This is a genomic window from Kitasatospora sp. NPDC017646 (assembly GCF_044329365.1).
GTDB lineage: Bacteria > Actinomycetota > Actinomycetes > Streptomycetales > Streptomycetaceae > Kitasatospora.
In genome coordinates, this window is record NZ_JBIRJC010000023.1 from 1 (window position 1) to 48,363 (window position 48,363).

The window sequence follows — 48,363 nt, forward strand, 5'->3', positions numbered from 1 at the left end:
CCGCATCCGGCGGGACAGGAGCCGGTGCGACTGACGACGAATGCCAAGCTGCCAGACCGAAACCCCCGCCGCCAAGACCCCCTCGCTACGACCCCCCGTCGTAGCCGACAAGGCCGGCACCGATCCGACGGCGGGGCGCCACCGCGAAGGCGCGATTCCCGGTAACCCCCGCGGACCTGCACAAACGCCTCACGATCACGAGCCAGGCAGCCTCAAAACGGTGCAAAACGGACATCACTATCCGCCGTCGTGCTACGCATTCGCATGTGAGGGCACTCACCCCACAGACCCCGGCGACCTCACCGACCGACCCACCGGCCACCACGCCGAGTCACCACACCGCGGGCGCCATCGAGACCGCCGTCACACCCCGTCCCGGATCGCGGGAGGCTCTGGACCAGTGCCCGGGCGCCGCACGAGGCCGAGCGAGCCGGGCCGCGCTACCTCGCCGGGTGTTCCGGGTGCGTCAGGTTGGCCCCGCTGCGGGGGTCGAAGAGATGGATCCGGGCCGTGTCGACCCGGAGCTCCAGCGGGGCGCCCTCGGTTGCGCGGGTGGCGGTGTCGAGCCGGGCCACGACGCGCTGCTCCCGCATGCCCGTGTCGGCCCGGCCCGAGTCGGCGGCGAGTTCCGCGAGCTCGGGCAGTCCCGCCGTCGGCGCCGGTCCGCCCTCCTGTCTGAAGTGGACGTAGACGTCCGAGCCGACGGACTCCCGGACATCGACGGTGACGGTGACGGTGACCCCGCCGCCGTGCTCGGCCAGGGACGCGTCCTCGAAGTCCTCGGGGCGGATGCCGACGATCAGCTCGCGCGGGGCGGCCGCCCGTTCCAGGGCCCGCCGGGTGCGGTCGTCCAGCGGCAGCACGCCCAGCGAGGTACGCAGCGCGTCCTGCTCCAGTGCGGCGCCGAGGAAGTTCATGGCGGGCGAGCCGATGAACCCGGCGACGAAGAGGTTCACCGGTTCGTCGTACAGGTGCTGCGGCGAGCCGACCTGCTGGACGACGCCCGCCCTCATGACGACCACCCGGTCACCGAGCGTCATCGCCTCGACCTGGTCGTGGGTGACGTAGACGGTGGTGGTGCCCAGGCGGCGCTGGAGGGCGGCGATCTGGGTGCGCATCTGGACCCGGAGCCTGGCGTCGAGGTTGGAGAGCGGCTCGTCCATCAGGAAGGCCTTGGGCTCGCGGACGATCGCCCGGCCCATCGCGACGCGCTGGCGCTGCCCGCCGGAGAGGTTGGCGGGTTTGCGGTCGAGGTGCTGGGTCAGGTCCAGGACGCGGGCGGCCTCCTCGACCTTGGCGGCGATGGTCGCCTTGTCCGTCCTGGCCAGGCGCAGCGCGAAGCCCATGTTGTCGCGCACGCTCATGTGCGGGTAGAGGGCGTAGCTCTGGAAGACCATCGCGATGTCGCGATCCTTGGGCGCGCGGTCGTTGACGACCTGCCCGGCGATGCGCAGGGTTCCGTCCGTGATGTCCTCCAGACCGGCGATCATGTTGAGCGTGGTGGACTTGCCGCAGCCGGACGGGCCCACCAGGATCACGAACTCGCCGTCGGCGATGGTGAGGTTGACGTCGCGCACGGCGAGGGCGCCGTCGGGGTAGCGCTTGGTGATGCCGTCGAGGACGATCTCGGCCACGGTCCGCCTTCCTGGTCCGCCGGGTGGGGCGGTCTCATCCTTTGACTGCGCCGGCGGTGAGGCCGGCGACGATGCGGCGCTGGAACAGCAGTACGAAGACCACGATCGGGATCGTGATGATCACGGCGGCGGCCGCGATCGAGCCGGTCGGCTGCTCGAACTGGGAGCTGCCGGTGAAGAAGGCGATGGCGGCCGGTACGGTCCGGGCGGCGGTCGTGGAGGTCAGCGAGATGGCGAACAGGAAGTCGTTCCAGCAGAAGATGAAGACCAGGATGGCGGTGGTGAGCACGCCCGGTGCCGCCAGCGGTGCGATGACCAGCCGGAACGCCTGCCAGGGCGTGGCTCCGTCGACCTTGGCCGCCTTCTCCAGGTCCCAGGGGATCTCGCGGAAGAAGGCCGAGAGCGTGTAGATCGCCAGCGGGAGCGAGAAGGTCATGTACGGGATGATCAGCCCGGCCCAGGTGTCGAAGAGGCCGAGCACCCGCTCGATGTTGAACAGGGGGGAGACCAGCGAGATCGGCGGGAACATCGCGATCAGCAGGGAGATCCCGATCAGCAGCCGTTTGCCGGGGAAGCGCAGCCGGGCGACCGCGTAGGCCGCCATCGTGCCCAGCACGACGGCGACGGTGGTGGCGATCACCGCGATCCCGATCGAGTTCACCAGGGCCCGGGTGAACTCCGAGGTCTCGAAGATGCCGCGGTAGTTGGCCCAGGTCCACCTGCGCGGCACGAAGTTGCCGTCGGTGAGGGTGGCCGGGTCCTTGAAGGAGAGCGCCACGATCCACCACACCGGGAAGAGCGCGTAGAGGACGACCGCCAGATCGGCGATCGCCCAGCCGGTCAGGGTCCGGGTCCGGCGGGCGCTCATCGGTGCTCCGGTTCGGTGCCCGGCGCGGCCGTGCCGAACAGCTTGACGAAGACCAGGGCGATGAGCGCCACGCAGACGAAGATCAGGACGGAGATCGCCGAGCCGATGCCGAGGTTGAGCGCGGTGAAGAGGTTGTCGTAGCCGAGGATCGAGACCGAGCCGGTGCCGTTGGAGCCGCCGGTCAGCACGTAGACGTTGTCGAAGATCCGGAAGGCGTCCAGGGTGCGGAAGAGCAGGGCGACCAGGATCGCCGGTTTCATCAGTGGCAGGATCACCAGGCGCAGCCGCTGTGCGGGGGTCGCGCCGTCCACCATCGACGCACGGACGGTCTCCTCGGGCACCAGCGCGAGGCCCGCGAGCAGGAGCAGGGCCATGAACGGGGTGGTCTTCCACACCTCCGCGAGGACGATCAGACCGATGGCGGGCCACTGCTCGGTCAGCGGGGCGCTGCCCCCGGGCAGCAGGGCGGCCAGGTAGCCGGTGCCCGGTGTCCAGGCGTACTGCCAGGAGTAGGCCGCGACCACGGTCACGATCCCGTACGGCACCAGGACCGCGGTGCGCACGGTGCCGCGGCCGGCGAGGGCGCGGTGCATCACCAGGGCCAGGGCGAGTCCGAGGGCCATCTCGACGGCCACCGACACGACGGTGACCAGCACGGTGACGCCGAGCGCCTGCCACCAGAGGGGGGAGCTCAGCACCGCGCCGTAGTTGGCGAGTCCGACCCAGTGCGCCTGGCCGGGGAACCGCAGGTCGTAGCGGTGCAACGAGAGGTAGACGGCGTAGCCGATCGGGTAGGCGGTGACCGCGAGCATGACGACGACCGCGGGCGCGCAGAGCAGCAGGCCGAGCCTGCGTTCCTCGCGGGCGCCCCGGGAGCGTCCGGCCGGTCTCCGGAGGGAGGCGTCGTGGGTGGGGGTGAGTGGTGTCACGGGATCAGCCCCTTCGAGCCGAGGGCGTCCTGGATCTGCCCGTGGAGGTCGGCCACGTCGTTCTCCGGGCGGATGCCGGCGGGCGGGGAGAGGGTGTGGGAGATGGCGATGGACACGTTCTGGTAGGCGGGGGTCTGCGGCCGGACGCTCGCGGTGTCGAGGGCGGCGAGCACGTCGGCGGCGAAGGGGTAGCTCCGGGTGAGTTCCGCGGCCTGGTACAGGCTGCGCAGCGACGGTGGGAGGCCGCCCTTCAGCGCGTTGGTGAGCTGGTTGTCCCGGCTGCGCAGGCACAGGGTGGCCTCGAAGGCGAGGTCGGCGTGCCGGCTGTAGGCGCCCACCGCGAGGTCGATCCCGCCGATGGTCACGCTGGCGGGGCGGTCGGGCGTCACGGCGGGGTAGGGCGCCCAGTGGAAGTGCGGGAACAGTTCGGGCCGGTTGGCTTTCATCGACGGGTAGACGAACGGGTAGTTGAGTTCGAAGGCGGCCGTGCCGGACTCCATGGCGAGCCGGTTCTGATCCTCCATCTGGTTCGGCAGCGAGGGGTCCGCGGCCGCGGAGGTCGCCAGGTCGTGCATCACCGTGGCGGCCGCGACGGCGGCAGGCCCGAGCGAGGGTGCCTGGGCGTCGGGGGTGAGGATGGAACCGCCGGCGCTGGTGACCAGGGTGTTGAACCAGACCGTCAGTCCCTCGTACTGGGCGCCCTGGATCTCCACGTAGTGCGGTTCGCCCGCACGGGCCAGGTCCTGCGCGGCGGCCAGCATCTCGCCCCAGGTCCTGGGCGGGGTCCGGACCAGGTCGTCGCGGTACCAGAGCAGTTGGGTGTTCGAGTTGTACGGCGTCGCGTACAGCCGGCCCCGCCAGGTCGCGGTGCGTACCGCAGCGTCGAGCGTGTCGGCGGTGCCGCGGTCGCGCAGCTGCCCGGTCCACTCCCGGATCCATCCGGCCTCGGCGAACTCGGCGGGCCAGGTGACGTCCAGGCCGAGGATGTCCACGCCGGTGTCGTGGGCGGCCATCCGGCGCACCAGTTGCTGGCGTTGGCCGTCCGCACCGCGGGGCAGCTTGTTGTAGCGGATGGTGTAGCGCCCGCCGGACTGCTGCCCGCAGTGGTCGGCGGCTTGCTGGAGTGCGCCCGAATCGTCCGGGAAGTTGTACCAGTTCAGTGTGACCGGGCCGCCCGGCCCGCTGCTCCCGCAGCCGGCCAGGGTGGACGCGACCACGGCCAGCCCGGCGACGGCGCTCGCCCACCGTGATCGGAGGCTGGGGACCCTGGGCATCGTTCTCCCGTGGTGGGGCGGACCGACCCCGCCGACCCTAGTCCGCTGCCCCGGCCACGTCCCCGCGTGCCGCGCCGTCGACCAGCCGGACGGCCCAGCCTCCGGAGGTCGACGGTACGGTCCGGGTCTCCCCGCTGCTCAGCGGCGCGGCCCCGCCACGGCGTACACCAGGGTGCCGGACGCGAAGAGGGACCAGGCGACCGCGGCGGCCGTCGTCGTGTCCGGCGGAAGGACCATCCACTTCATCACCTCGCCCACCCGGCCGTCCGGGGTCGGGACGAGGAGGACGCACCCGAGCCAGGCGGTCGGCGGGGTCCAGGCGAACTGCGCGCCGAACAGCGCCGCCCCGAGCGCGGCCAGACCGACCAGGCCCGCGGCGTCCCGGACGACGACCTCGGTGGGGACGAGTTCCGCTCCCGCCGTCTGGACCGTCAGCAGCGCCACGGCGGCGACCGCACCGCTCAGGAGCACGTGCGCCGCCCTGCGGGGCACCCACCGGACCGCGGCCGTCCGCTCCAGCACCACGTCCGGCCCACCGAGCCCGACCGAAGCCGCCGCCACGTGCGCGGTGAGGACGAGGACCGCCATCCCCGAGCCGGCCGGGCCGGGCTCGACGAGGGCCCACACCGCCAGCGTGACGAGCGCTACCGCAGCGGCCGAGCCGGGCACCTGCCGTGACCGGGCGTACAGGATCAGCCACCTCATCGGCCGGCCTCCCCCGCCAGTCGCAGGAGCCGGTCGCCCGGCTCGCAGGAGAAGGCCGCGGCCCGCAGGTCGTCGATCCGGGCGCGCTGGTCGGCTGGTGGCGCCGCCATCAGCTCCTCCCAGACGGCGTCGGCGTCCGTCCAGGTCTTCCGCGCGTACGCGTCGGTGCCCTTCTCCAGCAGCGGCCGGAGCTGTGGGTCGTGCAGGGCCCAGCTCACGGCGATGCTCTGGAGCGCGATGTCTCCGCTCCCCGCGCCCTCCCAGTCGTTGTTCCCGTAGCAGTTCGGTGCCAGCCCCTGGGAGATCAGCGCACGAGTCAGTGCCTCACCCTTCGCGTCGGCGAACAGCCGTTCGTCGAAGTCGACCAGCACCACGTCCTCGGAGAGCCCGCGGGGGTCACCGAGCGCCCGCGGCCGGTTGTCCTCCCGCACCGAGTGGGGTGCCCGGTCGCCGAGGAGGCCGCGCAGCACGCTCAGCGCCTCCTCGCCGCGCCGGGCGAGCTCGTCCAGGCGGACGCGGTTCGCCCGCGTGACGCAGACCGGTCCGTCACAGACCAGGGCGGCGGCGGTGCTGTCCACGACGTAGGTGTCGCGCGGTTCGGCCGGGAGGACCGACAGAGCCAGGGCCGCGCCGACCAGGACCGGGACCACCGCGAGCAGCCGTGCCCGGCGGCCGACCGCCGCCAGCAGGGCGAAGCCGGTGCCGAGCAGGCCGAGCAGCCAGAGCGTCTGGCCCAGGTGCACCGAGCCGGACAGCGTCAGCAGCATCTCCCGCGGCTCCGCGACCGCCGGGGACAACAGGGCGAGCCGATTCGACGCATGGCTCGCCGGGACGGGGCCTTCCATGGTCGGCCTCAGCAGGAAGCCCGTCAGCAGGAGGAAGCCCACCACCAGGGCCGGCGGGGTGAGCACGTGGGGCAGGGCCCGCGCGACGCCCATGCCGAACACGGCCCCCGCGACCAGCGCCAGCGCCGCCACCAGTGCGATCGGCAGCCAGCCGGGCGGCACGTAGGCGGTCGGGCCGAGGGCCACTTGGACCCCGCCGACGAGGACCAGCAGGCCGAAGCCGGCCGCCAGCGTCGACGCGACGGCCCCGGCCGGCAGCGCCGCGCGGCGCCAGGCCGGCAGCGGTGTGGTCACCAGCAGTTCGGCCATGCGCGAGCGGGACTCGCGCAGCCCGTACACCGCGCCCACGCCCACCACGAGCGGCCACCAGAAGGCCAGCAGGTAGCGGGTCCACAGGGCCATGGAGGTCCACTGGGCCGTCCAGCCCGCAGTGCCCCTCCACCAGATCCCGTCGATCAGGAAGAAGACTGCGAGGCTCCCGACCAGGACGACGGCGCCGGCCCACGGGGCGAGCGAGCGCCTCAGTTCGATGCGCAGGACCCGTCCGTTCACCAGATGCCCCCCGGACGGCCGGAGTCGAGCAGCGCCGAGTAGCCGCGTTCCAGAGGGCTGTCGCCGGGGTGTTCGGGGCCTCCCGCAGCGGCCAGGTCCTCGGGCGTGCCCTGGAAGACGAGGCGGCCGTCGGCGAAGAGCACCACGTCGGAGCAGGCGGCGGCGACGTCCTCCACCAGGTGGGTGGAGACGACCACGCAGGTGTCCCGGCCCAGTTCCTGGAGCAGCTCGCGAAAGCGCAGCCGCTGCGCCGGGTCCAGACCGGCGGTCGGCTCGTCCAGCAGCAGCACCGCGGGGTCGTTGACGATGGCCTGGGCGATGCCGACCCGTCGCACCATGCCGCCGGACAGGGTCCGCATCCGGTGGTCGGCGCGGTCCGCGAGGCCCACCCGTTCCACGGCCCGCTGGACGGCCGCGGGGACCTCCGCCTTCGGCACCTCCTTCAGCCAGGCCATGTACTCGACGAACTCACGCACCGTGAAGCGCTTGTAGTAGCCGAAGTCCTGCGGGAGGTAGCCGAGCCGGCGCCGCAGCGCCCGGTGGTCGCCCGCACCGCCCACTGCGGTGCCGAGCAGTTCCAGTTCGCCCGCGGTGGGGCGCAGCACGGTGGCCAGCGTCCGGATCAGGGTGGTCTTGCCGGCTCCGTTGGGCCCCAGGAGGCCGTGGATTCCGGTACCGAGGGAGAGGTCGAGGCCGTCGACGGCCATCTTCTTCCGTCCGACGCGCACTCTCAGGCCGTCGGCCCGGATCTCCCAGGCGTAGGTCCTGGGTGCGGTGTCGGCCGTGCTCGTCATGGGTGTCATGCGGTCCCTTTCGGGGTCGAGGAGGGCTTCACAGCGTCGAGTACGCGTTCCTGCGGGCGATCACGGCACCGGCGCCGACGGCGAGGAGCAGCCCCCACACGGGCGCCCGGTCCGGCTGCAGGAGGAGTTCCGGGGCGAGGGGGGCGTGTCCGACGGCCCAGGCGGGGACCACCGCGAGGGCGCCCCACGCGGCCGCCAGCCCGACGGCGGCGCGGGTCACGCCGATCACGCTGCCCAGCGCCAGGGCGGTGGAGGTGAAGGCGAGGGAGGGCAGCAGCCACTGGGCGGCTGCCACGGTCCCGGTCAGCCAGCCGCCCAGCAGGAGTCCGGGCAGCACCACCAGGAGGACGGCCGTGGTGCGTCGCAGGAGCAGGGGCAGGCCGGCCCGGGGGGTCGAGGCCGTCAGTTCGTGGGCCGGGTCGAGGGCGCGCGACCACGACGCGGCGACGCCGCACAGCGGCAGCACCGGCGCGATCGGCACCAGCGCGGAGGTGCCGCCGAAGAACGCCGGCGGCGCGAGCGCGCCCAGCAGCAGCGCCGTCACGGTGACGGCGACGGTCATCGCCAGCCACGGGGTCATGACCGGTGTCAGCCCGGCCGGAACCCACCCCGGCCGGAGGCGCCGGGCGGGCGCCGGACCGACCGCGGCCAGCTGCGGTTCCAGTCCGGCCCGGACGGTGTCGAGGAGCGCGGCGACGTCGGGCGCCCGGCCGGCCACGGCGGCCGCCAGCAGGCCGCGGCACGGCGCGCAGGCCTCCAGGTGGGCTTCCAGCGCCCACACCGTGTCCGCCGCGATCGTGGTGTCACCACGTGCGTAGTCCTCGATCAGCCGCCCCGACGCGTGGTCGCCGTCGGTGTGCCCGTCCCGCGCCGTCCGACGGGCGCCGTGCCCGGCACGGCCCTTGACGATCCGCTCGCTCATGCCAGCGCCTCCCGCATCGCGATCCGGGCCCGGCGGGCACGGGTCTTCACCGTGCCCTCGGGCAGTCTGAGCAGGACGGCGGTCTCCCGGACGGAGAGGCCGTCGAGCACGGTGGCCCGCAGCACCTCACGCAGTTCGGGCGCGAGCCGCCGCAGGGCGTCGCCGACGTCGCCGCCGACGGTCCCGGCGAGCGCCTCCTCCTCGGCGGCGGGCACCACCGCTCGATCGGCGGCGGCGGCAGGGGGTTCGGCGTGGTGGGCGCGGCGGCGGAACGCGTCGACGAGGCGGCGCGCCGCGATCGTCCAGAGCCATCCGACGGCCGTCCCGCCCACCGCGCTGCCGGCGAACGCGCCCGCCGCCCGCCACACCGCCAGGTAGGTCTCCTGCATGACCTCGGCGACGATCTGCTCGTCCGCGCAGCGGCGGCGCAGCCGCACCGCCAGCCACGGCGCCGTACGCCGGTACAGCTCGTCGAACGCCCTGCGGTCACCCTTGGCCACGAGCTTGACGAGGCGTTCCTCGTCCAGCTCCTCCGGTGCTCTCCTGAGTGATCTCACACCAGCCAGACGCCCGCCCCGGCGCGCAGGTTCTCACCCGCCCGTGACCTGCGTCACACTGGCGAGCCGGTCGGCGTGCTCGTTACCGGGCGAACTCCCCCGCCGCACCCGGGCCGACGCGCGCGGCACGCGGTCGAGTCGCCGGCCTCCAGGGGGCTGCACGGTCCCTCCTTGCCCTTGGACGCGGGATGGACCGTGTTGTCCGCCATGTTGCGCCACTGCTCGGCGGCCCCCCACGGACCCGCGCCCCCGGAGCAACCCGCCCTTCCCTCCGCCGCGGTCAGGCCCGGAAGGGGCCTTCGTCGACGAACACCCGCAGCAGCCGGGCGAAGGCCCGCGCGTCCGCCGCCGGCCAGGAGGCGAGCGAGTCCTCGATACGGGCCGCCAGCCGCTCCCGGGTGGCGCGCACCACGCCCTGCCCGGCACCGGTCAGAACCAGCAGCGTCGCGCGCCGATCGCCGGGGTCGGCCTCGCGCCGCAGCAGGCCGGCCTCCTCCAGCCGGTCGGCACGGCGGGTCACGGTGGTGCGGTCGAGGCCGACCTCGCGCCCGAGGTCGGCGGCACTGCACGGACCGGTCCGCGCCAGACCGCTGAGCACCGGATAGGTGAGCTCGTCGACCGCCTCGCCCAGGCCCTCGGTCAGGTGGGCGTGGAGGCCGGCGCGCGTGCTGCGTCGCAGCAGCAGCCCCAGGGCCTCGGCGATCTCATGTCCCGTCGGATTCGTCACTCCCCAAGATTAGCGTGTGTCGAGCACGCTTTTTCTCTCCGACCTGCTCCTCACCCCCGAACGCGACCTCGACGAGGCCGCCGACCGCCGCTTCGCCCCTGCTCGAAGGCGCCGAGCACGACCGGAACATCGGCAGCGCCCGCTGACCACCCGGCCGCCCACGGCGTCTGAACCGCCCCACGGGAAGGGGCGGCCCGAGCGGGCCGCCCCTTTTCCCTGCCATCGGTGCGAGGTCGGGTCAGGAGCGCGGTGGCAGCCGGTGGAGCCGCACGTCGGTGAGGTGGCCGTCGTCCGCGCGGGCGGTCAGGTAGGTGGCGAAGGGCTGGCGGCGCCGGTCGGTCGGGGACCCGGGGTTGAGCAGCCGCAGACCGCCGGGGGCGCGGCTGTCCCAGGGAATGTGGCTGTGTCCGAAGACCAGGACGTCCGTGTCGGGGAAGCGCGACCGGCACCGCTGTTCGCGCCCCCGGGCCGGGCCGGTCTCGTGGACGACCGCGAAACGCAGCCCCGCCAGTTCGGCACGGGCCACTTCGGGCAGCCGTTCGCGCAGTTCCGGCCCGTCGTTGTTGCCGTGGACGGCGACCAGCCGCCGGGCCCGGGCCTCGAACAGGTCGAGCGTGGCGGTGTCGAGCCAGTCCCCCGCGTGGAACACCGCGTCGGCCTCGTCGAGGGCACGCAGCAGCGGGGCGGGCAGGGAGCGCGCCCGGGTGGGGACGTGGGTGTCGGAGGTGAGGAGCAGTCGCACTTTTCCGGCTCCGGTCGCGGTCAGGCGCTCAGGCGGGCAGGAGGGGGCGCAGGCCCTGGGGCAGCCTGCCCCGTGCCGGTGGCACCGCGGCGCCTACCCGGGCGCGGGGAGGTCAACCGGGCCGGTCAAGGTCCTGGGGTCCGGGGCCGACACCGGTGCCGTGCCGGGTGGCGGCGCGTGCGTCGGCTGCCGGGACGCACCGGATCGGTCCTGTACCGGCTCGGGCCGTACCGCTCCGCGCCGCGACGAGAATCGACGCACGCCGGGCTGGGCGGCCCGCCGGTCACACGCACGTGACGTGACTCACACGGAACTCCGCGCGGCCGGCGGACAGGGGAGGACATGGAACTGTCACAACGGGCGCGCCTGCGCGCCGGGGACCAGGACGCGTTGGGCGAGGTCTTCGACGCGCACGCCCAGGCCGTGTACGCCTACGCGCTGCGCACCCTGGGGGACTGGGCGGCCGCCGAGGACGTGGTGTCACTGACCTTCCTGGAGGCCTGGCGCCTGCGCGCCAAACTGCACGAGGGCGACGACGAACTGCGCCCCTGGGTCTTCGGGATCGCCACCAACGTGCTGCGCAACACCGCGCGGGCCACCCGGCGCCACCGGGCGGCGATGGCGCGCCTGGCCGAGCGCGAGGCCGTACCGGACTTCGCCGAAGAACTGGTCTCCCGGATCGACGACGGCGCCCAACTGGCCGCCGCGCGCCGCGCACTGCCCGCGCTGCGCCGCTCCGAACGCGAGGTGTTCCGGCTCTGCGTGTGGGTGGGGCTCGACTACGCGTCGGCGGCCGAGGCGCTCGGCGTCCCGGTGGGCACCGTGCGCTCGCGCCTGTCCCGGGCACGGGCCCGGCTGCGCACGCTCGCCGACAACGAGCTGCACGAGCCGTCGGAACGCCGGGAACCGGATCCCACCACCGGACAGGTACGGGGTGGCGGCTTCGAAGCCGCCCGGTCGTTGCAGGAGGAGACCCGATGAACAACCCGCCCGAAATGCTCCCCGCCGACCGCCAACGGTTCCTGAAGGAGCACCTGATGAGTGAGATCGCCGCCGAGAGGGACGCACCGCGCCCGCGGCGCAGGCTGGTGTGGCTGATCGCCTCCCCGCTGGCGGTCGGCGCGCTGGCGGCCGTCACCGTGGTGGCCGTCCCGGACCGCGACCACGGCGGCGCCGCCCCGGCTGGGGCGGCCCCGTCGGCCTCGTCCACCCCGTCCGCGTCACCCACCCCGTCCGCCACCCCACTGCCCGGGCCGACCGACCCCGCGGGCATGCTCGCCCGCGCCGCGAAGGCCGCCGCGAGCAGCCCCGACCCCGGAGCCAGGGCCACCCAGTTCGTCTACCGGCGGGAGATCCAGGACGGCGCCCGCGAGACCAAACACGAACGCAAGTCGTGGTTCCCGGTCGATGGCAGGTCCGGCGGCCTGATCCTGGACCCGACGATGGGCAATGGACGCAACCCGTGGCCCGCCAAGCTGGCGGACTCCCCCGGTGCCCCGCGAACGGCGAGCTTCGACGCCCCCACCTACGAATTCGTCGCCTCCCTGCCCACCGACCCGCAGCAGCTCCTGCAGCGACTGCTCTCCTTCGACCGCGCCAAGCGGGTGTCGGGGACGCTGATGACGCCGAAGCTGTACAACCAGTTCGCCTTCGACGACGTCCAGATGATCTTCCAGAACATCGCGGCGCCGCCCGCCGTCGCGGGAGCGCTCATGGAGGCGGCCGCGAAGATCCCGGGCACGAGCGTGGTCGCCGACGAGGCGGACGCCGCGGGCCGGCACGGCGTCGCGGTGGTCGGCACCAACGGCACCATGCGCGTGGCCCTGGTCTTCGACAGGACCACCGGCGCCTTCCTCGGCGTGCGCGAGGTCCTCCTCTCCGACCTCCCGCCCGCCGGCCCCGACGGCCTCCCGCCCACGGGCGACCCGTCCCCGGGCGCCGGCAACGGCAAGGGCTACGACTACGCCTCGGCCATCCTCACCTCGACCATCGTCGACGGGCTGGAGGCCGAAGCCACCAACTGACCCGAACCGCGGGCGGCAAGAGCCCGCCGACGACGTCCCGTACCGCCCGCCCGAGCGGCGGGGCCCGGAGGCAGCCACGGGGGTGCTGCCTCCGAGAGCGAGGCCTGTCGGACCTGACGGGTCCGACAGGCCTCGCCGCTGCCGTCGGCGCCGGGCGCCCGGACGCCGTCGTGGCGCAGGCGGACGGCAGCGCGGCCCCAGGGGGCGTGTGGCACTCCCCCGCACCCTCGCGGGAACGGGGATCGATGCGCCGAGCAGGACGGCTGCGCCGGTGGCGGTGGCGATCAGGGACGTGCGGACCACGAGGAACCTCCTCATCCGGCGACGCGGTCGCCCGCCGATCCTGGCGCGCGCCCGTCCCGGGCGGTAGCGGGCGCGCGGGGACACCCAGGGGCGCGCAGCTCGTCACGTGCCGGCCGCGCTGCGCGCCACCGCCCGGTCCGCCACCACTCGGTCGACGGCGGCGGCCCTCGGTTCCACGGTGATGTCCCGGCCGGATGACGGCCGGTGGGTGCGGTCAGGCCTCGCCGGAGTCGGCCGGCGCCGCCCCGCCGAGCACGGCGAGGGTCAGCACGTTGCCGGAGATGCCCCAGCCGCCGTCGGCGACCTCTTCGACCAGAACCATGGTGGTGTGACGGGCGCGCTCGCCGTAGATCTCGACGTACAGCTCGGTGGTGCGGGTGACGATCTCCTCCTTCTGCTTCGGGGTGAGGGTCTTCTCGGGGACCTTGAAGTTCGCGAAAGGCATGGCCGGTTGTTCCTTCTCTCACTCAGTGGGGTGTCACGGGGAACTGCCTGCGGTGGGCAGGCGGTCCGGTCCGGTGCGGCGCAGAAGTCGGCGGGGGGGGGGGGACCGGTGGGGTGGCCGCGGGCGGTTCAGACGATTCCGCCGTTGGCGCGGACGACCTGCCCGTTGATCCAGTGGCCGGCCGGGGAGGCCAGGAACGCGACGACCTCGGCGATGTCGGCCGGGGTACCGAGGCGCTCCAGCGGGGACTGGACTGCCAGGCGGGCGATGGTCTCCTCGTCCTTGCCGTCCAGGAACAGATCGGTGGCCGTGGGCCCGGGCGCGACGGTGTTGGCGGTGACGTCCCGGCCCCGCAGCTCCCGGGCCAGGATCAGCGTCAGCGCCTCGACCGCGCCCTTGCCGGCGGCGTACGCGCCGTAGCCCGGGAACGCCAGCCCCACCACGGACGTGGAGAACGTCACGACCGCGCCGCCGGGGCGCACACGACGCGCGGCCTGCTGGACGACGACGAACGTGCCGCGGACGTTGGTGCGGTGCAGGTCGTCCAGGACGGCCAGGTCCAGCTCGGCAATCGACGCCAGGTGCATCCGCCCGGCCGCGTGCACGACGACGTCGACACCGCCGAACTCCGCCTCGGCCGCGTCGAACAGGGCCGCGACCGCGTGTTCGTCGGCGACGTCGGCGCGTACCGCGATCGCCCGGCCGCCGACGGCGGCGGCCTCCTTCACGGCCGCTTCGGCCTCCTCCCGGCTGCCGGCGTAGCCGACCACGACGGCGTACCCGTCGGCGGCCAGCCGAACGACGGTCCGGCGGCCGATGCCGCGCGAGCCACCGGTGACGATCGCGACGCGGGGCGAGGCGGAGGGCCGGGCCGGGGCAGGGGTTGCGACGGGGGACGGGGCGACGGGCATGACGGACTCCTGTGGTGGATGCGGGTCGGGCTACGGCCTCGCCGTCGCCCTGCTGCGTCCTCCACGATCGGCCGGTCCCGCCACCCCAGCCAGGGCTGCGTCCACCCGGGGGATGCCACCCCCTGGCTACGCTCTGGCTACGCTCCGGCCCGCGAGCGATCATGGAGGGGTGAACCTTCCAGAACTCGGCGCCTTCCTCAGGACACGCCGCGACCGCATCCGCCCCGCCGAGGTCGGCCTCCCCCAGGGCCCGCGCCGGCGCGTCCCCGGGCTGCGCCGCGAGGAGGTCGCCCAGCTGGCAGGGCTGTCAGCCGACTACTACACCGAGCTGGAACGCGGCAGCGCGAAGAACGGCGTGCAGCCCTCGACCCAGACCCTGGCTGCGCTCGCCCGAGCCCTGCGCCTGAACGGCGACGAGCGCGACCACCTGTTCCACCTGGCCGAACGGCCGGTCCCGCCGACAGCACACGGTCCGTCGGCGCACGTGCAGCCGGCGCTCCTCGGGCTCCTGGACCGGCTGTCCAACACCCCCGCGCGCGTCATCACCGACCTGCACGAAACCCTGGTGGAGAACGACCTGGCGCTGGCCCTGCTCGGCAGGTCCCCGGCACACCGCGGCCCGGCGGCGAGCTTCGTGTACCGCTGGTTCACCGACCCGCGGGCGCGCGAGATCTACCCACCCGAGGACCACCCGCACCACTCCCGGGTGTTCGCGGCCGACCTCCAGGCAGCGGCCGCCCGGCGCGGCCGGGACGCGGAGGTCACGAAGATGGTCGCCGTGCTGCGCCGCCGCAGCCCGGAGTTCGCGGCGCTCTGGGACACCCACGACGTCGCGGTGCGCCGCACGGACCACAAGAGGATCGTCCACCCCGTGCTCGGTGTCATCGAACTCGACTGCTACAACCTCCTCAGCGAGGACGGCCGCCAGCGCCTGCTGTGGTTCACCGCTCCGCCCGGAAGCCGGGGAGCCGAGCAGCTGGAACTGTTGTCCGTCCTGGGGACCCAGGAGCTGGGCGCCACGGAGGGCATCGCACCGGAGAGCCTGTCCGCAGCGGAATCCGGATCGCAGCGCTGACCGCGCCGCAGCCGGACTGCCGCCTTCGGGGCAGGGCCTGACGGCGCCTCGCCTCGTGCTCCGACTCGCCACGGCGCTCCGCCCGTTGGCGCTTCCAGGGCGGCACCGGAGCTGACCGGGGCGCGGCCGCCGACCAGCGGGTCGGCCGGCCCGCCCGTGGCGGTCAGCCGCTGGAGTCGGCCCGCAGGCGCACCTGCTCCTCCAGGCGGGCCAGGCTTTCCTCCAGCAGCTGCTCGACCTCCTCGCGCGGCGGGGCCGAACGCGCGTCGAAGAGCCTGGTCGAAGACCAGTTCCGGCAGGGCCGGCATGGTTCGGGTGCGCTCGTACTCGGTCATCGGCCACTCCTCGGATCCTGTCCGCACCGGCAACGGGCCGGGCGGCCCGCTGCCCACCCTCGGCCCCGCCCGGCGATTCCGCGACCAGGGAGCCGCCGGCGCACCCGGGGCACCGACCGGCGGAGCCCGTGCGAGCGGTACGGCGTCCGCGACCTGCGGCGGCTCAGCGCCGCCGTCCCGCGTAGGCGGGAGACACCAGCGCGATCAGCACCGCCGCCACGCCGACCTGCAGCAGGTGCCGGATCCAGTCGATCCCGCCGGTGTGCCGCACCCCGAGGTACGAGGCCGCGGCGTTGCCGAGCACCGCTCCGGCCGCGCCGACGAGGATGGTCAGCCACAGCGGCACCGGCTGACGGCCGGGCAGGACGAGTTTCGCCAGCAGGCCTACCACCAGACCGGCGACCAGTGCCCACAGAAGCGTCATGGTCTTCTCCTCCCGTTCGCTCTCCACCTTCCGCAACGCCCGTCGTGTGCCCCGGCGTTGGGCGTTCATGCCCGGCACCGCGGGGCCCGGCCGGCGAGCGCGGGCCGCAGGTTTGGCCGGCCGGTTCGGGGTGAGACGAGAAGGGGGTCGGCAGGAAACGGCCCGGACGGCTCCACCCCCTCCCCTCGGTGCCGCCGTCCGGGCCGCCGCCGACGGTTCAGAGCCCGGCCACCGTGACGACCACACACCGGCGGCCGGGCGCGAGGGGTGTCCGCCACCGCGTGGGGGTGTAGTGCTGGGCGATGGCCGGAACGTCCCTGGGGTCCAGGGTGCGCCCCGACGCGAGGAACCGTTCCAGCAGATGTTCGACGGGGCTGAGCGGCGGGGTCGGGTCGGCCGTTCCTCCAGGGGACGCGATGTCCCTTCCGGCCGCTACCCAGTGGGTCCGTCCGGCGGGGGCGGCCACGCCGTGGTCGTCACCCCGGACCGTTCCGGCCGGGGTCGTGGCACCACGACCGGGAAAGGCCCCCCGGGGTGCGGGTCCGGGCCGGGTGCATGAGTCCGCCGCGCCGGGAAACAAGTACCGTGTGGGCGAAACACGAGGGCGCACGCCCGTCGCGGCCGACGGCCGGCTGGGCATGCCCGCCGAGCACCCCGGCCTCAGCGATCCGCACTACCTGCGGCGCCGCCGGGCCCTCGCCGCCATGGCCCGCGGGCACCGGGTCGGCGATCCCGCACCGCTGGTCGACTACAGCGCGAGCGAGGAACGGACCTGGCGGATCATCCACCGGGCGCTGTGGGCGGCCCAGGACGAGCACGCCTGCCGCGCCGTCCTCGACGCCAGGGCGCGGGCGCCCGTTCCGGCCGACCACATCCCGCAGCATGCCGAGGTCGGAGCGGAACTGCGGCGGACGACGGGCTTCGAGTTCACCCTCGCGGGCGGGGTCGTCGCCAACAAGCGGTTCCTCGGCTCGATGGCCGACGGCTACTTCCACGCCGTGCAGTTCGTCCGCCACCCCGCCGTACCGCTGTTCACACCCGAGCCCGACGTCGTCCACGACGTCTTCGGCCACGGGATCCACCTGTCCTGCCCGGCGTTCGCCGACATCTACCGCCTGATCGGGGGAGTCGCCAGGCGCATCGACGATCCGGACGTCCTGCAGATGATCAGCGACGTCTACTGGTTCACCCTGGAGTACGGCGTCCTCGAGGAGGACGGCGTGCCGAAGGCCTACGGCGCGGCCCTGCTGTCCTCCTACGGGGAGATCCGGGGCCTGGGGCGGCCCAGCGTCCGCGCGCTGGACATCGAGGCGGTGCTCGCCACCCGGTACGAGATCTCCGGCTACCAGCCGGTCCTCTTCAGCGCCCGCTGCCTCCACGAGGTCGCCGACACCCTGAACGGCTTCCTGGAGAAGCTCGACGACGGGAGCGCCGCGCGCTTCGGGCGCGCCCGGCCCGCCTGAGCGCTCCTCGTCCGCCCGCTCCCGTCCGGGCGCAAGGTCACGTCGTCGCGCGGCATGCCCGACACCCCGGACGGTTGCCGCGGTGCGGCGAGAACTCCGTCAAGGTCGTCGTTGTCGGCCCACACCTCGCAGATACGTCTCCACGACGAGGTCGGCCGCCGCGCCCGCGTCGAGGTCGGGCAGTTCGCGGACGGCCAGGTGCAGGAGCTGTCGCAGGAGCGCACCCGCCCAGCCCGGCGGGAGTCCGGCGCGCAGCAGGCCTTCGTCCGTGGCTCGTCGGAGGAACGCGTCGACCTGGTCGGCGAACCCGTCGCGGCGCGCCCGGGTCGTCGGGTCGGCGTGCAGGAGGCCGGGTTCCACGGGCCAGTCGCGGTTGACGGTGATGATGCCCTCGGCGTAGCGGTGGAGTGCCACCGCGACCGGGGCGTGCGGGAGGCGGGCGGCCTCGATCACCCGCTCGACCGCGTCGAGACGGGCCTGGCGGACGGCGGCCAGGAGTTCCTCGCGGGAGGCGAAGCGCCGGTAGACGGTGCGCCGGTCGACGCCCGCCGCGGCCGCGATGGCGGCGATGCTCACCGACGCGTTCTCGGAGAGGAGGCGGGCCCCGGTGGTGAGGACGACTTCCACATTGCGGGCGGCATCGGCTCTCATCACCGCAGTGTAACCACCGGTGTGGCCGATCCCGGGTGGTAGCGCAACGATGGGATGGTGGCAGACGTGTAAATTGCTACACCAGTGTGACAGTTGAAGGCCCCTCAGGCCTCGATCAGTGGTGGGGACGGGACGTGGCCGCAGACGGCAGGCTCGGCATCGACGGCATTCGGCCCTGGCCCGGCGCCCTGGACCCGTCGGGCGTGGGGTTGGTCGGCCGGGCGCCCGAACTGGCCGTGCTGGCCTCGTTCGTGACCGCGCCCGAGGGCCAGGCCCTGGTGCTGCGGGGCGAGGCGGGCGTCGGAAAGAGCGCCCTGGTCGACCACACGGCCGGGCTGGCCGTCCGGCAACGGCACGCGCTGATCCGCGTCACGGGGGTGGAGGCCGAGTCGGAACTGCCGTTCGCCGGGCTGCACCAGTGCCTCTACCCCGTACTGGACCTCGTCGCCCGCCTCGGCGAGCGGCAACGGGCACTCCTCGACGTGGTGTTCGGACACGGCACCGGCGAGCCGCCGTCCGTCATGGCCCTGGGCATCGCCGTGCTCGACCTGCTGTCCCTGGCCTGCGCCGAGCGGCCGCTGACGCTGCTGATCGACGACGGGCACTGGCTGGACGACGCCAGCGCCGAGGTGTGCGGGTTCGTCGCCCGCCGGCTGGCGGCCGGTCCGGTGAAGATGCTGATCGCCCTGCGCACCGAGGAGCGTTGCTGCTTCGACAACGCCCGCCTGCCGGAGCTGCCGGTGGCGCCGCTGTCGGACGAGGCCGCCGAACGCCTCCTCGCGCTGCACCACCCGCGGCTCGACGCACGCACCCGCCGCACCGTCCTCGGTCTCGCCCGGGGCAACCCGCTGGCCCTGTACGAGCTCCCGCCCCACCCGACCGCGCCGCAGCCCGGCGGCGACCTGCCCGGCGGCGACCTGCCGGGCGGCACCGGCCTCCCGCTGCCCCGGCGCCTCCAGTTCCTCTACGCCGCACGGATCGAGCGCCTGGAGCCCGACACCCGTGCCGAACTGCTGCGGGGCGCCCTCGACGGCACCGCCGGCCGGCTGCGGGACGTCCCCCGCGGCACGCGGTACCGGATGCGCGGCGTCGAGGCGGCCGCCGCGTCCGGTCTGCTCGACGTCGACGCGGCCGGCGGCGACTTCGTCTTCCGGCACCCGCTGGTCCGCTCGGCCGTCGTCCAGCTGGCGACGCCCGCGCAGCGACGCGCCGCGCACGCCGACCTGGCGCGGGTGCACCGGATGGACGTAGAGCGGTACGCCGGCCACCTGGCCGCGGCGGCCGTCGACCCCGACGAGTCCGTGGCGGCGGCGCTGGAAGCGGCGGCCGGCTCCGCGACCCGGCGCGGCGGCGCCGCGGCCGCGGTCAGCTGGCTGACCCGCGCGGCCGAGTTGAGCGAGGAGCCCGCGCAGCGCTCCCGGCGGCTCGGCGACGCGGCCTACATCGCCGGTCAGGCGGCCCTGCTGGACGAGGCCCAGCGGCTGCTGCACCGTTCGGAGCAGGAACCGGGCGGGGCCCGGCCGCTGGCCGCCGTGCTCACCTCCGCCCACGCCGACTTCGTCCAGTCCGGAGCGGTCCGGGCCACCTTCCGGCGGCTCGCGGCGGCGGTCGAGCACCACGCGGACGGCTCGGTGCGAGCCGGTGACGAGACCCTGACCCGCGCGGCGGACGCGCTGGTCACCATGGCCCACTACGCGGGCGACCCCGCCCTGTGGCAGCGCACGGACCGCATCCTGGAGGCCCTCGGCGACCTGGTCCACCCGCTGACGGCGATGTACCACGACGCGAGCGCCGTGGCCCGTAGCGGGGTCGGCCTGCGGGAACGCCTGGAGCGGGCGTTCGCCGACCCGGCGAACCTGGCCCCCTGGGACCTGGCGCGGCTGGGGGTCTGCGCGTCCCACGTCGACGTCCTGAACCAGTACCGCTCCCAGCTGCGGGGCGCGGTCGAGCGCGAGCAGGAGACCGGCGCCGTGTCCAGCGTCATGGTCCTGCTGCGGATGCTGATGCTGGACCAGATGTACTCGGGGCAGTGGGACGAGGCGCGCCGGAGCGCCCAGCGGGCGCTGGAGCTGGCCACCGCGCACGGCCACGTCCTGCTCGCCTACCACGCCCGCGCCTGCCTCGGTCAGCTCGCGGCCCGGCAGGGGCGGCTCGACGAGGCGCGCGAGCTGCAGTCCGCCGTGGACGCCTGGGCACGGCCGCGCGGCGTCGGCCTGCTCACCCAGATCACGGAGGCGATCGCCACCGGAGTGGCACTCACCGAGGGCGACTTCGAGTCGGCCTACCTGTACGCCATCGGCATGACGCCGCCGGGCAGCTTCGATCGCCACGCCCACCAGATCGCCCCCCGGGCCCTGCTCGAACTGGCCGAGGCCGCGCTGTACAGCGGTCGCCGCGAGCAGGCGCGCCGGCACGCGCTGGCCGCGTGCGACGCGGGCCTGCCGGAGGCGTCCCCGCGGCTGGCCCTGTCCACCTACGGCGCCCTCGCGATGACCGCGGAGGACCTGGCGGAGGCCGCGGAGACGTACGCCCGCGTCGAGGCGTACCCGCAGGCCCGGGACTTCCCCTTCGAACTGGCGCGGATCCGGCTGGCGCACGGCATCAGGCTGCGGCAGCTGAAGGCGCCCCGGGCCGCTCGGCAGGCCCCGCTGCTGCTGGCCGCCGAGGAGTTCGACCGGCTCGGAGCGGCGGCCTGGGAGAACCGGGCCCGCGCCGAACTGCGGCAGGCCGGCCTGCCCGCGGGCCCGGAACTCGGCGCCCTGACCTGGCAGGAGCGCCGGATCGCCGAACTCGCCGCGAGCGGACTCACCAACAAGGAGATCGGCGAGCGGACGCGGCTTTCCCCACGGACCGTCAGTTCCCACCTCTACCGCGTCTTCCCCAAGCTGGGCATCACGACGAGGGCCGCGCTGCGCGACGCGCTGAGCCGGCTGCCGCCGACCGGGGGGACCGGCGCGGGCGCGTGAGGAAGCGGATGCCGCTGTCGCGGCGCACCGTCGGCGCGCACCCGTACCCGGACCCGGCCGGGTGACGCCCGGGACGTGGCCCGCACAGGACGGCGACGCCGTTGTCCTCGTCGGTGGTCGTGGGCGGGTGCCGCCCCCGCCGGCGTCCGCCCGTGGGGGGAACCGCGTCCGGTGCGTGCGGACCGGGCGTGACGACGGGGCGGACGCCGACGGTTCGGCGGCGCTGGACGGCAGTCGTCGGCGGACCGTCGTGTCAGCGCGCTGCGGCACTCAGCCCGGCGCGGTGGATGCGGGTCTGTTCGGCGACGCGTCGGCCGAGGTGGCGGGCGGTGTTCAGGTCGGCGTCGTGGACGGCGGCGGTGTCGTTGAAGCTCTGCGCGCCGGCGCCGAGGTAGAAGCCGAGCCGGTTGTCGTCCTCGGGGCTGGAAGTGGTGGTGTTCCACCCCGGCAGCAGGCCCAGGCTCACCCAGAGCATCCCGTGCTGGGCGGCCAGGAGCGACAGGTACTGCAGGGTGTGCATCTTGTCGCCGCTCATGGAGCCGGAGTTGGTGAAGCCGGCCGCGAGCTTGTCGCTCCAGGCGCGGGTGCTCCAGCGCTTGCTGGTGGCCTCGGCGAAGGCGTGGAACGCCCCCGAAGCGGTGCCCATGTAGGTGGGGGTGCCGAAGACGATGGCGTCCGCGGCGTCCATCAGTTCCCAGTCGGCGTCGCCGAGGGAGGCGACGTCCACCCGGTGGACCTGCGCCCCCTCGACGGAGCGCGCGCCGTCCGCGACGGCCGCGGCGATCTGCGCCGTGTGGCCGTAGCCGGAGTGCGACGCGATGACGATCGAGATGTCGGACATGGGTGTTCCTCTCCCTGCCGCGAGGGCGGCGTGCTCGGTGGTGCGACGACGAACGACGGGTCGTCCACTGGAACGGCACCCGCCGGATCGGCGTTACGACATAGACCGTAGCATCGATAGAGCGCCGATACGCAAGATGCGATAGCGTTGTTCCATGGATGAGGGACGACGCGCAGCACGACGCCAGGTACTGCAGGTGGCCGCCGAGCTTCTGGAGGAGGGCGGCAGCGAGGCGGTCTCCACGCGCGCCGTCGCCGCGGCCGCGGGCATCACCGCGCCCACGCTCTACCGGATGTTCGACGACAAGGACGGACTCCTGGCCGAGCTGGCCGCCTACGGGTTCGAGATGTACCTGGCCGAGAAGCAGGAGGCGCTGGCGCTGACCGCCGACGACCCGGTGGCCGACCTCCACCGCGGCTGGGACCTGCACGTCGACTTCGGACTGCGGCACCCCGCGTTCTACGTGCTCATGTACGGCACGGCGCAGCCCGGGCGGCGGCCCCCGGCCGCGGACGAGGCGCACGCCCTGCTGGTGGGACTGCTGGGCCGGGCGGCGGCGGCCGGGCGCCTGCGGATTCCGGTGGAACAGGCGACCCGCGTCATCCACGCGGCGACGACCGGCGCCACGCTGGCGCTGATCGGCGAAGCGTCCCCGGAGCGGGACCTGACCACCTCGGCACGGCTGCGGGACACCGTCATCGCCTCGGTCACCACCGACGCACCCGCCCCGTCCGGACCGGACCTGGCCTCGCGCGCCCTCGCCCTCGACGCCGCACTGGAAACCGCACTCACCACCGAACCCCCGGCCGGGGGTCCCGGGGTACCCCTGCGAGAGACGGAGACGGCTCTGCTGCGCGACTGGCTGCGGCGGCTGGCGAGCTGAACCGGCCGGCGCGTCAGACTTCCTCCTCCATGCCGATGGCCTCTTCGAGCGCCTTGCGGGCATCGCCCGGGTCCCGTTTGTCGATCTGCCGCAGCAGAGCGGTGGCGATCGCGTCGAGCTTGCGCTGGACGGCGTGCTCCGCGCGGCGTTCGGCGTTCTTCAGCAAGGTCAGGAGCAGCAGGTTGAGCGCGGTCATGACGTCCCCGACCAGGATCTGCCACTCCAGGCCCAGCCCTGCCGCGTGGACGGCCGCGAAGGCGAGCACCAGGAGCACGCAGAGGACGTAGAAGAGCGGGGAACTGGTGAGGTTCGAGGCACCTTCCGCGAACCGTTCGAACCGGCCCCGCCCTTCGCGGCTGCGCTCGGACGGATGACGGAGGGCCATGGTCCGGTGTCCTTGCCGCGGCGGTCAGGACGCCGGAGGGGGACAGGAAGGGGTGGAACCGGACCGCCCGGCGGCGCCGCGGCGGGGGCTGCCGGGAACGGCGGCCAGGACGAGTGCCTCGTGGCGTACGCGTCGGGTCATGGTGTCCTCCCGGTCTCTGCTGCGCGGCCGGTGCGCCCGTGGGATGTACGGCCGGCCCCCGCCAGCGTCACCGCCCGGCCGGCCGTTCGCCTGCGGTGCTGAGCCGACAGGCGCCACCCCGCCACCCGGCCGGGCGGCGACCGGACCCGACCGGCCCGGACCGGCGGCGACCGGGGAAACCGGTCCCCGACAGCCGCCGTGCTGTCAGCCCTCGACGTCGGAGGACGGCGGGAAGCGGTGCCAGACACGGTGGCCGGCGAGCAGCTCGGTGAGCGGTCCCATCGCCTCGTCCGGCCCGAGGCCCGCGAGGACGCCGGGGGCGTTGGTGGGGATGCCCGCCGCCTGCAGCGCGCTCTGGCCGCCCGCCACCGCGACGAGCGGCTTGGCGTGGCGGTAGGCCTCGGTGAGCATGAGCACCAGGCGGGGATCGATGCCGGAGGCGTCCGGCTGCGGGGCGCCCGCCTTGGCGTCGCGGGCGGGGTTCGCCCCCCGCGCCGGGCCCGGGGCGCCGACCAGGACGAGCGCGTCGAACTCCACCGAGCGGGCGGTGTCGAACGTCCGCTGGACGGCGAGGGGCTCGGCGTCGCCGCCCGTCCGGAGTTCGCCCCCGGCGCCGGCGATCACCAGGGGGACCATCCCGGCCGAGAGCACGGCCCGGCGCACGGTGGCCAGCGACCCGTGGTCGGTTCCCGCGACCAGGCCCACGATCCGCCCGTCCACCGGCCAGGTCCGGCCGAGCTGGGAGAGGGCGGGACTCGGCTGCACCCGCTCGACCGGTTCGGCGGGCTCGGGCGCAGGCAGGCCGAGGCCGGCCGCCACCTGGGCGCACAGGTCGGCGTCGATCCGGGCCAGCACCTGGAGGCCGCGCTCCTTGACGGCCTGCTCGTAGCACTTGCCGAGTTCGAAGGTGTACGCGGCGATGATGTGCTCGCGCTCCACCGGGCTCATGCTCGCCCAGAACAGGCGCGGCTGGCTGAAGTGGTCCGCGAACGAGGCCGGGGCCTCGCGCACCTTGGCGGCGGCGGTCACCGGCGTCGGGTACTCGATGAAGGCGTGCTCCCCGGCACCGGCGAAGAACGGGCAGCCGCCGTCGAACGAGTTCGGCTTGTAGGGCGCGACACCGGAGTGGACGGCGTCCTGGTGGAACCCGTCGCGCAGCATGTCGTTGACGGGGGCGTGGGTGCGGTTGATCGGGATCTGGGCGAAGTTCGGGCCGCCCAGGCGGGTGATCTGGGTGTCGAGGTAGGAGAACAGGCGCCCCGACAGGAGCGGGTCGTCGGTGATGTCGATCCCCGGCACCAGGTGCCCGGGGTGGAAGGCGACCTGCTCGGTCTCGGCGAAGAAGTTGGTGGGGTTGGCGTTGAGGGTGAGCAGCCCGACGGGGCGCACCGGTGCGAGTTCCTCCGGCACGATCTTGGTCGGGTCGAGGAGGTCGATGCCCTCGAAGGTCTGCTCGGGGGTGTCGGGGAAGGTCTGGATGCCGAGCTCCCACTGGGGGAAGGCCCCTGCCTCGATCGCGTCCGCGAGGTCCCGGCGGTGGAAGTCCGGGTCCGCCCCGGCGACCAGCTGGGCCTCCTCCCAGACCAGGGAGTGCACGCCGAGCTTCGGCTTCCAGTGCCACTTGACGAGGGTGCTCGCCCCGTCGGCGTTGACCAGCCGGAAGGTGTGGATGCCGAAGCCCTCCATGGTGCGGAAGGAACGCGGGATGCCCCGGTCGGACATGTTCCACAGGGTGTGGTGGGTGGCTTCGGTGTGGAGGGTGACGAAGTCCCAGAAGGTGTCGTGCGCGGACTGGGCCTGCGGGATCTCCCGGTCCGGGTGGGGCTTGGCCGCGTGGACGACGTCGGGGAACTTGATCGCGTCCTGGATGAAGAACACCGGGATGTTGTTCCCGACCAGGTCGAACACGCCCTCGGAGGTGTAGAACTTGGTCGCGAAGCCGCGAGTGTCGCGGACGGTGTCCGCCGAGCCGCGCGAGCCGAGCACCGTGGAGAAGCGCACGAACACCGGCGTCTCGACGTCCTCGGCGAGGAACGCGGCCTTGCAGACGGCTCCGGCCGTCCCGTACCCGCGGAAGACGCCGTGCGCGGCCGCGCCCCGGGCGTGGACGACGCGCTCGGGGATGCGCTCGTGGTCGAAGTGGGTGATCTTCTCGCGCAGGTGGTGGTCCTGCAGCAGCACCGGGCCGCGCGGGCCGGCCTTGAGGGAGTGGTCGCCGTCGGGCAGCCGGGCGCCCTGCGCGGTGGTCAGGAACCGGCCGTCCTGGGACCTGACCGTCACCCCGGCGCCCGTGTCACGGCCGGTCGCGGTGACCGGCCGGGGCGCGGCCTGGTCGGGCTTGGGTGGCAGCGGGCCGTTCGGCTCGACGGGCTCCGCGACGCTCGGCGAAGCCGCGCCCGGCGCACCGGGGACCTCCGGACGCTCCCCGGAGGCGGCGTTCTGGACGACGTCCACGACCTTGTCGGCGATCTTCTTCAGCGGACCGGGCTCTTGCATGCGGTGGGCTCCTCGTTGTCGGGACTGCCCTTCTCGGGTAACCCCGGCCCTGTGTGGGCAAACGGTTCCCGCGGATCCGGCCCCGGGCGCCCGGCGTGTTCCCGCGACCGGCGTCACCGGGACCGCACGCCTCAGCGCCTCAGCGCCTGATCGGCGCGCGAGCGCTGGACGGATCGACGAGGCGATCGCCGGACAGCCGGGTGCCGGCCTGCTTGACGTGCCGCAGCACCGGTGAGACCTCCATGCTCTCCAGTCCGGCGAGGGAGCCGATGCGGTCCGACGTGAACTCGAACAGTTCGTCGAGGTCCCGGCAGTGGGCGACGGCGTGGAGGTTCCAGGGCCCGGAGAGGGCCGCGGCGAAGGCGATCTCGGGTTCCCGCGCGAGTGCGCGGCCCGCGCTCTTCACCGCCGACGGGTGCACGCGCAGCCACAGGTTCGCACGGGCGTGATAGCCCAGGGCCACCGGGGCGATCTCGACGTCGACGTGGACGACGCGCTGCCGGAGCAGGGCGTCGAGGCGTCGCGAGGCACGTCCCGGAGTGAGACCGGCGGCCGAGGCGAGATCGACGAGACCGGCGCGGCCGTCCGCAGCGAGCGCATCGAGGAGCCTCTCGTCCTCGGGGGTGAGGCGCACCGGCTCGCGGGCGACGACCGGGGACTCGGTGAAAGGGGGCCCGCTGCTCCCCAGCGCCGCTTCCTCCTCCTGGGAGAGGGTGCCCTCCAGGGCGGACCAGTAGTGCCCGCGGCCACCGAGGAACTGACGGAGCATCGCGAATGCGTTGATGTCGATCACCGCGGCGGTACGGGGAAGCCGCTGTCCCAGGAGGTCCTCGCGCTGTTCCCGCGTCCGGGACTGCGTCGCGCAGGTGATCTCGCAGCCCGCCGCGCTCAGGGCGACCCAGTTGACGTCCTCACGCCGGGCGAGCGCGTCGGCGATCGCCGAGCCGCTGCCGGGACGGCAGCGCAGTCGCACCAGCCACCTGCTCTGCCCCAGCGCCCCCGGGTTGACCACGCCGGCCACCCGGATGATCCCGTCGGCGCGCAGACGGCGGTACCGGCGGTTCACAGCCCCCTCGGTCAGGCCGAGGGCGGTCGCGATCGCGGCGAACGACGCCCGCGGAGCGATCTGCAGCGCCCGGATGATTCGCACATCGTCAGGTTGTACCGCAGCGGATTCCGTCATGATCGCCCTCGCCATGACGGCAATCCTACAAACCGGCGCCCCCGGCTCGCCCGCGGCGCGGCGCGGACGGAACACTTGCGGCACGCGGCCCGGGCGACCACGGCAGCGGGCACCGGCCCGTGCCGGTCCGGGGCCCGGCGACGCCCGAAGCAGAACACACAGCACTCGAAGAACGGAGATGACGCCGGATGTCATCGACTGGCAGCGAGCCACACCCCCCGACCGCTCTCATCGTCGGGGCCTCGCGCGGCCTCGGCCACGCGATGGCGGCGGAGTTGCTCGACAGGGACTGGAACGTCGTCGGCACGGTTCGCGACACCACTGCCCGAACGCCGCTGCACGACCTCGCGGACCGGGCCGACGGGCGGGTGAGCATCGAGCACCTCGACATCAACTCCCCCGGGCAACTGCCCCCGCTGCACGAACGGCTGGCGCACCGTCGGCTCGACGTGCTCTTCGTCAATGCGGGCACCACCAACAGCGGGCAGACGCCGATCGGGGCGGTCACGACGGCCGACTTCACCGAGGTGCTGGTCACCAACGCGCTCAGCCCCCTGCGCGTCATCGAAGCCCTCGAAGACCTGGTGTCCCCGGCGGGACTCATCGGGGCGATGTCCTCCGGACAGGGCAGCATCACCAACAACACGGCCGGCGGCCGCGAGGTCTACCGAGCCAGCAAAGCCGCCCTCAACATGCTCCTGCGCAGCTTCGCCGCCCGGCAGAGCGAGACCCAGCGCGCCTTCCTCCTCCTCGCGCCGGGCTGGATACGCACCGCCCTGGGCGGCCCTGACGCACCGTTCACCATCGAGGAGACCGTCCCCCTGCTGGTGGACGTCCTGCTCTCGCGCCTGGGCACGCCCGGCCTGGCCTACCTCGACCGCTTCGGCCGGACCGTTCCCTGGTAGCCCCCGCGGCCCGAAGCAGCGCTTCCGTGGTCACCCTGGTGACGGAGGTGCCACCGTGACCGAGCACGAGCTCCGGCAACGGCCGGAGCGCGCCTCCCACCTCCCGCCGGTCGCCGGTCTCCGGTCCACGTCATCGGCCGGGCGGACGACCGGAGCCGACCGCCCATCCGCTCCGGGCCTCACCCTCGGCGACGTCGCCCCCGCGCCGAAACCGGCTCAGGATCCGGCGTCCTCACCGCCGGCAGGAACGGGCGGCGGCGGTAGCAAGGGTGGTGTAGTGCATGGTGAAACGGCCGCCCAGGGCGTCGATGGCGTGACCGACCGCGGCCAGGACCTCGGCCAGCTGGTCGGGGCGGAGGCGGGTGAGGGCCCCGGTGGTGGGGAGCAGGTCCAGCCACTGGTCGCGCGTGTAGGAGCGCTGCCAGTCGTACTGCCACTGTTCCGGGGCGTCGAACCGGCCGGTCTCGCGGATGTCGTCGGCGATCTTCGCGTACCCGGCCTGGTAGGCCTCCAACGGGCGTCGAGCCGGCTGGCCGCTGAACGGGGAGTCGGGCGCCACCCGCCGGAAGGCCGCGGCGAACGGTTCGGCCACCTCGGCGGGCGGTTCGAACACGTGGCCGAAGATCGCCAGGCGCCCGTTCGGTCGCAGGACCCGGGCCGCCTTCGCGGCACCGGCGGCCGGGTCCACCCAGTGCCACGACTGGGCGGCGATCAGGGTGTCGAACGTCCGGCCGTCCGGTTCCCAGGCTTCGAAGGTCGCCACCTCGACTGGCAGACCGCGGGCTCGGGCGGTGTCGGCCATACGGGCGTCCGGGTCGATGCCGAGCACGGTGCAGCCGGCGGCCTGGAACTGGCGGGCCGCGATGCCGGTGCCACAGCCGACGTCGAGCACCTCGAACCCCGGGCTGTCGGCGACGACGCGGGCCACGAGGGCGTCGGGATAGCGGGGTCGGGCCTGGTCGTAGCGCTGCGCGTCCGCGCCGAAGGACTCGGCCGTCTGCCGGGCCTGATGTGATGGGGACGGCTGGGATGCCTGGTACGGCTGCGACGGCTCGGGCTGCTCTCGCGGTAAAGTGGGCATGCGTTCACTTTAATGGGCAAGCGCCCACTTGCCAACGGGCGCAGCTGCGGCAGGCCCCACGACAGATCCACGACAGGCCCAGGAGAGGATCCGCCAGTGCCAACCGGAGTGCACCTTCGCGACGCGCGCCAACAGCTGTTCGACGCCGCCGAACGCGTACTGCTGCGGGACGGCCCGAACGGGCTGACCAGCCGGGCCGTCACCGACGAGGCGGGCTGCGCCAAGGGCGTCCTGCACCGGCACTTCAGCGACTTCGACGCCTTCCTCGCCGCGCTGGTGCTCGACCGGGCCGCGCAGCTCGACGCGCAGGCTCACGCGCTGCGCCAGGCCGTCGGCACCCGCACCGTGGCCGAGAACCTCACCGCTGCGCTGACCGCCCTGTTCGGGCCCGTTCCGGTGGCGATCATTCCGCTGATCACCTTCCGGGACGAGCTGCGCGCACGGCTGAGGCGGGCCACGCCCGGAGGCGGCATCGCGCTCCTCGCCCAGGTCGCGGCGGCGGTCTCCGCCTACCTGGCCGAAGAGCGCGCCGCCGGCCGGATCGCGGCGGACGCCGACATCGACTCCCTCACGCTCTCCCTGGTCGGCGGCGGCCACCTCCTGTTCGCGGACCGCGATCCGGGCCCGCCCCCCACGGAAGCCGTCAACAAACTGGTGACCACGGTGATCGCCGACGTCGTCCAGCGGCGCCCGCGCTGAACGGACGGGCCGTGGTTCAGGCGACCAGGGCCACCAGGCCGGCGCCGACCCCGCACAGGGCGGAGAAGGCGGAGAGGACGAAGCGGGCGATCGTCCAGCGCCGAGTGAGGGGCATCGGCCAGGAGAGCGCGGCGAGCGCCAGCTGGGCGCAGGCGAATCCGAGGGCGACGTGCCGACGGGTGTCCTGTCCTCCGTGGCCGCATCCGCTGTGCAGTGCGCAGTAACCGACCAGCGAGCGGCCGACGGTGATGACCTCCAGGGCCGCCCAGCAGAGCGGGACCAGGAGGGCGGCTGCCGTCGGGTAACGCCACCACGTCGGGTCCGGGGCGTCCAGGGTCTCCGGAGTGTTCTTCGCTGTGCTCACACCCGCCATTACGCCAGCCCTGACGGCCTGCCGGCCTGAGTACCGGTACTCAAAGCCCGTACTCGGTGCGGACGGGGGTTCAGGTACGTCCCCTGGACGCAAAAGCGCCCGGTCGTCTGCCCGGTGGGCAGGCGACCGGGCGCTTCCGGTCACGGGCGTGGGGTCACGTGGTCAGACGGTGACCCGTTCGGTCCGCTCCGCGTCGACGCCGGCGGCCTGCTCGGCGGGGGCGGCCGCGTCGGCGGCTCCGGTGGTGTTCTCCCGGGGCGTGGGGAGGACGGCCATGATCACGGCGGAGATCACGATGGTTGCCGCCCAGGCGAGCCCGTACTTGCCGACGGGGGTGTCGGAGAACGGGCCGGCGAACCAGTCGCACTTGGTGAAGGCGAGCCCCATCAGCAGCGCCAGCACCCAGGAGACCATCGCCTGCCAGCAGAAGCCGCCCGCGTACCAGTACCGGCTGCCCTTGCCGGTGTCCATCAGCGCGGCGGCGTCGTAGCGCACCGCCCGGGTCCGGCGGCGGAACATGTCCACCGCGTAGACGCCGATCCAGGCCGAGAAGGAGACCGCGAGCAGGATCAGGAAGGTGATGAAGGAGCCCAGGAAGCTCTTGGCGACCAGCATCAGCATCAGGCCGCCGACCAGCGAGATCACGGCGTTGATGCTGACGGCCATGGCGCGCGGGAGCTTGACGCCCATGGTCTGCGCGGTGAAGCCGGCCGAGTACATGGAGAGGCTGTTGATCAGCAGCATGCCCACGATCGCGGTCAGCAGGTAGGGCACGGCCAGCCAGGTCGGCAGCAGGTCGCCGAGGAAGGAGACCGGGTCGGCGGCCTGGGCGAGGCCCGGCGAGGCCACCGCCATGACGGCGCCCATCAGCACCATCGGCACCATGACCAGGCCGGCGCCGGAGACCGTCACGCCGACGATCCTGCGGCCGGAGGCGGCGTGCGGCAGGTAGCGGGCGAAGTCCGGGCCGGTGGGGACCCAGCTGATGCCGCCGGCGGCGATGGTCCCGATGCCGGCGATCATCATCGCGGTGGTGCCGGCGGGCTTGGAGAAGACCTCGCTCCAGTGAATGGTCGCGATCAGGTAGCCCAGCACCAGGACGCTGAAGACGCCGAAGAGGTACGTCGACCAGGTGTTGCAGACGTTCAGCGCCTTGCGGCCCATGCCGGAGACCAGGAAGGTGCAGGCGACGAAGGCGAAGAGCGTGATCACGATCAGCGCGGTGTTGCTCTTGACGCCGAAGAGCAGGTCGAGCACGGTCAGCACGGCGTAGGCGCCGGTGACGGCGTTGATCGTCTCCCAGCCGAAGCGGGCGATCCAGAGGATCGCGCCGGGGAAGAGGTTGCCACGCACCCCGAAGGTGGCCCGGGAGAGGGTCGCGCCCGGCGCCCCGCCCCACTTGCCGGATACCGACAGCACGCCGACCATGCCGAACGAGACGAGCGCGGCGCACGCCGCGACGATCAGGACCTGCCAGAAGTTCAGCTGGTTGAACACCACCAGGGCGGCACCCATGGTGAGCAGCAGGACGCTGATGTTCGCCGCGACCCAGGTCGGGAAGAGCTCGCGGACTCTGCCCCGGCGCTCGTGGTCGGGGACGGGCTCGATACCGCGGGTCTCTATCGCGCCGTCGGTGACGGCGGTGGACGTGTTGTCCATCAGGGTGGCTCCGTGCGTGTGAAGCGGGAGATAATTCGGGCAAATGACATATATATGGAACTCTTCGCGCGTAGCGCGGGAGTTGAGTCATCCTACTTTGTTCAAGATGCGTCATGATTGATGTGCTTGTTCGCATGGACGGGCTTGGTCCCTTTTCGGCCGGGCGGTGGTCCGGAGCGCGATCACAGGCGCAGCAGCCTGCGGGCGTTGCCGTAGGCGATCTTCTGCTTGTCGGCGTCCGGGAGAGAGGTCCGTTCGAGGGCGGTGACGACCGCACCGGTCTTCTCGTAGGGGTAGTCGATGGCGAACAGCACGCCGTCCGCCCCGAGCACGTGCACGAGCGCCTCGATCACCGTCGGGGACAGAACGCCGCTGGTCGTGGCGAGCACGTTCGTCCCGAAGTACTCGGACGGCTTGCGCCGCAGCGGTCGCGGGACGGTGACGGTCGCGTAGCGCGAGTCGAAGCGGGAGAGCTGGAAGGGGAGGAACTCACCGGCGTGCCCGAGGATCATCGTCGCGTCCGGGTGCCGGTCGAACACCCCGGACATGACCACGCGCATGGCGTGGCCGCCGGTGGCGGCCTGCCAGCTCCACAGCGCGCCGTCCAGCTCGGGATGGGCGTCGAGGACGCGCCAGCGGTCCGCGGGCGACATGCCGGGGTGCAGGTACAGCGGTACGCCGAGTTCGCTCAGCGTGGCCCAGACGCGATCGAACGCGGGGTCGTCGAGGTACCGGCCCTGGACGTGGTCGTTGACGAGCGCTCCCTTGAAGCCGAGGCGTTCGACGGTTCGGTGCAGTTCCGTGACGGCGGCGGCCGGGTCCTGGAGGGGGAGCGCCGCGAAGGCGGCGAACCTGCCGGGGTGCGCGTCGACGATCGCGGCGAGGCTGTCGTTGACGTACCGGGCGTTCTCCACCGCGCGGGCCGGATCGGCTTCCGCCTCGATGCCCGGGACGGTGAGGGAGAGCACCTGCACGGCGACGCCGTGGGCGTCCATGTCGGGCAGCCGCAACCGCGTGACGTCGGGGAGCCGGGCCACCATGTCCGCGAGGAAGGCCGGTTCGACGTTGTCCGGCATCGGGAGGGGCGACCGCCGGTCGGCGAGGCCCGGGATCGCGACGGCTTCCTCGACGGCGATGTAGCCGCGCATCAGACGCGTCCCACCGGGACGAGGATCTGCGCTCCGGGGGTCGGCCGCTCGGCCTCGTCGAGCATCAGCGCCGCGACGGTGGCACGGGAGGCGTGCGGGGGCAGGAGGGGCTTCGCGTAGTCCTCCAGCGCGACGTTGCGGCGGGCGGTGCTGACGCCGCCGGTCCACAGGTCGGGGGCGTGGAAGACGGTCGCGCCGCCGTCGAGAGCGATCGTGTCCGCCGCGGCCTTCTCCGCCAGCTCCTCGCCGACGAAGGCCTTCATGATCCACTGGTAGATCCCGCCGCCGGCGCCGACCGAGGGGCCGGAGCCGAGCGCGCCGAGCCAGAGCGTGCGCACCGGGACCTCGGCGAGGACCTTCGCGCCGGCCAGGAGCGTCCCCGGGCCGTCGCCCTTGCCGATGCCGAGCGCGGAAACGACCACGTCGACGTCCGCCAGGTCCGGGAACGCGGCGGGGGCGGTGACGTCGGCCCGGCGGAGCTCGACGGCCGCCTGCCCGGGCACCGTGCGGGCCTCCGGTCGGCGGACCAGCGCGACGACCTCGTGCCCGCGCTGAAGGGACTGCTCGACGATGAGGCGGCCGACCCTGCCGGTCGCCCCGAGTACGGCGATGCGCATGCTTCCTCCCGATAACTGAACACCTGTTGGCGACTTGAGTGAACAGGTGTTGGTAACTGCTGTCAAGGCGGGGAGTGCCGGAAGGAGAGCGCGTTGGAGGCGGACGCGCGGTCGGCGGTACAGTGAAGGGCTGTTGCCGAACTGGCCGGCCGAACCGGGAGTACGCCTGTGAGCAGCGAAGAGGCCGTCCCCCGCCGACGGAACCCCCGGGGACAGGGGCAGGTGCTCAAGGCCGAGCTGGTGAACGCCGCCGCTCGGCTACTGGCCACGCTCGAACGGCCCGAGACGCTCACCCTCCGGCAGGTCGCCCGCGAAGTCGGCGTCGCCCCCGCGAGCATCTACGGGCACTTCCCGGACCTCGGCGCACTCGTCCAGCACGTGCTGCGGCTGCGCTACGACGAACTCGCGGCGGTCATGCGGGCGGCGGCGGACGGCGCCGACGGACCTCTGGCCGACCTGGTCGGCCGGTGCGCCGCCTACGTGCACTGGGGGGTCGATCACCCCGGGGAGTACCGCACGCTCTTCGGCGGCGGGATGCCCGCCGAGCTGGTGCCCACGAACGCGCACGGGGCGGGGGAAGAACTGCTCGGGTCCGTCGTCGCCGCGCTGGCCGGCGCCCGGCAGGACCCGCAGGAACACCGGGACCGTCGCGGCCCCGAGCAGGAGTGGCAGGCGGGCCTGCTGCTCTGGACCTCCCTGCACGGCCTGGTCGCGCTGTACAACGCGCACGGGAACATGCCCTGGCCCGACCTCACCGACCTCATCGCGCAGACCCTCGCCCTGCACACCGGACGGCCCGTCGACCAGATCGCGGAACTCGCCCGGAGGGCGGACCGCTCAGTGTGACCGGCCCGCGCCGACAGCCCGGCGCGGGTCACAGTGACGGCGATGGTGACGGTGGGCGTGACCGTGACGCACCGTCCGGCGCACGGCGAGGGGCCGGGGGGGGGGCCCCCCCGCGGGGGGGGGGGGGGCCCCCCCCCCCGGCCCCTGGTCTCGCAGGCGGGCTCGTGCCAGGTGGTGCGAACGACCGTACCGCCGCGGGCGATGTGCTCGCTGGACCAGGTCCGGCAGCACCCGCTGCCGCCCGGACGGGCCGGAGCCGACGGCCGCGCGGCACGGGCCGGAACAGCGGCGGTGAAGGCGTCCGGACGGCGGCTGCGGCGGTGGCGCCTGGTGGGAGTCGTCATGCCGAAGGCTCTGCCCACCAGACCCCGGCACCGAACCCGGCCGCCACCCGTTCGGAGCAACGCGGCGCTCTCACACCTGCCGCTGCCGAGCTGCGGGGGGACGTTTTCGCCCCCCGGTGCCGGTCCGGCCGGGCGGTCGCGCCCGGCCGGACCCCGCGTGGGGCAGGCATGCGTCGGACCGGCATGTGGCGGCTCCGGCCTACACTCCGACCAGGTCGAGCATGCTGGACCTCGCCATCCTCGGGTCCCTGTACGAGGAGCCGCTGCACGGCTACGAACTCCGGGTCCGGATCGCCCGGTTGTCGGGGCACGTCAGGACGGTCAGCCACGGCACGCTGTACCCGGCCATCAAGCGGCTGGAGACGGCCGGGCTGCTGACCCGCGAGGCGCAGCCCGGGGCGGTGGCCGCCCCCCGGCACGTGCTCAGCCTCACGGAGGCCGGCCGGGCCGAACTCCAGCGGAACCTGCGGGAACCCGCCGAGCCGTACATCACCGACGAGAACCGCTGGTTCGTGCTCCTCGCCTTCCTGCGCCACCTGGCCGACCCGGCCGCCCAGGCGACCGTGCTGCACCGGCGCCTCGCCTTCCTCAGCGAACCCAGCAGCTACTTCTACGACGGCGACACCCCGCTCACGGCGACCGACGTCGACGACCCCTTCCGCAAGGGCGTACTGCTGATCGCCCGGGCCACCTCCCGCGCGGAACTGGAATGGCTCCGGACCACACTCGGCGAACTGGCGGCAGCCGCCGAGGCCGACCGCGGGACGGTGGTCGCGCAGACGGTCCAGGACCGACCCGTCGCCCGACCTCCGGCCTCGAACCGGCAGACCCGGTGATCCTTCGCCGGGTGCTCCCAGGACTGATGAGCCGGGAGGACGGAGGGGGGGCGCCGTCCTCCCGGCGGTCGGGGCCGCGGGTGGCGGTGGGTCAGCGGGTCGCGCGGGCGGCCTTCTCGATGACGCCCGCCACCACGTCGGGGTGGGACACCGCGACGGAGTGGGAGGCGGCCACCTCGGTGGTGTGGGCGTGGGCGCGCTCGGCCATGAACCGCTGGGCGGCGGCCGGGATGTTGAGGTCCTCGGTCGTGATGACGTCCCAGGTGGGTACGGTCCGCCAGGCGGCGGCGGTGGCCTTCTCCGTCAGCGCGGCCTGCGCGATCGGCCGCTGGCTCGCAGCCGCCAGCGCGGCCCGCTCGGCCGGGACGTCGGCGGCGAACTGGGCCCGGAACTTGTCCTGCTGGATGTACAGGTCGGTGCCGGTACTGCCGTCGGCGTTGGTGACCGGCACCGCGTCCAGCGTGCCGGACAGGGTGGAGCCGGGGAACTGTCCGGTCAGCTGGAGCGCGGACTCGCCCGGCGCGGGCAGGAACGCGGCGACGTAGACGAGGGCCTTGACCTGCGGCTCATCGACGGCGGCCTCGCTGATGACCGAGCCGCCGTAGGAGTGGCCGACCAGGACGACCGGTCCCTTGGTGTGGTGGACGAGGCTGCGCAGTCCGGCGGCGTCGGAGGCCGGGCCGCGCAGCGGGTCGGCGGCGGCCACCACCGGGTAACCGTCGTGGCGCAGCCTGGCGATGACGCCGTCCCAGCTGGAGCCGTCGGCGAACGCGCCGCGCTCCAGGACGACGGTCGGCTTCGGGGCCCGGTCGGCGGCCGGGGCCTCGGTGGCGGCGTTCGCGGTGCCGGCGACGGCGAAAGCGACCGCGGCGGCCCCGGCCGCGGCACCGGTGACGAAGCGACGCGGGCGGCTGTTCTCAGTGCTGGACACGGTGTATCTCCAAGGGATTCGAACGGTGGGTGGATCCGGCGGTCAGAGCCGGTCGGCGTCCACGACGGCTTGGGCGAACGCGGTCGGCGCCTCCTGCGGCGCGTCGTGGCCGGTGCCGGTGAGCACGCGGTGTTCGTACGCGCCGCTGAAGAACTTCCGGTACCCGGCGCCGTCGGTCGAGGCCAGGAACGGGTCGAGGGCGGGGTCCAGGGTGATGGTCGGCACCGCGGACTCGCCCACTGTTCGAACGCATCAGTCAGATGACGCCGAGACAGCGAGGACACCCGAGGCCTGCCGAACCGTGACGTTCAGTCATCCGACTGTTCCCCCGGTGCCCACCACCGGTGATCCTCGGAGGAGCGCCGCGATGCCGGCGGATGGTCGCGTGCAATCGGAAGGCCTGGCCGTGAAGCAAAACCCCCGTCGTCCTCATCCACGGTGCGTGGTTGCACGGGTCCTGCTGGGAGCGCTGGGCCGAACGGCTCACCTCGTACGGCTACGCGGTGTGCGTCCCGGCCTGGGCCCGGCGAGGCCGCCACGGTCGACCGGGCCCGGCGCGATCCCGGCCCGCTGCGCGACCTCGGGCTCGCCGCACTCACCGCCCACTACGAGCGGATCGTGCGTTCCTTCGACATCCCGCCGGTCCTCATCGGGCATTCGGCCGGCGGCCTCATCGCCCAGCACCTCCTGGCACCGGCCTGGGGCGCGCCGCCGTGGCCCTCGCGCCCCTGCCGATCGGCGGCGCGCCGTCGGACGACGGGCAGCACCGGCCGTGGTCGCCGGTGCCGGCGGGCCCGGCCCGCTGCCCGGGCACCGAGCCGCTGTCGCGCGGCCGGTTCCGGCACGTCGTCGCCAACGCGGTCGGCTCGGAGGAGGCCGTGCAGCTGTTCGAGCGGTGCGCCGTTCCGGCCCCACGCTTCCCCTCGGTGGGGTTCGGTGACGAACAGGCAGTCCAGGTGGACGTGCTCCGCTGCCTGCCAGGTGGAGAACTCCCGGGCGTAGGTGGCGTAGCCGATCGGTTCGCCGCCAGGGTCGGCGACGATGCACCAGGCTCGCGGGTGGGCCGGGAACAGCACGGGCTCCAGGCGGCTGGCCAGGTCGGCCGGCACGGGGTCGCCACGTTCGAAGGCGACGTGGGCCGCGCACAGACGGGCCACGGCCGGCAGGTCGGCCGCGCGGTGGCCGGGCGGATCACGCCGCCCGGCCGTTCAGCGGGGTTCAGCATGCGCAGGCGATGCCCGAACGCGGGGCGGTGAGGTCGTCGACGGGGCGCTGGTCGGTGCCGGTGGCGGTTTCGTAGGCGAAGCCCTCGCGGGCCCAGTACTCGAAGCCGCCGAGCATCTCCTTGACCCGGTAGCCGAGGCGGGCGAAGGCCAGCGCCGCACGGGTCGCGCCGTTGCAGCCGGGGCCCCAGCAGTAAGTGACCACGGTCAGGGCCGGGTCGATCAGCTGCGGCGCCAGCTCGGCGATCCGCGCGGTGGGGATGTGGAGCGCGCCGGGGATGCGGCCCTGGTCCCAGGCGGCCTCGCTGCGGGTGTCGACCACCACGATGCCGGGTGCGCCGGATGCCAGATCGGCCTGGACGTCGGAGACGTCAGCCTCGAAGGCGAGACGGGCCGCGTAGTGGGCGGCGGCCTCGGCCGGGGCGGCCGCGGGCACGCTCAGGACGGCGCCGGTGTTCTCGGCGGACGTGGTCGCAGACATGAATTCCTCTTGTTCTCGCTGGTCAGAGCGGGTTCCCGCAAGCCGCACCGGGCTTCCCCGGTCGGCGACGGCTCCATCCTCTGATCCCCGGACCCGCCCGACGAGTGGCGTCAACGCCTGGAGTCGCCAAGATCCCGCCAACCGGCGTTTCCGGAGCTCCCCACCTGCCGCGACGGGATGCCGACGTGACGCCCGTCTGCTCGCCGGTGGCCGACCGTACCGGCGGCCGTCGACAGCGACGGCGGCGCCTGAGCGGCCGACTTCAGGCGTCGTCGCCGAGGCCGCGGTCGGGTGCGGACATGTCCCCGGTGCGGGGCGTGCCCTCGGCGAGTCCGTAGCGCAGGTGCACGGTGCCGGTGGGGCTGGTGGCCGGCGGCTGGAGGAGCGTGAGGTTCGTGGGGACCGTGCCACCGTCGAACACCTTCTTGCCGACGCCGAGCATGATCGGATGCAGCCACAGGTCGAGACGGTCGAAGAGCTTCTCCCGCAGGAGGCTCTGCACCAGGTTCAGGCTTCCGACGACCTTCACGTTCCGGTGCCGTTCCCGGACCTCGCGCACCGCTGCGGCCAGGTCCGGGCCGAGCCGGCTGGACCCGGCCCACGAGAGGTCCGCGCGGCCGCGGGAGGCCACGTACTTCGGGACGCTGTTGAAGAGCCCGGCGATCTCGCCCTCCTTCTGGTGCGGCCAGTAGGAGGCGAAGAGGTCGTACGTCCGCCGCCCGAGCAGGAGGGCGTCCGTGCCCTCGTACGCGGCGGCGATCTGCGCCCCGGTGACTTCGTTCACCAGCGGCGCCTGCCAGCCGCCGAACGGGAACCCCTCCGGGTCCTCGTCGGGGCCGCCGGGCGCCTGCCCGACGAGGTCGAGGGTCGCGAACAGCTCGATGTGGATGAGGCCCATGCCCTTGCTCCCGGTCAGTCGGTCGTCTCGGTCGGAGTACCAGTTCGCCGCCGCCTCGTGACGGCCCTTCACCCACTCGGTGGCGCGGCCCCCACCGCACGTTGACGTGGCGTGGGCCGCTGCGGCGGGCCCAGAGCCCGGGTGACCCCGTCGGGGAACTCCGGGAGCAGGTGGAAGAAAACCTCCGGCTGCTCCGGGTGAACGCCGTGCGCCGTCCGTTCCCGGAACGCTCCCGGCACGGTTCGCTCGTGCGAGGTCATGCGGGTCGGTTCGCCTTGCCGTCCAGCCAGAGCGTGTCGGAGGCGTCGCGGTGCGAGCCCGTGGTGCCGACGTGCTTGGCGTCGATCTTCGCGCCGTGCTTGAAGACGTGGACGAGGGCCATGCCGTGCCCCCGGCCCAGGCCGTAGTCGTCCTTGAGCCACGCGAGGATCACTCCCGCCTTCGTGGACGGGTCGTCGAAGCCGCGCTGCTCGGCGAGCGCGACGAACTCGCGCGGCGTCAGGCCGGTCTTGGTCTCGATGGTGTCCAGGTACGCCTGAAAGGACATGTGTTCTCTCCCGCTCGTGTCGGTGTTCCGGAAGGTGGACCGGCCCCGGGCGGAAAACTCATCGCTCCACGGGCGAGCAGTCTCAGCCCGGGCGAGCGGGCGAGGGACACCTCCCCCATCCGCCCTCGCCCAAGGGCCTCGGCAACTGATGGGGGCCCACGAACACGGCCGGCTGAGCCCGCGTGCCCCCGGTGTCACCGTCGGCAGCCACCAAGCCTCCCCCGTGTGCGTCGCCGCCCTCACAGACAGGGTGACACGTACCACTCGTCCCGTGGCCGCCTTCGGCCCAATGGCTGGGTCACCGTTGGCCGGACGGACAGGCCGAGGGCGTCCGAAAGCGCCGAGCGGAGGGCTGTGCGCGAGGGCTGTGCGCGAGGGCTGTGCGCCACAACGGGCGCGGGCCGGATTTCCGTGGAATCCCGGGTCAGCGGCACGTCTCACCAACGGTGGGCGGGGACCCGGCCGGTGACCCCGAGGTGCGCGAGGTCGAGCGGTGGCAGCTTCGACAGCTCGGTGCGGGCGGCGGTCATCGCGGCCGTGTGGCGGGGGCTGCCGAGGAGGGCCGTGACGGCGTCGGCGATCTCGGCCCGGGTGGCGGTGAGGTCGAGGGCGCGGCCGATGCCCTGGCGGGCGAAGGCGGCGGTGTTGTGGGGCTGGTCGGCGAGGACGCCCATGCCCAGGACGGGGGTTGCGCCCTGCACCGCGTCGAGCAGGGAGGCCCGGCCGCCGTGCGTGACGAACAGGTCGGCACGGTGGAGGAGGGCGGGCTGCGGGACGTGGTCGACGACCGTGATGCGGGGATCCGTGCCGGCCAGATCCCCGGCGAGGTCTCCCGCGGACACGATCGCGTCGCAGCCGACGGCGGGGAGGGCGGCCATGATCTCCCGGTAGGCACTGCCGATGACGTCGCGCAGGCCGGACATCCTGGTGGTCAGGGTGCCGAGGCTCACGTAGACGAGCGGGCGGGAGGAGGGGGTGCGCTCCAGCCGCCTGGGAAGGACGGTCCGGAACGGAGCGACGGTGCGTCGGACGGCGTGAGCCGTGGACGGGGGCGCCCCGTAGAACCAGTGGACCGGTGCGGGGATGAGCAGCGGGGGCAGTACGGGAGCGCCCTGCCCGTACTGCTCGTAGAGGGGCGTGAGGGCGGGCGCGACGTCGGTGTCCCAGAGGTCCAGGAGAACCGGGCCGAGACCGTTGTCCGCCGCGAACACGGGCAGGTCCAGGACTGCCGCCGCGAGGTGCGCGCCGAGGTCGCTGCACTCGGCGATCACCAGGTCGGGCCGCGCCCTGGTCCACGCGGTGATCAGGTCGCGGGCCTTCGCTTCGGCCCGGTCCGGCCAGAGCCGGCCGAAGACGTGGCGGTTGAAGGGCGCGTTCCCCTGCTCCTTCCAGATCCCGCTCGCCTCCCGCTGGACGGCGGGGTCGCAGGTCCAGTCCGTTCCCGCCCGGTGGTATTCCACTCCTCGGCGGCGGGCTTCGAGGCGGAGCATGAGGGGGGCGAAGAGGGTGACGTGGTGGCCCTGGTCGAGGGCCGGGCCGATGACGTAGTCGAGCGCGGACACGTGTGAAGGTATCGGCTCGGCGGTGATGGCTATCCGCAAGGGCATGGAGGTTCTTCCGGTTCTGTCGGTTCTACCGGCTCTTCCGGCCAGCTGAGTGGACGTCAGGCGCCGGCGCCGGGTGAGGACGGCTTCGGGGACGGGGCCGGGCCGTCCGCACTGCCGAGGACGAGGACCTGGAGGGCCGCTCCGGTGTAGACGGCCAGGAGTCGGCCGATTCGGCGCGGTGTGCTGCGCAGGGTGGTGTGTGCCTGCTTCCGGGCGGAGGCGTTGCTGTCGCGGTGGTGTGGTGCCGGTGTCACCAGGAGACGGCGTCGTCCATCGACTGCTGCCAGTAGGTGACCTTGAGGGAGTCGTCCACGTAGACGCCCTTGGCGGGCAGCGACGGGTTGGCGCCCGTGCCGACGCTCTCGTTGCCCGAGGGCCCCTGGAAGTAGACGGCCAGGGACCTGGCGGTGTAGCCGTTCGAGCCGTTGGTGCCGTCGGTGGAGGACAGGTTGACGGAGGCGTAGGCGGACTCGCCGGGCCTGAGCGTGACCACGGCCTGCGGCTTCGAGTCGTCGATGACCGGCGGCACGGACTGGGCCTCGCCGAACCGCACGGCCGGGTAGCCGTAGAGGTAGCAGCCGCTGGTGCCGGTGTTGGTGACCGTGAGGAGCATGTGGTTCACGGGCCGGTTCAGCGGGGCGGCGGTGGTCTTGGTGTTGGAGCCCTCGCAGGTGGTCGACTTGGCGGGGGCGGGCGCCGAGGGTGCCTTCGGAGCGGGGGTGTTCGGGGCGGGGACCTTCGGGGCCGGGGTGTTCGGGACGGGCTGCACGGCGGTGGCCGGGGCGGCGGGTGCGGACGGGGCCACCGCCGGCGGGACGGGCGCCGTGGCGGACGCGGCGGCCTTGAGCGTCGGGCCGGTGGTCGTCGCGATGTCCCCGTGGTCGTCGTCGTTGCACGCGGTCATCGAGAAGGCGGCGAGCACGACGCCCGCGGCGACGGTGATCAGACGGGTGCGGGAGGTGCGGGAGGTGCGGACGGACATGTGGGCGTGCCCCTTTCAACATTCGCTCGGTTCGCTCCGGCGGTTCGGCGATCGGATGACCGAAGCCTGCGGAGTGATCCGTCCCGGCCACCACACCTGACGGCACGATGGTTAGGGTGGAACGGCGAACCGGGCTCTGACCAGCGGGAGTGGAACGGGCCTGGAACGCTGGAACGGGACACCGGGGATCGGGAGGGGACGGGTGTCGGAGGGTACGGGAGCCGCGGAGACGGAGGAGTTCGCGCGGCTGCTGGGCGAACTCAAGACCCGCTCGGGGCTGAGCTACGGGACACTGGCCAAACGGCTGCACATGAGCACGTCGACACTGCACCGCTACTGCAACGGCACGGCGCTGCCGCACGAGTACGCGGCGGCGGAGCGCTTCGCGCGGGTGTGCCGGGCCACGCCGGAGGAGCTCGTGGAGCTCCACCGGAGCTGGATCCTGGCGGACGCGGCCAGGGGGCGCCGGACGGAGCGGGGAGCGGAGCGGGGAGCGGAGCCATCGGTCGATCCGGTGGTCGCTGTCGAACCCCCTGCGGAACCCTCTGCGGAACTCCCTGCGGAGGAGGAGGGCGCGACGCCGGTCGTCGGGACGGTGGCGGAGCCCGCACCGCTACGGCGCCGCCGTAGCGCGCTGATCGCCTGCGCCGCGGCCGTCGCCCTGCTGGGCGCCGTCGCGGTCGTTGCACGCCCCGCACTCTGGGGCGACGGCAACGGAACGGGCGGTGCCACGACGGCTGCCACGACGACGGCGACGGGGGCTGGTGGGATGGCGGGGACTGCTGGGGCGACGGACGCGGCGCCCGTACCGGAACCGTCCGCCTCCACCAACGCGACCACGACATCGGCGAACACCGCCCCGGCGACCGCGAGCCCGTCCGCCCCCAGCCCCTCCGCCCCGAGCGCGTCCCCGTCCGCCGACACCCCCGCGCCGCTCACCGTCGCCACCCGGCCATACGTCTACAACGATCCGTGCAGCCAGCACTTCCTCGTCAACAGCGCGCCCGCCCAGGTCGGGCCGCCCGCCCCCGAGCGCGACGCCCCACGCTGGGCCGCCGCCTACGGTGCGGTCTCCTCCGGCGAGCAGGAGGTCGCCCTCACCGTCCAGGGCACCGGATCGGACACCGTCGTCCTGGAGGCCCTGCACGTACGGGTCACGGCCAAGGGCGCGCCGCTCGCCTGGAACGACTACTCGATGGGCGTCGGCTGCGGCGGCGGGGTCGAGACCAAGTCCTTCGACATCGACCTCGACCGGGGCAGTCCCACGATCACCCTCAAGGGCGGCCAGCGCGACTTCCCGTACAAGGTCAGCGAGTCCGACCCCGAGGTCTTCTACATCACCGTGCACACCAAGGCGCACGACGTCCGGTGGAACCTCACGCTGGACTGGTCCAGTGGCGACCGCCACGGCACCATCGCGATCGACAACAAGGGCACCCCGTTCCGCACCAGCGCCAACGTCAACCGCCCGGGCTACGACTACCCGTTGGGCAACAGCGAGTGGATCAAGCGAACGGGTGGCTAGGGTCGGATCCACCGAGCCTGGGGAAGAGGACTCTCCCCCAGGCTCCGCCTTCCGGCGCATCCTCCTCCAGCGCCACGCGCCACGGCCGGCGGAGGTCGAACCCTTCCTGCGCGCCCTGCCGCTGACGCTGCGGCCGTTCAGCCTCGTCGGCGACCTCCCCCAAGGCCGTCCCGACCTGTCATCACCGACCGCCAGGGCGTTCTTCACCTCCCGGCGGGCCCCGTACGGCTCGCGCCCACGGGCACACTGGCGTCGGTCGTCGGCAGTACGGGTGTCCGAGGTCTCCGGCACATCGCTGAGCGAGCGCCGGAGGGCCTAGGCTCGCCGACATGGGTCTTGACGAGCGGGAGAGTGACGGCGTGGTCCAGGTGCCGGTGCCGCCGTTGGACAGCTACGAGTGCGGCCGGCGCTTCCACCGGCTGCTACAGCTCTTCCTGCGGGACCTGAAAGAGGCCGGGCAGCCGGTCGGCAGGCACCAGTACCTGCTCGGCGCCGTGGTGCAGTTGCACGAGCCCGCCCGGGCCGAGGAGGGTGGCGGCCGGCCGGAGCAACCGCGCTGCGCGTGCTGCCGCACGCCCTACCCGTGCCGCACGGTGCTCGGTGTGGCGGTGAGCGCCGGACTGCCCATCCCCTGGGGCTCCCCCGCCGCCGCGGTCCCCGCGCTGCGTGACGCGGGGCTGGACCCCAGGCCCGGCGGCGAGGTCACGGCGGAACAGGTGCACTGGGCGCGGGGCTGGGGCGCACAGCGTACCGAGCAGGGAAGTTGGGAGATCGGCATCACGGTCGACCGGGGCGAGGTCGAGACCCTGTCCGTGCCGGACGACGAGGCGATGGCCCGCTACCTGGCCGCGGCGGCGGTGGCTCTGGACAGCCCGTACCCGTACGGCTGGGCCGAGGACGCGGCGGAGGCGGCCGCAGTGCGGCCGGCAGCGCACGAGCAGGTGGCGCACTGGCGGGAGCAGGTGCGACTGCCCTACCTGGACGTGCACCGGGAGTACGGAGCGGCCGGGGACGGCACGAGCTGACGGCCGGTCCCATGACCGACGCCTCGGGATGCCGGACCGGAGCTTCCTGAGTCCGCCCGGGGTGTGCCGCCGGCCCACGGCGGTAAGAGCGTGGGTCAACCGGCTTCCGGAAAGCCCCCCGCCCCCGCAGTAGCTTCCTGGAGACCCGCCCCGACCCGTACGACATCCTCACGCCGTGGCTCGCCACCGACCTCGGCAAGCACGGCCGGAGGCCGGCGTCCTCCGCCCGGGCCCACTCCCCCGCCCTGCGTCCCCCGCCCGGGCCCACTCCCCCGCCCTGCGTCCCCCGCCCGGGCCCACTCCCCCGCCCTGCGTCCCCCGCCCGGGCCCACTCCCCCGCCGTGCGTCCCCCGAACCCCGACCGGCTCTCCCGCTCCCTCGCCCCGCGCGTCTCCCTAGCACAACCCCGACCAGCGCCTGGCCGCCCTCGCCACCTTCCACACCCCTCCCCCACCACGTCGACGGCCGCGGGCCCCGAAGCCGGCCATCGCCCCCTGCTCACCAGCCGCCCCTACAACCACCCTTACCGACAAACACCATTAGAGAGTCTGACCAAGGCGATCAAGGTTCGGTGGCACCAGCTGGCTGGTGATCAACCACCAGGGGCAATCGATCAAGGTTCAGTGGCTAAGGACATTTCTCCCCGCGTAGGCCGGGGGTCAGCCGTTCAGCCGGTACTCGGACCAGGGCCGGTCCGCCGACGCCTGACGCCGAGTCCCCCAGCCCTGGGAGTCAGCCAGATACACCCACCAGGTCTACTGCGTGTTTACTGACGTCATTTGTGTTCAGAGCTCGAAGCGTGACATGAGTGCAAAGGCCTCATCGCGACCCATCGGTCAAGATGGAGCTCCCAGAGGCCCCGAATCGACTCGCTCTCGGGCTCAGGTCATCCCGTCTCGCCTGAGGCGAGGCGACGGGCTTGTGAAGGCGGGACAGCCCGGACCTTCCGAGCCGAGCAGAAAGCTCCGCCGCGTGGAACGAGGACCGGCCGAACAGACGAGCCCGTCCGGCGCGAGCTATGTCTGGGTGGACCCACCGGGCCTACTGGCAGCGTCTTCGGCGGCTGGCCGACTGGCCGACCTTCACCATTCCGCTCACTGCGGGGCACCGCCTCCATGTCGTCTACCGCACCGTTCCTGAAGAGTCGGGGGTCGACTATCTGGTGCACCATCCCAGTTGCCCCCAGGCCGAGCTGCTCGCACGCGACGACGGGCACTTCATGGGTCCGGGCTTGTCCTGGCCGGACCTCGCCGCCGCAGTGGACAACGGTCTGTCCGGCGGTCCCACCACGGACCCCCACGCCCGCCTGCTGCTTCTGCTTCCCGCCCTGGGGATGCAGCCGCACCATTGGAGGCCGTCGATCGCCTGGCCGCAGCCTTGCACTCACGCCTGGGCATGCAGGACGCCGGGTCGCTCGCCACCGCCATGCTCGAACACCAGGGCCTGACCGGCCAGGTGCGCCGGGCATCAGCCGAGGACGGCACGCGGATCAACGACGGCACGTACTCCTCCCGCAACCCCGCCACTTCCGTCGCCCTGCCGGACGACCGCCTGGCTCGGGCGAGTGTCGCGCTGGCCATGTGAGCGCGCTGGGGGGTCCGCCTTCTGAAGAGCGCGTGCTCTTGATCGCCGCGCACTGGCGGATCAACCCGGCACAGCAACAGCTCCCCCACTGTTTCGGCATCTCCGAAAATCACCCGCCGACCGGATCACCGACCACAGCGGGCCGTCGCCGGCGCTCACGCAACGGCAGCAGTTCCGCGCTGGCACCCGTCCTCATCGTCGACGGCACCCTGGTGCCCACTCGCGACCACAGCACCGCCGAGCGGACCAAGACCTACGGGTACTCCACCAACCACCAGGTGGTCACCGACGCCGGCACACGGCTGCTCGTCGCGGTCGGACAGCCAGTGCTGGGAGACCGCAACGACTACGAGGCGTCGCCCGGATCCGAAGCGAAGGCAACCGTGGGCAGACCCACGACCACCGCCGACGGCAGCTACCAGGGAACCGGCCTGCCGATCCCCCATCACCGGCCGGCTCGCTGACGGCGAACTGTGCGGCTGGAACCAGGACCAGGACCACTCCCACGAGCAGGTCAGGAATCGCGTCGAGCACGTGAACACGAGATCCGTGGCCGCAGCTGCACCTCTCGCGGCGCGGCGCGGCTAGGAGCCACCCTGCGGGCTGCCGATCCGTAGGAGGTTGCCACTGCGGTCGACCAGTGCGAACTCGCGCATCCGGTAGGCGGTGTCGGCCACCGGGGTCAGTCGGCTCCCGATGGCCGGGTCGGTGGGGATGCCGGTCCGGGCCCAGTCGCGGTGCAGTGCGTCCGCATCCCGGACGTGGACATAGCAGCTGCCGGCGGTGGCCAGTGGGTCGACTCCGGGGTCATGACGGAAGTGGAGTTCCACCGTGCCGCGGACGACGATCAGGTAGCCATCCGGTCCGTCCCATCGGCCGCGCGGCTCGAAGCCGAGGCGGCCGTAGAACTCCAGCGTCTCGTCCAGGTCCCGGCTCGGGAGGATCGGGACTCCGTACTCATCCATGTCGTCTCCATGTCGTCGCCTCAAGGGAGTGTCGTGTACGTCGGTCCGGATCCGAGCCGCAACCTTCTGCTGCCCGGGCAGCGGGCCAGATCCACGAACCCGGCCGGGGAATTTTCCGCGGAAAATCGGTGCGGCTCTGCGCGCTCGGACGCACGACAGCAGTCGGTCTCGGGGCACTCATGACGTTCGTCGGCTGAGGCTGTCGCAAGCCTCGGGTTCGGTTTCGGTGGGCCAGCACCCTTCTATGTGCAGTTGGATGAGCGCCGCGTGGGAGAGCGGACTGGTGGGGTCGGTGACGTCCGCGTTGGTGGCGTAGTCCAGGAGTACGACGTCGTCCTTGCTCCTGAGCTGGTCGGCCAGGTCGGCGACTCGGTGCTCGAGGATCCAGCGGTAGGCCGGCAGGTAGATCCGGCGCCGAGCGGTTTCGTAGGGCAGCAGCCGGTCGCCGTCCAGACCGGTTCGGTGGCCTTGAACGGGGCCGTACCGGCGGACCGTCCGCTTCAGACCCTTCATGGTGGTGACGCCGAGCTTCGCGGGGTCGACGCCGGAGTCCTGGAAGACCTTGAGGGCTTGCCAGATCCCCTCCACGGACTGGCTGGTCACTCCGTCGCTGTAAGGAACCGGGATACCGCCGTGCGGGTAGAACGGGCTGAACCGCACCCACGGCTCCGGTCCCTTGGAGGTGACGTCGATGATCTCGGCGTCGGGGAAGGCGGCGTTCAGTGACGCCATCGCGCGGCGGCGGCTGGCAATACGGATCGACATCTGAGGCCCCTGGATTGATGGCAACGAACATCGAGTTTCCCCGGTGCCACTGACATTCCAGCCGCCCATGGAACCGGCGAGAGCTGACGGGAGGCCGGCATCGGCATCAGCAAGGACGCGCGGCTCCCCCGGCTTGGGGTTTTGAGCGGGCAATAACCAACCCCCCCCGGGGCGGCGCGGGGGGGGGGGGTTGGGCGCCCCATGGGGCACCGGGGTCGGGCCACAAAAACGGAAAAAC

Annotated in this window: 48 protein-coding genes and 1 pseudogene; 14 read left to right on the top strand and 35 right to left on the bottom strand. The window is 73.3% G+C overall.

Annotated elements, in window-relative coordinates:
- Positions 1-440 precede the first annotated feature (440 nt).
- The 11 genes from ACH4J0_RS28980 to ACH4J0_RS29030 all read right to left on the bottom strand — a co-directional run bounded on the left by ACH4J0_RS28980 (position 441) and on the right by ACH4J0_RS29030 (position 10,558).
- Entirely contained in the window at positions 441-1,634 is a 1,194-nt protein-coding gene (locus ACH4J0_RS28980) for an ABC transporter ATP-binding protein (RefSeq protein WP_396243574.1), read from the bottom strand.
- 34 nt (positions 1,635-1,668) lie between these two features.
- A complete protein-coding gene (locus ACH4J0_RS28985) occupies positions 1,669-2,502 on the bottom strand; it encodes a carbohydrate ABC transporter permease (RefSeq protein WP_396243575.1) in 834 nt (277 codons plus the stop codon).
- Positions 2,499-3,431, bottom strand: a complete 933-nt coding sequence (locus ACH4J0_RS28990) for a carbohydrate ABC transporter permease (protein ID WP_396243576.1) — start codon at positions 3,429-3,431, stop codon at positions 2,499-2,501. The genes ACH4J0_RS28985 and ACH4J0_RS28990 overlap by 4 nt, the downstream gene beginning before the upstream one ends.
- Positions 3,428-4,705: an ABC transporter substrate-binding protein gene (locus tag ACH4J0_RS28995; RefSeq protein WP_396243577.1), complete on the bottom strand. Its 1,278-nt coding sequence runs from the start codon at positions 4,703-4,705 to the stop codon at positions 3,428-3,430. The genes ACH4J0_RS28990 and ACH4J0_RS28995 overlap by 4 nt, the downstream gene beginning before the upstream one ends.
- 138 nt (positions 4,706-4,843) lie before the next feature.
- Positions 4,844-5,410 (bottom strand): hypothetical protein, encoded by a 567-nt coding sequence (locus ACH4J0_RS29000; RefSeq protein ID WP_396243578.1) that lies wholly within the window; start codon positions 5,408-5,410, stop codon positions 4,844-4,846.
- Positions 5,407-6,807 carry a hypothetical protein gene (locus tag ACH4J0_RS29005; RefSeq protein WP_396243579.1) on the bottom strand — a complete coding sequence of 467 codons (1,401 nt, stop codon included), beginning with the start codon at positions 6,805-6,807 and terminating at the stop codon, positions 5,407-5,409. Before ACH4J0_RS29005 ends, ACH4J0_RS29000 begins: the two co-directional genes overlap by 4 nt.
- Entirely contained in the window at positions 6,804-7,610 is an 807-nt protein-coding gene (locus tag ACH4J0_RS29010) for an ABC transporter ATP-binding protein (RefSeq protein ID WP_396243580.1), read from the bottom strand. The genes ACH4J0_RS29005 and ACH4J0_RS29010 overlap by 4 nt, the downstream gene beginning before the upstream one ends.
- Positions 7,611-7,638: 28 nt before the next feature.
- Positions 7,639-8,439: a zf-HC2 domain-containing protein gene (locus ACH4J0_RS29015; protein WP_396243668.1), complete on the bottom strand. Its 801-nt coding sequence runs from the start codon at positions 8,437-8,439 to the stop codon at positions 7,639-7,641.
- An 89-nt stretch (positions 8,440-8,528) separates the two neighbouring features.
- The gene (locus ACH4J0_RS29020) at positions 8,529-9,089 is read right to left on the bottom strand and encodes an RNA polymerase sigma factor (RefSeq protein WP_396243581.1); all 561 of its coding nucleotides are present in this window, start codon (positions 9,087-9,089) and stop codon (positions 8,529-8,531) included.
- A 280-nt stretch (positions 9,090-9,369) separates the two neighbouring features.
- A complete protein-coding gene (locus ACH4J0_RS29025; protein WP_396243582.1) occupies positions 9,370-9,816 on the bottom strand; it encodes a MarR family winged helix-turn-helix transcriptional regulator in 447 nt (148 codons plus the stop codon).
- 238 nt (positions 9,817-10,054) lie between these two features.
- A complete protein-coding gene (locus tag ACH4J0_RS29030; RefSeq protein WP_396243583.1) occupies positions 10,055-10,558 on the bottom strand; it encodes a metallophosphoesterase family protein in 504 nt (167 codons plus the stop codon).
- A gap of 342 nt (positions 10,559-10,900) precedes the next feature.
- Between ACH4J0_RS29030 and ACH4J0_RS29035 the strand changes: the two genes are divergently transcribed.
- Both ACH4J0_RS29035 and ACH4J0_RS29040 read left to right on the top strand, forming a co-directional pair.
- Positions 10,901-11,539, top strand: a complete 639-nt coding sequence (locus tag ACH4J0_RS29035; protein ID WP_396243584.1) for an RNA polymerase sigma factor — start codon at positions 10,901-10,903, stop codon at positions 11,537-11,539.
- Complete coding sequence (locus tag ACH4J0_RS29040) at positions 11,536-12,582, top strand: CU044_5270 family protein (protein WP_396243585.1); 1,047 nt, start codon at positions 11,536-11,538, stop codon at positions 12,580-12,582. The genes ACH4J0_RS29035 and ACH4J0_RS29040 overlap by 4 nt, the downstream gene beginning before the upstream one ends.
- A 517-nt stretch (positions 12,583-13,099) precedes the next feature.
- On the opposite strand, the gene ACH4J0_RS29045 is transcribed toward ACH4J0_RS29040, so the two are convergent.
- A complete protein-coding gene (locus ACH4J0_RS29045) occupies positions 13,100-13,330 on the bottom strand; it encodes a tautomerase family protein (protein WP_396243586.1) in 231 nt (76 codons plus the stop codon).
- A 128-nt stretch (positions 13,331-13,458) separates the two neighbouring features.
- Positions 13,459-14,241: an SDR family oxidoreductase gene (locus ACH4J0_RS29050; protein WP_396243587.1), complete on the bottom strand. Its 783-nt coding sequence runs from the start codon at positions 14,239-14,241 to the stop codon at positions 13,459-13,461.
- A 169-nt stretch (positions 14,242-14,410) separates the two neighbouring features.
- On the opposite strand from ACH4J0_RS29050, the gene ACH4J0_RS29055 reads away from it, so the two are divergent.
- The gene (locus tag ACH4J0_RS29055) at positions 14,411-15,316 is read left to right on the top strand and encodes a helix-turn-helix domain-containing protein (protein WP_396243588.1); all 906 of its coding nucleotides are present in this window, start codon (positions 14,411-14,413) and stop codon (positions 15,314-15,316) included.
- A 498-nt stretch (positions 15,317-15,814) separates the two neighbouring features.
- Here ACH4J0_RS29055 and ACH4J0_RS29060 read toward each other — a convergent pair whose 3' ends face one another.
- On the bottom strand, positions 15,815-16,075 hold the full coding sequence (locus tag ACH4J0_RS29060; RefSeq protein WP_396243589.1) for a GlsB/YeaQ/YmgE family stress response membrane protein: 261 nt from the start codon (positions 16,073-16,075) through the stop codon (positions 15,815-15,817).
- Positions 16,076-16,662: 587 nt separating this feature from the next.
- On the opposite strand from ACH4J0_RS29060, the gene ACH4J0_RS29065 reads away from it, so the two are divergent.
- Positions 16,663-17,538, top strand: a complete 876-nt coding sequence (locus tag ACH4J0_RS29065) for a phenylalanine 4-monooxygenase (protein WP_396243590.1) — start codon at positions 16,663-16,665, stop codon at positions 17,536-17,538.
- A gap of 99 nt (positions 17,539-17,637) precedes the next feature.
- On the opposite strand, the gene ACH4J0_RS29070 is transcribed toward ACH4J0_RS29065, so the two are convergent.
- A complete protein-coding gene (locus tag ACH4J0_RS29070) occupies positions 17,638-18,189 on the bottom strand; it encodes a TetR/AcrR family transcriptional regulator (protein WP_396243591.1) in 552 nt (183 codons plus the stop codon).
- A gap of 134 nt (positions 18,190-18,323) precedes the next feature.
- Here ACH4J0_RS29070 and ACH4J0_RS29075 point away from each other — a divergent pair, with 134 nt between their 5' ends.
- Complete coding sequence (locus tag ACH4J0_RS29075) at positions 18,324-21,155, top strand: AAA family ATPase (RefSeq protein WP_396243592.1); 2,832 nt, start codon at positions 18,324-18,326, stop codon at positions 21,153-21,155.
- A 253-nt stretch (positions 21,156-21,408) separates the two neighbouring features.
- On the opposite strand, the gene ACH4J0_RS29080 is transcribed toward ACH4J0_RS29075, so the two are convergent.
- Entirely contained in the window at positions 21,409-21,996 is a 588-nt protein-coding gene (locus ACH4J0_RS29080) for a flavodoxin family protein (RefSeq protein WP_396243593.1), read from the bottom strand.
- A 154-nt stretch (positions 21,997-22,150) separates the two neighbouring features.
- Here ACH4J0_RS29080 and ACH4J0_RS29085 point away from each other — a divergent pair, with 154 nt between their 5' ends.
- Positions 22,151-22,879 carry a TetR/AcrR family transcriptional regulator gene (locus ACH4J0_RS29085; RefSeq protein WP_396243594.1) on the top strand — a complete coding sequence of 243 codons (729 nt, stop codon included), beginning with the start codon at positions 22,151-22,153 and terminating at the stop codon, positions 22,877-22,879.
- Between the two features lie 13 nt (positions 22,880-22,892).
- Here the strand turns inward: ACH4J0_RS29085 and ACH4J0_RS29090 are convergent, their stop codons facing one another.
- From ACH4J0_RS29090 to ACH4J0_RS29100, 3 genes are all read right to left on the bottom strand, one after another.
- Positions 22,893-23,264, bottom strand: coding sequence for a low affinity iron permease family protein (locus ACH4J0_RS29090; protein ID WP_396243595.1), 372 nt, complete (start codon positions 23,262-23,264; stop codon positions 22,893-22,895).
- 345 nt (positions 23,265-23,609) lie between these two features.
- On the bottom strand, positions 23,610-25,901 hold the full coding sequence (locus ACH4J0_RS29095; RefSeq protein WP_396243596.1) for a catalase: 2,292 nt from the start codon (positions 25,899-25,901) through the stop codon (positions 23,610-23,612).
- Positions 25,902-26,040: 139 nt separating this feature from the next.
- On the bottom strand, positions 26,041-27,051 hold the full coding sequence (locus ACH4J0_RS29100) for an Lrp/AsnC family transcriptional regulator (protein WP_396243597.1): 1,011 nt from the start codon (positions 27,049-27,051) through the stop codon (positions 26,041-26,043).
- A gap of 221 nt (positions 27,052-27,272) precedes the next feature.
- Between ACH4J0_RS29100 and ACH4J0_RS29105 the strand changes: the two genes are divergently transcribed.
- Positions 27,273-27,989: an SDR family NAD(P)-dependent oxidoreductase gene (locus ACH4J0_RS29105; protein ID WP_396243598.1), complete on the top strand. Its 717-nt coding sequence runs from the start codon at positions 27,273-27,275 to the stop codon at positions 27,987-27,989.
- Between the two features lie 232 nt (positions 27,990-28,221).
- Here ACH4J0_RS29105 and ACH4J0_RS29110 read toward each other — a convergent pair whose 3' ends face one another.
- Positions 28,222-29,070: a class I SAM-dependent methyltransferase gene (locus tag ACH4J0_RS29110; protein WP_396243599.1), complete on the bottom strand. Its 849-nt coding sequence runs from the start codon at positions 29,068-29,070 to the stop codon at positions 28,222-28,224.
- Between the two features lie 96 nt (positions 29,071-29,166).
- Here ACH4J0_RS29110 and ACH4J0_RS29115 point away from each other — a divergent pair, with 96 nt between their 5' ends.
- Positions 29,167-29,769 carry a TetR/AcrR family transcriptional regulator gene (locus tag ACH4J0_RS29115; protein WP_396243600.1) on the top strand — a complete coding sequence of 201 codons (603 nt, stop codon included), beginning with the start codon at positions 29,167-29,169 and terminating at the stop codon, positions 29,767-29,769.
- Between the two features lie 16 nt (positions 29,770-29,785).
- On the opposite strand, the gene ACH4J0_RS29120 is transcribed toward ACH4J0_RS29115, so the two are convergent.
- The 4 genes from ACH4J0_RS29120 to ACH4J0_RS29135 form a co-directional block, all read right to left on the bottom strand.
- Entirely contained in the window at positions 29,786-30,133 is a 348-nt protein-coding gene (locus ACH4J0_RS29120; protein ID WP_396243601.1) for a hypothetical protein, read from the bottom strand.
- A 171-nt stretch (positions 30,134-30,304) separates the two neighbouring features.
- Positions 30,305-31,801, bottom strand: a complete 1,497-nt coding sequence (locus tag ACH4J0_RS29125) for a purine-cytosine permease family protein (RefSeq protein WP_396243602.1) — start codon at positions 31,799-31,801, stop codon at positions 30,305-30,307.
- Between the two features lie 182 nt (positions 31,802-31,983).
- The gene (locus ACH4J0_RS29130) at positions 31,984-32,949 is read right to left on the bottom strand and encodes an amidohydrolase family protein (protein ID WP_396243603.1); all 966 of its coding nucleotides are present in this window, start codon (positions 32,947-32,949) and stop codon (positions 31,984-31,986) included.
- Positions 32,949-33,566: an NAD(P)-dependent oxidoreductase gene (locus tag ACH4J0_RS29135; protein WP_396243604.1), complete on the bottom strand. Its 618-nt coding sequence runs from the start codon at positions 33,564-33,566 to the stop codon at positions 32,949-32,951. The genes ACH4J0_RS29130 and ACH4J0_RS29135 overlap by 1 nt, the downstream gene beginning before the upstream one ends.
- 168 nt (positions 33,567-33,734) lie before the next feature.
- Between ACH4J0_RS29135 and ACH4J0_RS29140 the strand changes: the two genes are divergently transcribed.
- Positions 33,735-34,412, top strand: a complete 678-nt coding sequence (locus tag ACH4J0_RS29140; protein ID WP_396243605.1) for a TetR/AcrR family transcriptional regulator — start codon at positions 33,735-33,737, stop codon at positions 34,410-34,412.
- Positions 34,413-34,977: 565 nt separating this feature from the next.
- Positions 34,978-35,592, top strand: coding sequence for a PadR family transcriptional regulator (locus ACH4J0_RS29145; protein WP_396243606.1), 615 nt, complete (start codon positions 34,978-34,980; stop codon positions 35,590-35,592).
- Positions 35,593-35,683: 91 nt separating this feature from the next.
- Here ACH4J0_RS29145 and ACH4J0_RS29150 read toward each other — a convergent pair whose 3' ends face one another.
- From ACH4J0_RS29150 to ACH4J0_RS29190, 9 genes and pseudogenes are all read right to left on the bottom strand, one after another.
- Positions 35,684-36,523, bottom strand: coding sequence for an alpha/beta fold hydrolase (locus tag ACH4J0_RS29150; protein WP_396243607.1), 840 nt, complete (start codon positions 36,521-36,523; stop codon positions 35,684-35,686).
- Positions 36,524-36,565: 42 nt separating this feature from the next.
- Positions 36,566-36,748: pseudogene (locus tag ACH4J0_RS29155) on the bottom strand (alpha/beta hydrolase); the annotation flags it as partial.
- Positions 36,749-37,128: 380 nt separating this feature from the next.
- Complete coding sequence (locus ACH4J0_RS29160; protein ID WP_396243608.1) at positions 37,129-37,680, bottom strand: GNAT family N-acetyltransferase; 552 nt, start codon at positions 37,678-37,680, stop codon at positions 37,129-37,131.
- Positions 37,681-37,741: 61 nt separating this feature from the next.
- Complete coding sequence (locus ACH4J0_RS29165; protein WP_396243609.1) at positions 37,742-38,227, bottom strand: rhodanese-like domain-containing protein; 486 nt, start codon at positions 38,225-38,227, stop codon at positions 37,742-37,744.
- Positions 38,228-38,489: 262 nt separating this feature from the next.
- Complete coding sequence (locus ACH4J0_RS29170; RefSeq protein WP_396243610.1) at positions 38,490-39,125, bottom strand: dihydrofolate reductase family protein; 636 nt, start codon at positions 39,123-39,125, stop codon at positions 38,490-38,492.
- Positions 39,126-39,381: 256 nt separating this feature from the next.
- A complete protein-coding gene (locus tag ACH4J0_RS29175) occupies positions 39,382-39,672 on the bottom strand; it encodes a DUF4287 domain-containing protein (RefSeq protein WP_396243611.1) in 291 nt (96 codons plus the stop codon).
- A gap of 437 nt (positions 39,673-40,109) precedes the next feature.
- Complete coding sequence (locus ACH4J0_RS29180) at positions 40,110-41,279, bottom strand: glycosyltransferase (RefSeq protein ID WP_396243612.1); 1,170 nt, start codon at positions 41,277-41,279, stop codon at positions 40,110-40,112.
- Positions 41,280-41,335: 56 nt separating this feature from the next.
- On the bottom strand, positions 41,336-41,533 hold the full coding sequence (locus ACH4J0_RS29185) for a hypothetical protein (RefSeq protein WP_396243613.1): 198 nt from the start codon (positions 41,531-41,533) through the stop codon (positions 41,336-41,338).
- On the bottom strand, positions 41,530-42,261 hold the full coding sequence (locus ACH4J0_RS29190) for a DUF4232 domain-containing protein (RefSeq protein WP_396243614.1): 732 nt from the start codon (positions 42,259-42,261) through the stop codon (positions 41,530-41,532). Before ACH4J0_RS29190 ends, ACH4J0_RS29185 begins: the two co-directional genes overlap by 4 nt.
- A gap of 202 nt (positions 42,262-42,463) precedes the next feature.
- Here ACH4J0_RS29190 and ACH4J0_RS29195 point away from each other — a divergent pair, with 202 nt between their 5' ends.
- The 4 genes from ACH4J0_RS29195 to ACH4J0_RS29210 all read left to right on the top strand — a co-directional run bounded on the left by ACH4J0_RS29195 (position 42,464) and on the right by ACH4J0_RS29210 (position 46,859).
- Positions 42,464-43,786, top strand: coding sequence for a helix-turn-helix domain-containing protein (locus ACH4J0_RS29195; RefSeq protein WP_396243615.1), 1,323 nt, complete (start codon positions 42,464-42,466; stop codon positions 43,784-43,786).
- Positions 43,787-44,115: 329 nt separating this feature from the next.
- Positions 44,116-44,811, top strand: coding sequence for a hypothetical protein (locus ACH4J0_RS29200; protein ID WP_396243616.1), 696 nt, complete (start codon positions 44,116-44,118; stop codon positions 44,809-44,811).
- A gap of 1,377 nt (positions 44,812-46,188) precedes the next feature.
- On the top strand, positions 46,189-46,395 hold the full coding sequence (locus tag ACH4J0_RS29205; protein WP_396243617.1) for a hypothetical protein: 207 nt from the start codon (positions 46,189-46,191) through the stop codon (positions 46,393-46,395).
- Entirely contained in the window at positions 46,392-46,859 is a 468-nt protein-coding gene (locus ACH4J0_RS29210; protein WP_396243618.1) for a transposase, read from the top strand. Before ACH4J0_RS29205 ends, ACH4J0_RS29210 begins: the two co-directional genes overlap by 4 nt.
- A gap of 120 nt (positions 46,860-46,979) precedes the next feature.
- On the opposite strand, the gene ACH4J0_RS29215 is transcribed toward ACH4J0_RS29210, so the two are convergent.
- Positions 46,980-47,360, bottom strand: a complete 381-nt coding sequence (locus ACH4J0_RS29215; RefSeq protein ID WP_396243619.1) for a bleomycin resistance protein — start codon at positions 47,358-47,360, stop codon at positions 46,980-46,982.
- A 177-nt stretch (positions 47,361-47,537) separates the two neighbouring features.
- A complete protein-coding gene (locus ACH4J0_RS29220) occupies positions 47,538-48,125 on the bottom strand; it encodes a DUF6939 family protein (protein WP_396243620.1) in 588 nt (195 codons plus the stop codon).
- Positions 48,126-48,363: the final 238 nt, after the last annotated feature.

Coding starts and splice junctions, on each gene's coding strand:
- ACH4J0_RS28985 (WP_396243575.1), bottom strand. CDS start 2,502: ATGAGCGCCCGCCGGACCCGGACCCTGACCGGCTGGGCGATCGCCGAT.
- ACH4J0_RS28995 (WP_396243577.1), bottom strand. CDS start 4,705: ATGCCCAGGGTCCCCAGCCTCCGATCACGGTGGGCGAGCGCCGTCGCC.
- ACH4J0_RS29000 (WP_396243578.1), bottom strand. CDS start 5,410: ATGAGGTGGCTGATCCTGTACGCCCGGTCACGGCAGGTGCCCGGCTCG.
- ACH4J0_RS29010 (WP_396243580.1), bottom strand. CDS start 7,610: ATGACACCCATGACGAGCACGGCCGACACCGCACCCAGGACCTACGCC.
- ACH4J0_RS29035 (WP_396243584.1), top strand. CDS start 10,901: ATGGAACTGTCACAACGGGCGCGCCTGCGCGCCGGGGACCAGGACGCG.
- ACH4J0_RS29040 (WP_396243585.1), top strand. CDS start 11,536: ATGAACAACCCGCCCGAAATGCTCCCCGCCGACCGCCAACGGTTCCTG.
- ACH4J0_RS29045 (WP_396243586.1), bottom strand. CDS start 13,330: ATGCCTTTCGCGAACTTCAAGGTCCCCGAGAAGACCCTCACCCCGAAG.
- ACH4J0_RS29050 (WP_396243587.1), bottom strand. CDS start 14,241: ATGCCCGTCGCCCCGTCCCCCGTCGCAACCCCTGCCCCGGCCCGGCCC.
- ACH4J0_RS29060 (WP_396243589.1), bottom strand. CDS start 16,075: ATGACGCTTCTGTGGGCACTGGTCGCCGGTCTGGTGGTAGGCCTGCTG.
- ACH4J0_RS29070 (WP_396243591.1), bottom strand. CDS start 18,189: ATGAGAGCCGATGCCGCCCGCAATGTGGAAGTCGTCCTCACCACCGGG.
- ACH4J0_RS29080 (WP_396243593.1), bottom strand. CDS start 21,996: ATGTCCGACATCTCGATCGTCATCGCGTCGCACTCCGGCTACGGCCAC.
- ACH4J0_RS29085 (WP_396243594.1), top strand. CDS start 22,151: ATGGATGAGGGACGACGCGCAGCACGACGCCAGGTACTGCAGGTGGCC.
- ACH4J0_RS29090 (WP_396243595.1), bottom strand. CDS start 23,264: ATGGCCCTCCGTCATCCGTCCGAGCGCAGCCGCGAAGGGCGGGGCCGG.
- ACH4J0_RS29095 (WP_396243596.1), bottom strand. CDS start 25,901: ATGCAAGAGCCCGGTCCGCTGAAGAAGATCGCCGACAAGGTCGTGGAC.
- ACH4J0_RS29105 (WP_396243598.1), top strand. CDS start 27,273: ATGTCATCGACTGGCAGCGAGCCACACCCCCCGACCGCTCTCATCGTC.
- ACH4J0_RS29110 (WP_396243599.1), bottom strand. CDS start 29,070: ATGCCCACTTTACCGCGAGAGCAGCCCGAGCCGTCGCAGCCGTACCAG.
- ACH4J0_RS29125 (WP_396243602.1), bottom strand. CDS start 31,801: ATGGACAACACGTCCACCGCCGTCACCGACGGCGCGATAGAGACCCGC.
- ACH4J0_RS29130 (WP_396243603.1), bottom strand. CDS start 32,949: ATGCGCGGCTACATCGCCGTCGAGGAAGCCGTCGCGATCCCGGGCCTC.
- ACH4J0_RS29135 (WP_396243604.1), bottom strand. CDS start 33,566: ATGCGCATCGCCGTACTCGGGGCGACCGGCAGGGTCGGCCGCCTCATC.
- ACH4J0_RS29145 (WP_396243606.1), top strand. CDS start 34,978: ATGCTGGACCTCGCCATCCTCGGGTCCCTGTACGAGGAGCCGCTGCAC.
- ACH4J0_RS29165 (WP_396243609.1), bottom strand. CDS start 38,227: ATGTCTGCGACCACGTCCGCCGAGAACACCGGCGCCGTCCTGAGCGTG.
- ACH4J0_RS29170 (WP_396243610.1), bottom strand. CDS start 39,125: ATGGGCCTCATCCACATCGAGCTGTTCGCGACCCTCGACCTCGTCGGG.
- ACH4J0_RS29175 (WP_396243611.1), bottom strand. CDS start 39,672: ATGTCCTTTCAGGCGTACCTGGACACCATCGAGACCAAGACCGGCCTG.
- ACH4J0_RS29180 (WP_396243612.1), bottom strand. CDS start 41,279: ATGCCCTTGCGGATAGCCATCACCGCCGAGCCGATACCTTCACACGTG.
- ACH4J0_RS29190 (WP_396243614.1), bottom strand. CDS start 42,261: ATGTCCGTCCGCACCTCCCGCACCTCCCGCACCCGTCTGATCACCGTC.
- ACH4J0_RS29200 (WP_396243616.1), top strand. CDS start 44,116: ATGGGTCTTGACGAGCGGGAGAGTGACGGCGTGGTCCAGGTGCCGGTG.
- ACH4J0_RS29215 (WP_396243619.1), bottom strand. CDS start 47,360: ATGGATGAGTACGGAGTCCCGATCCTCCCGAGCCGGGACCTGGACGAG.
- ACH4J0_RS29220 (WP_396243620.1), bottom strand. CDS start 48,125: ATGTCGATCCGTATTGCCAGCCGCCGCCGCGCGATGGCGTCACTGAAC.